Consider the following 56640-nt stretch of genomic DNA (forward strand, 5'->3'; position numbering starts at 1 on the left):
GGCGCGCGGAGCGGCCGGGGGACCCAAGCGGGTGCCACCCGGTTGCCGTACTTGAGGAAACGTCCGGTTATTTTTCCGTCACCGAACCGACCACTCCGGGTATCAGCCGGTCTGACAATCGCATCAGCAGCCGAGATAGGGACGTAAGCCCAGCCCAGTTCTGGTGGTTGGGCCCGGTGGTCGTATCAGCGGCTGGGATTGGGGCGTGGAGCCCAGCCAGGTTCTGGCGACTGGGTCTGGTGGTGGCGGCGGGGTCTCGCAGTTAGCTGATCTTGCGGATGTGCTGTCAGCCGGTGTCTGCAGTCAGTTGCTGCCGAGGGTGGACTCTGTGCAATGGTCGGCGACCAGGCGGAGGCCGCGCTGCGTCAGCTGGGTGCAACTCAGCAGGCGGACGGTCTGTGGGCCGTACTTGTCGGCCCGGGTGTCGATGACGAGATGGATGCGTTCTCGACCGTCCACGGTGTAGGTCTCGACGATGGGATCGCCCTCGTCGGTCAGGCGGGTCTGCTGTAGCCGGGCGGGTGTCCCGGCCGCTGCCGCGTCGGCCATGCAGCGGGGAGCGGACTCGGGCAGTTCTTTGTCCAGCCCCAGGTTGAAGGTTCCGCAGTCGATGGCGCTGGCCGTGCTGCTGTTCGTGTCCGGGTCGGTGGCTCCATCAGGGGCGGGGGAGCCGGTGAGGGCTCGGATCACGGTGAACCCGCCGGCGGCCAGCAGGACGCTCGCCGCGACGGCCGCGGGCACCAGCCACGTGCGGTGCCGGGAGCGGCTGGTGGCTTCCGCGCCGGTGATCTCGGCGAGCAGGTGCTCACGCATCCGCCGCTGCGCGCCAGCGGGCAGATCGTACGTGGGCGGCAGCTGTTCGGGGCCGGTCATCAGGCCTCCTTCGACGGGTCGATTGCCGGTGTGGCGTCGTTGCGTGGGTCGAGAAGCCGGGCCAGGCGGCGCCGGGCCCGGCTCACCCGGGCTCGTACGGCTACCTCGCTGGTGCCGAGGACCACAGCGGCGTCGGCGTACGACACGCCTGACCAGACGCAGAGTGCCAGGGCAGCGCGTTCGGCACGAGGTAGCCGGTGGACCGCGGTGAGTACCTCCCGCATGCGTCGCTGACTGTCCACCCGGCCGGCTGCCTCGCCGGCGAAGTCGGTGCCGTCCGGCTCGGGCGGCAGGCGTAGCACCGCGCTGCGCCATCGGCGCAGCGAGCGTTGCTGGTCCCGGACGACGTTCCCGGCGACCGAGAGCAGCCACGGCAGTATCGAGTCGTCCACCAGCCGCGCCTGGCCGCGTTTGCGCCAGGCGAGCAGGAAGGTCGACTGCGTGGCATCCTCGGCGTCGGCCCATGACGAGGTCAACCAGAAACAATGCCGGTAGACGGCCTGGACATGACGGTCGAACAGGGCACCGAAGGCGTCGCCGGCGCCGGCGGTCGCGTCGGACCACAGGTGCCGATCGGTCTGCTGGGACATGGCGGTCACACCATGTCATGGCCAGCGCCGCTGATGTTGTGACATCCCGGCGCCGGGGAGGAAAGCCGGCGGCTGGTGGGCACCGTGCCGGGGGAAAGCCGGAGACCGGTGGGCACCGTGCCGGGGGGAAAAGCCGGAGGCTGGTGGGCGCGGCGCCGGGGAGGAAAGCCGGAGACCGGTGGGCATCGCACCGGGGGGGGAAAGCCGGAGGCTGGTGGGTGCGGTGCCGGGAACGAAGCCGGGAGGCCGGTGGGTACGGCGTCGATAAAAAGTTCGGAGGCCGGTGGGTACGGCTGTGGAAGGAGGTCCCGGGGGCGAGCGATTGGTTCAAGACTGGGGTACGGGGTACAGCCGAGACTGCGAGGCATGAAAGACAACGCGTTCACTCCCGCCCTCGGGCGGTTCGCGCCCACCCGGTTCTACGATCCGGTGGTCGCGCTGACCCGCGAGCGTCTGTGGCGAGCCCTGACCGCGATGCATGTCGCGCCCCGCTCCGGGGACGTGATCGTCGACGTGGGCTGTGGTACCGGCTCCCTGGCGGCGATGCTGGCCCGGGTCGAGCCGCGGGCCCGGATCATCGGTGTGGACCCCGACCCCGAAGTGCTCGCGATCGCCCGGAGTAAGTCGCGAGCGGTCGAATGGTCGGCGGGCCGCGGCGATGCGTTGGGGGAGTCATTGGCTGCCGGAATCGCGGATACCGTTGTCTCCAGCCTGGTGTTGCATCAGTGCCCGGTGCCGGTGAAGCTCGCGATGCTCGAGTCGATGGCCGCGGTGCTGCGGCCGGGCGGCAAGCTGGTGATCACCGATTACGGGCTCCAGCGCACTGCCGTGATGCGGCTGGCGTTCAGGACCGTGCAGTTCGCGGACGGCAGGGCCGACACGCAGCCGAATGCCGACGGGGTCCTGCCGGAGCTGATCACCGCTGCGGGCTTCGGAGAGGTACGCGAAGCCGACGTCGTCCGGACGATCACCGGGTCGATCTCGGTCTACGTCGCTCACCGCGACTGACCGATTGAGAGCAAGGGTCGTGAAGGAGCGGGAGGTCGGCCGCTTGGTGGGTGGGGCGCGATGGAGTGGGAGGTCGGCTCCTTAGCGGTGGGGGTCCTGAGGAAGTTGGGGGTCGGCCGCTTGGTGGGCGGGGGTCGCGGAGGAGTGGGAGTTGCGAAGGAGTGGGAGGACGGCCGCCGGGGTGAGACCAACCATCTCGCGCATCCGACGGGTCAGATGTGCCTGGTCGGCGAAGCCCGCGCTGATCGCGGCCTCGGCCGGTGACTGACCCGACCGCAGCGCCTCGGCCGCCCGGCGCAGCTCGGCCCACACCCGCCAGCGGGGGAGCGGCATGCCCACCTGCTGTCGCGCCAAGGCTCGCAGACGCTGCGGGGAGAGCCCGACCGCGGCGGCCAGCTCCGGCATCGTGAGGTTGCGCTGCCGCAGCAGGGTCATCGCCTCGACCAGTCGCGGATCCAGTTCGCGGGAACGGCCCTCGCCGACGGTGTGCAGGTCGGCAAGCTCGGGCGCCGCGACGATGCCGTCGCGGTAGTGCTCGCGCAGGTGGTCGGCGAAGATCGCATGCGGTTCGATGTAGAAGGTGACCAGCTCCGGTGACGGGAGCAGCCGATGCGGCACCATCGGCGGTACGAGCAGGGTCGTGGCGCGGTGCTCGGCTCCCGCCGCGTCGGCCAGGGCCACCTCGTCCCGCAGCGCGGTGACGATCTGGAACGCGGCGTGCCGGTGGAGACCGCTGTCCGTCGCCGGGCCGCGATACACCGCGTAGCCGTCCCCGATGCTGAAGTGCACGTCGTGATGATGGCAGGTTGACTATCGGTCGGCGTGGCGCAGCAGCAACCAGGCGTCGGCGGGGAACAGCCGCCGAGCGATCGCCCAGGTCAGCCGCGGGTAGTAGGGCCGGGCGGCGGTCGCGTCGATGATTCTGGGGCGGTCCATCGGGTGATCGGCGCCCTTCCAGCGGACCGTGCAGCCACCCGCGGCCACCACGTTCCGGACCCAGTTCGTGCCCGCGCCCCACGGCAGGTTGATGATGAAGCCGTCCGGGGTGGTGACCACCGCGACGGGCACGGTCAGGTTCCGTCGGCTGACCCGCCCGCGATGGTGCATGACCGCCCACCCCGCGAACCAGCGTCTGCCGGCCAGCATCCGGACAGCCGGTGCGGTGGCGCGGGCGAAGCGCCAGGAGATGTTCTTCGGTGCTGCGGCTGAGGTGGTCATGAGGTGATCCTGCGCTCGTGGCAGCGGCCGGCGCATCCTGGCGATCCGTCATCCGGGGTGACGGGTTTCCGGCATCCGGTGCAGCGCGTAGGCGACGGCGTCGGTCCGGCCGCGAGCGCCGATCTTGCGGTAGATGTTGCCCAGGTGGCGTTCGACCGTGTGCACCGCGATGCCCAACCGGCGGGCGATCTCGAGGTTGGCGTCGCCGACCGCGAGCCGCCCCAGGACTTCGACCTCGCGCGGAGTGAGCCGAGCGGCCGGCGAACCGGGCGGAAGGCCGGCCGCCGGGGTCGGGGGCGCCTGAGCGCCCGTCTGGGCAGTGGTCACGAAGTCGGTGGTGGGGTGCGTCTGAGCGCCGGCTCCGGCACCGGTCACGAAGTCGGTGGTAGGCGGCGTCTGCGCGCCGGTCCCGGCGCCGGTCACGAAGTCGGTGACCAGCCGCACGTCGTTCGCGGAGTCCTCCATGAACAGCGTCGGTGTCGTTCCCGGCAGCTCCACCAGCCGGGCGTCCGGCAGGCTGCCCGCCAGCCGCCGGAAGACCTCGACCGGGATCTGCTGCTCGTTCTGGCGATGCAGGACCAGCGCCGGTGCCCGGACACGCCCCAGTTCGCCGGTCACGTCGATGTGCCGCGCGGCCTCGAACCACGCCTTGGCCACCGGCGCGGTGGTGGCGGTGCGGAAGGCCGCCGCGGTCCACCGGCCCGACGGCGCCGAGTCCCAGCCGAGCCAGGCAGCCGCGGCGGCGTCGGCGAACAGGCCCCAGTCCTGCTCCACCAGGGACAGCAACGCCTGCGTCTGGGCCGGCCGCATCGCCTCGCTCATCCGCGGTGCCCCACCGAACAGGACGAGCCGATCGACCCGCTCCGGCTCCCGGGCCGAGAACGCGATGGCGGTCGCCACCGCGTGGTAATAGCCCAGCAACGACGCCTTGCGGAGGCCCGCGGTGTCCAGCACCGCCCGCAGGTCACGCAGGTGCGCTTCGACACCGAGATCCGCGAGGTCGATCCGCCGGTCCGAGCTGCCCATCCCGCGGCCGTCGTAGAGCACCACGGTCAGATTCCGCGCCAGGGCGGTGTAGGTCGCCCGCATCGCCGGGATGCGCCACTGCGCGAGGATGTTGCTCAGCGACGGCATCCACACCAGCACCGGCCCCTGGCCGAACACCTGATAGCCGATCGTCACACCGTCCTCGGCGCGGGCGAAGTGCATCTCGGGCGGGGTTTCCACCCGTTGAGTATCGCTGTTCGCCGGAGGGCGGCCACCAAGCTGTCGTTCACGGGGCTCGGCTGAGAAGCCTGCGGACGGGACGCGAAAGGTCGTACCGAAGAAATGGGTTTGAAATGGCGTCGCCCACCCGCCATCCGGCGGGTGGGCGACGATCCGGACCGGACGGTCAGCGTTTCTTCTTCTTGCGATCGCGGTCGGAGGCGATGTCCTCGGAGTACGTCGCGCCGCCGTCGGATTCCTTGGTCAGCGGTCGGGCGCCACCCTCGGGCGGGCCGGCCATGGACTGCTCGCCGGCGGCCAGGTGCGGGAACTTCAGGTCGAAGGCCGGCCGCTCGGAGCGGACTCGCGGCATCTGGTGGAAGTTGCGCAGCGGCGGTGGGCAGGTGGTGACCCATTCGAGAGAGTTTCCGTGGCCCCACGGGTCGTTCTCGGTGACGACCGGGCCGATCTTGTACGACCGCCACACGTTGTAGAGGAACGGTAGCGTCGCCGCGCCGAGGATGAACGAGCCGATCGAGGAGATCGTGTTCAGCGTGGTGAAGCCGTCGCCGGGCAGGTAGTCGGCGTATCGCCGGGGCATGCCCTCGTTGCCGACCCAGTGTTGCACCAGGAACGTCGCGTGGAAACCGATCATGGTGAGCCAGAAGTGCATCTTGCCGAGGCGTTCGTCGAGCATCCGGCCGAACATCTTCGGGAACCAGAAGTAGATGCCGGCGAAGACCGCGAACACGATTGTTCCGAAGAGTACGTAGTGGAAGTGGGCCACCACGAAGTACGAGTCGGAGACGTGGAAGTCGAGCGGCGGTGAGGCCAGGATGATGCCGGAGAGGCCGCCGAAGAGGAACGTGACCAGGAAGCCGACCGCGAACAGCATCGGCGTCTCCATGCTGACCTGGCCGCGCCACATGGTGCCGACCCAGGTGAAGAACTTCATGCCGGTCGGTACGCCGATCAGGAACGTGAGGAAGCTGAAGAACGGCAGCAGCACCTGGCCGGTGGCGTACATGTGGTGCGCCCAGACGCTCATCGACAGGGCGGCGATGGCGATGGTGGCGGCGACCAGGCCCTTGTAGCCGAAGAGCGGCTTGCGGCTGAAGACCGGGACGATCTCGGTGATGATGCCGAAGAACGGCAGGGCGATGATGTACACCTCGGGATGGCCGAAGAACCAGAAGAGGTGCTGCCAGAGCATCGCCCCGCCGGTGTCCACGTCGAAGACGTGCGCGTCGAGCACCCGGTCGGCGGCGAGGGCGAAGAGCGTGGCCGCCAGGAACGGGAAGATCAGGATCGCCAGCAGGGCGGTGACCAGCATGTTCCAGCACATGATCGGCATCCGGAACATGGTCATGCCGGGCGCGCGCAGGCACAGGATCGTGGTGATCAGGTTGACCGAGCCGAGGATGGTGCCCAGACCACCGACGGCCAGGCCGACCACCCACATGTTGCCGCCGACGCCCGGTGAGTGCAGCGAGTCGCTCAGCGGGGTGTAGGCGAACCAGCCGAAGTCGGCCGCGCCGCCGGGAGTGAGGAAGCCGCTGAGCGCGATCAGCGTGCCGAACAGGTAGAGCCAGTAGGCGAGCGCGTTGAGCCGTGGGAACGCGACGTCCGGGGCGCCGATCTGGATCGGTACGACGAAGTTGCCGAACGCGAACACGATAGGCGTCGCGAAGAACAGCAGCATCGCGGTGCCGTGCATGGTGAAGAGCTGGTTGAACTGCTCCGGGGAGAGCAGTTGCATGCCGGGCCGGGCAAGTTCGATGCGCATCAGCAGCGCCATGATGCCGCCGATCACATAGAAGATGATCGACGTGACCATGTACATGATCCCGATTTGCTTCGCGTCGGTGGTCCGTAGGGTTCGAGCCAGCGCGGACCCTCTCACCTGCAGGCGGATCGGTTGGGGTCGCGTGGGGACGGGCCTCGGGGCGACGGTGGTCATCCAGACTCCTCGGCTGCGCATACGGAGAACTATTGCTCACCCTCTGTTATATGCTTCTAGTACGTTAATTCCTGCTGAAACGCTTATTCCTCTTTTATCCGGAAGGGGGAGCGCATGCTCGAGGAGAAGGACCGTCGCGAGCTTGCGGAGATCGAGCAGCGGCTCTGCGCGGCAGACCCCGACTTCGCCCGCCGGATGAGTTCGACGTCGATGCCCTGCCCGTTCCCGACGGTGTCGGTGCTGTGCGTCGGGGCGTTCCTGGCGCTGCCGTTCGTGGGCCTGTTCCTGGGGCCGGTGGCGGCCCTGGTGGCGCTCAACGGGACCGTGGCCCTGGTGGCGGGGATCCTGGTGAACCGGCGCCGCCGCGGTCACTGACGGTGGCCTGGCATAGGTGTGGTCACTGACGGTCGCCTGGCGTAGGTGTGGTCACTGACGGTGGCTCGGCGCCGCCGTGGTCGCTGAGTCGGGTCAGCCCAGCATCGCCGTGATCAGGCGGCGCAGGCGTGGGGTGATCTCGGCTTCGCCGGCGGCGGCCAGCGGCTGCATGCCGGATGAGCGCAGGATCGTCAGCCCGAGCGTCGCGGCCAGGACGAACTGCGCGTCGAGCACCGCCGCGTCGCCGGAGGAGCCGGTCATCGCGGCGATGCGCTCGGCGAACGAGCGCAGGGTGCCGAGCCGGATCTCCTCGGCCCGCTCGTCGCCGGAGGAGCGCAGCAGCATCAGGATGCGGGTCGGGTACTCGCCCTTCTTCAGGCCGGTCAGGTGGCTGGTCATCAGCTCCGGCAGGTCGTCGACGGTGAGATTGTCGGCGACCGAGCGCTCGAGGTCGTCGGCGGAGCTGGCCAGGCAGTCCCGGAACAGGCCCTCCTTGGAGCCGAAGTAGCGGGCGATCAGCGCGACGTTCACCCCGGCGTCCTGGGCGATGTCCCGGATGTAGGTCGCGGCGTACCCGTCGGCGGCGAATCGGCGCCGGGCGGCCTCCAGCAGCGCCTGCTTGGTGGCGGCGGAGTCCCGGCGCCGTGGGCCGGCCGCGCTCATGCCGCCACCTCCGCCGCATGCCGGTGCCGTTCGCTCGCAAGCTCGCTCATGTGATCACCGTAACTGATGTAATCACTGGTTGACTTTCTCCCCGGGTCCCATAATTGCGGCTAAGTAATCCAGGGTTTACATCTCTTCCCCCGGGGGATCCGTGACGACGACGATCGAGGCGCGCCCACGCGTCAACACCACGATGCTGGTGCTCTACCTGTCTCTGGGCGGCCTCGCCTTCTCCGTGTTGCAGTCGCTGGTCGCACCCGCACTGTCGACCATCGCCCGCGACCTGAACGTCTCCGCCAGTGACGGCAGCTGGGTGATCACCGCCTACCTGCTGGCCGCCTCCGTGCTGACCCCGATCCTCGGCCGGCTCGGCGACATGGCCGGCAAGCGCCGGGTGCTCATCGGCGTCCTCGCCACCCTCGCGGCCGGCACCCTGCTCGCCGCCCTCGCGCCCAACCTCGCCGTGCTGATCGTGGCCCGTGTCCTGCAGGGCGCCGCCGGCGCGATCCTGCCGCTCTCCATCGGCATGGTCCGCGACGAGCTGCCCCGCGAGCGGGTCGGCGTGATCGTCGGCCTGCTGTCGGCGATCTTCGGCATCGGCGCCGGTGTCGGCATCGTCGGCGCCGGCCCGATCGTCGATCACCTCTCCTGGCACTGGCTGTTCTGGCTGCCCCTGGGCCTGGTCGTGATCGCCCTGCTCGGCGCGATCTTCGGGATGCAGGAGTCGCCGGTGCGCACCCCCGGCCGGCTCGACGTGGTCGGCTCGGTCGTCCTCTCGGGCGGACTGGTCGCGCTGCTGCTGGCGATCAGCAAGGGCCAGAGCTGGGGCTGGGGTTCGGGCAGCACGATCGGCCTGCTCGTCGCCGGTGTCGTGCTGCTGGTGTCGTTCGTCTTCGTCGAGCTGCGGGTGGCCGAGCCGCTGGTCGACATGCGCCTGATGAAGCTGCGCGCGGTCTGGTCCACCGACCTGGTCGCGATGATCCTCGGCTTCGCCATGTTCGGCACGTTCCTGCTGGTCCCGACGCTGCTGCAACTTCCGGCGATCACCGGTTACGGCTTCGGCAAGTCGGTCTCGCAGTCCGGTCTGTTCCTGCTGCCGACCGTGATCATGATGATCTTCTTCGGCCCGCTCGCCGGCCTGCTGTCCCGCCGCTACGGACCCAAGCTGCCGATGTTCCTCGGCACCGTCTCGGTCGTCGCCGCCTTCGCCCTGCCCGCGATCGCGCACGGCGAGATCTGGCAGGTCCTGGTCTCCGGCCTGCTCACCGGCGCCGGCATCGGCCTGGCCTTCGCGGCCATGTCGAACGCCATCATCGAAGCCGTCCCGGCCGCCCAGACCGGCGAGGCGACCAGCGTGAACACCATCGCCCGGACGATCGGCAGCAGCATCGGCACCGCCATCGTCGCCGCGGTGATCACCTCGAACACCACGCCGCAGGGGATGCCGACCGACGACGCGTTCACCATGGGCTTCTGGACCTGCGCCGGCGTCGCGGTGCTCGCGGTCGTGGCGGCCCTGCTGGTGCCGTCCGCCCACCGTCGCCACGAGCAGGCGGTCGCGACGGGCGTCGAGGACCTGCCGCCGGAGCCGGAGGAGATCCACCTTCCGCACCTGCACCACGCCGGGGACAAGGCCCGCGGCTGACGTCGCCGGCACTGTTCTCACCGCGCTTCGTCGCGGTGAGAACAGTGCCGTTCAGACGGACGGCGTGGCCGTCCCGCGCTCGCGGGGCGGCCACGCCGGACTGGAACTCACCACAGGACGCCGGGCTGGGGAATCTCCGTGCCGACGGCGAAGTAGTTGTGCCACTTCCACCCTGTTCCGAGGAACTTCGAGCCGGTGGACCGGGCCACGAAGACATCGGCCGTCGAGCCGCGGGTGAAGGTGGCGAGGTCCGCACGACCGTCGCCGGTGAAGTCACCGGTGCCCGGGATCTCCCGGCCGGCGGCGAAGTAGTTGTGCCACTTGACGCCGGTGCCGGTGAACCTCGAGCCGGTCGACAGCGCGACGAACACGTCGGCCGCCGTGCCGCGGGTGAAGGTCACGATGTCGTCTTTACCGTCGTTGTTGAAGTCACCCACCGAGGGGAGCTCGGAGCCGACCGCGAAGTAGTCGTGCCATTTGATGCCGGTGCCGGTGAATTTGGAGCCGGTGGAGAGTGCGACGTATACATCGGCTGCGGCTCCGCGGGTGAAGGTCGCGATGTCGTCTTTGCCGTCGCCGTTGAAGTCGCCGACTGCTGGGATCTCTGTTCCGGCGGCGAAGTAGTTGTGCCATTTGATGCCGGTGCCGGTGAATTTGGAGCCGGTGGAGAGTGCGACGTACACGTCGGCTGCGGCTCCGCGGGTGAAGGTCGCGATGTCGTCTTTGCCGTCGCCGTTGAAGTCGCCGACTGCTGGGATCTCTGTTCCGGCGGCGAAGTAGTTGTGCCATTTGATGCCGGTGCCGGTGAATTTGGAGCCGGTGGAGAGTGCGACGTACACGTCGGCTGCGGCTCCGCGGGTGAAGGTCGCGATGTCGTCTTTGCCGTCCCCGTTGAAGTCGCCGACCAGCGGCGTCTCCGTGCCGGCGGCGAAATAGTCGTGCCACTTGACGCCGGTCCCGGAGAAGGAGTTTCCCCTGGACAGAGCGACGTAGACGTCGGCGGCCGACCCACGGGTGAACGTAACGATGTCGTTTTTGCCGTCGCCGTTGAAGTCCCCGGCGATACCGCTGAAGCCGCCTCCGGGTGGTGGTGCGGCGGCCGCCGGCAGGCTCGGGATCTGGGTGGCGATCGTGATCACGGCAATTGCTGAAAGCGCTGACAAGCGCCGCTTCTTGAACATTTCTGGCCCCGCTCTGACGATTGATCTTAGGCGGATTCGCATGCCTGAAATTGATCGGGGATCGGGAAGTGGGGACCCTATTTTCGCATCGGCGCGGCGGGTTCCCGCCAGGGTCGTTCCTTGATTTCACTCAATCGGGACGGTAGTGCCGAATTCGAGATCTAATGGCATCCGGTGGAAGCGGGTCGCGATGCGCGGCAGCTTCCAGGGGTGGCGCGGGCGTCGCGCGAGAGCAGCACGGGACTTGGCTCGAGCCTGGTCACGGGGCTCCATCGGTCGTACCGGGGAATCTGGATTTTGAACTTGAAACCGGTCGCGGTCAGTGGGTCAGGGATGATCCGGGCGGCCGCGGCCGGGCTGTTGATCTGGAAAAACGCGAAAGTTTGCTCTAGAAATAGGCATGCGCCGCCTCATGATCATCATCGTGCTGTTCTCCCTGGGTGCCGGGATGGCGTTCGGGCTGAGCAGTGCGCTGCGGCTGTCCTGGAGCCCGGTGACAGTGATGGCCGAGCCGTCGAGCACGGCGCCGTCGCGGGCCGCCGTCGCGTCCCCGATCGGGTCGGTGACGATGAACCGTCACACGCACCGCTTGGACGTCGCGGCGGGGGCGGTCACCGACGCCGTCGAGGGGCAGAAGCCCGCGGGTGTCCTCAAGGTGATCGTCGGTGGGGACGGCGCCGGCGAGGACTACCGGATCGACCGCACCGCCGGCGGGCTCACGCTCAGCGCGGCGAGTGAGGCGGGTGCCGCGGCCGGGCTCTACGCGCTGGCCGACGAGATCCGGTCGGGTGAGCCGGTCACCACCGGGGCTCGGACGCCGAAGCTGGGCCTGCGCCTGACCGACGTGGGATCGGTCGGCCGCGAGCCGGACGCGGCGCGCTGGAGCAAGGGCACCGACTACTCGCTCAACTCCGACGTCGTCACCGGCACGCTGCTGCCGCAGGCGCCATGGGTCGACCAGGCCGAGGTCGAGAAGGTCTCGGCGCAGTTCCGGCAGTTCATCGATCACTCGGCGGCGCAGGGCTACAACGGTGTCGTCGTACCCGGCTTCCTGGAGTACGTGACCTTTGCGAACGTCGGTGACGGCCACGCCGTCTACCCCGGCAGTGACCCGCACATCGCCCGCGCGCGGGCGATGGTCACCGCGTTCGCGCCGGTCTTCCGGTACGCGGCCGACATGGGCCTGCGCGTCTACTTCATGACCGACATGCTGGCGCTCTCCGGGCCGCTCGAGGCGTACCTCGAGAAGCAGCAGGACCAGTGGGCGGTCTACCAGGCCGGGCTGCGTGAGCTGTTCGCGAGCATGCCGTTCGCATCCGGCCTGATGATCCGGATCGGCGAGGGCGGCTCGGCCTATGCCGCGCCCGGCTGGGACTACTTCTCGCGTATCGCCGTCACCACACCCGACAAGGTGCGGGCGATGCTGAAGGCGTTCCTCGCGGTGGCGGCGGAGGGCGACCGGGACATCATCTTCCGCACCTGGACGGTCGGGGTCGGGGCGGTCGGCGACCTGCACACCAACCCCGACTCGTACGAGGAGGTGCTGGGCGGTCTCAACGACCCGCACCTGGTCGTCTCGACGAAGTTCACCCTCGGCGACTTCTACAGTCACCTGCCGCTCAACGACACGCTGACCGTGGGCGACCAGCGGCGCATCGTCGAGTTCCAGGGCCGGCGCGAGTTCGAGGGCTTCGGCTCGCTGCCCAACGACCTGACGGCGCTGCACGCGTCCGCCCTGAAGCGGCTGCTGGCGGCCAACCGGCACATCGAGGGCGTCTGGTTGTGGACGCAGGAGGGCGGCCCGCTGCGCGCCGGCCCGATGACGCTGTATCTGCAGACCGGATTCTGGCAGCTGTACGACCTGAACGCGTACGCGATGGGCCGGCTGGCCAGGGAGCCGGACGCGGACCCGGGCGAGGTCACCGCCGACTGGGTGCGTCAGACGTTCTCCGGCGACCCGGCCACGGTGGCCGCGATCAGCCGGATGTTCGCGAACTCGCGTGAGGCCGTGACGAAGGGGCTCTACCTCACGCCGTACGCGAACTACTCGGTCAAGGCGCTCGGGCTCGAGCCGCCACCGATGATGTGGATCTTCGAGTGGGACATCGCCACGGGCGACTCCGCCGTGCTGGGCAGCGTCTACGCGATCAGCCGGGGCCACGTCGACGAGACGATCGCCGCGGGCGAGCAGGCCGTCGCGATCGCCGGCGAACAGTACGCGAGCGTGGCCGCCACCGACCCCGCGACGTGGCGCGACCCCGCCCTGCGAGCCCATCTGCTCGACTCGCTCCAATATCAGAAGGACCTGTACGGCACGCTCGGCGCGTACCGCGAGATGTTCCTGCGGCGGGCGCAGTGGCTCGACACCGGCTCCGCGACGGCGCGTGAGCAGTGGAAGGCCGCGGAGCTCGAGTACCGGAAGGCGCGCGACAGCTATGTGCGCGCGTACAGCGGCGACGTCGACCTGCCCGCCTACAACTTCACCGCGGCCGACCTCGGCGAGGAGCGGTCCGACCGCGATCCGGCGATGGCCGTCCTGGCCCGCGTCCTGCTCGGCCTGCTGCTCGCCTCGATCCTGGTGCCGTGGCGGCCGATCCGGTCCCTGTGGCGGGCGGCGATCATGCCGTGGAAGGCGCCGGAGAACCCGGGCCGGGCGGCGCGCTGGGTCGCGATCCTGCTCCCGGCGGGCGCCCTGCTGCTCAGCCGCGAGATCCACACCTGGTTCGCGGCCCCGGCCCACCTGCTGGTGACGCTCGGCTCCTGGGTGCTCTTCGCGCTGGTGGCCCGGCTGCTGGTGGGTCGCCGTGACCCGTACGCGCTGTGGGCGGTGCTCGGCGGGGTCGCGCTGCTGCGGACGGTGCTGCTGCTCGCCGTGCTCGCGGTCCGTGGCCCCGGCCTCTACTGGTTCCGGTTCTGGACCGACCCGGCCGTGCGCACGGTGTACGTCACGGTCTCCTTCGCCGCCTTCGCCTGGCTGTTCGTGGCCACCGGCTCGGTGCTGCGCACCCGGTACGGCTGGTCACGCCGCCGCGTCGCCGGTGCCGTCGCGCTCGCGGCGGGCGTCCCGGTGCTCGCCGTCGGCACCCTGATCTGGTCGGCCGGGCTGGAGCGCGCGCTCAGCGCCTGGAACGACCAGATGGTGCTGCTGCCGTGGGGCCTGCACCGCATCCTGGGCATCGTGACGTTCCTCGGCATCCCGCCCGCGCTGCCGGTCTGGATCACCGTGACCGGCGCCGCCCTGTCGATCATCGGCCTGGCGTTCGTGGTCACCGGCGGCGCGGCGCGACCAGACCCGAGTCGTACGCCCACACCACCAGCTGCGCGCGATCTCGACAGTGCAACTTCATCATCGCCCGGTTGATGTGCGTCTTGGCGGTCGCCGGACTGATCACCACGCGCTCGGCGATCTCGTCGTTGCCGAGCCCACGGGCGACCAGCTCGACGATCTCCTGCTCCCGGGCGGTCAGCACCTCGCGCCCCGCCGTCAGGTCACCCGGCGGGGCGCCGGTCACGAACTCGCTGATCAGCGTGCGGGTGACCGACGGGGCCAGCAGGGCCTCGCCGCGGGCCACGACGGCGACGGCCCGCAACAGGTCCGCCGGGTCGGCGTCCTTGAGCAGGAATCCGCTGGCCCCGGCCCGGAGCGCGTCGAAGACGTAACTGTCCACTTCGTAGTTGGTGAGGATGAGGACCCGCACCGCGGTCAGCAGCGGGTCGGTGGCGATCCGCCGGGTGGCCTCGATGCCGTCGAGCCCCGGCATCTGCACGTCCATCAGTACGACGTCCGGGCGCAGCCGTCGCGACAGCTCCACGGCGGCGGCGCCGTCGGCGGCCTCACCGACCACCTCCAGGTCGTCCTCGGCGTCGAGCAGGGCCCGGAACCCGGCGCGCATCAGGGCCTGGTCGTCGGCGAGCAGCACCCGGATCACGCCCGGCCCTCCAGCGGGAACGTGGCCCGCACGGTGAAGCCGCCGCCGTCACCACGGGCCGCGTGCAGCGTCCCGCCCAGCCCGGTGACGCGTTCCCGCATGCCGCGCAGGCCGACCCCCGGCGTCACCGGTCCGGCCGTCGAGGCGGCACCGTCGTCGGTCACCGCCACCGTCAGCCGGGTCGGCGTGTACTCGACCCGCACCTCGGCGACGGCCGGGCCGGCGTGCCGGGCGACGTTGGTCAGCGCCTCCTGCACGACCCGGTACCCGGCCTGATCCACCTCGACGGGCAGCTCCGGCGGCTCACCCGAGACCGTTACGTGCACCGGAACCCCGGCCGCCCGGGTTCGCCCGGCGAGCTCGTCCAGCCGGGCCAGCCCCAGCCGGTCGGCGTCGTCGGGGGAGCGCAGCACCGCCAGCGTCGCCCGCAGTTCGCGCATCGCCGCGCCACCGGCCTCCTGGATCGCCAGCAGCGCGGCCGACGGCTCCGCACCGTTCTTGCGGTCCAGGTGCACGGCGATCCCGGCCTGCACCTTGATCACGGAGATGCTGTGGGTCAGCGAGTCGTGCAGATCCCGGGCGATCCGCAGGCGCTCCTCACCGGCCCGCCGCAACGCCGTCTCCTCGCGGGTCCGCTCCGCCTCCAGCAGCCGCCGCTCGAGCTGCTCGAGGTACGCCCGGTGCTCCCGCGCCACCAGCCCCGCGATGTTGACCGCCACGAACCAGCCCAGCAGCAGACTGGTCCGCTCCAGCAGTTGCTGAGGCGGCAGCCCGGCGGGCGCCACCGAGATGTCGCGCGCGAGATAGCCGCCGAGGAACGCGACGCTGGCCACGACGGCGGCCCGCCGATGCCCCCGCCAGGCGGCGACGCAGACCGCGCCGAGCACCGGGAACGCGGCGGAGACCCCGGCGTGCACCCGGACGTGCACGACCAGCATGGCCGCGGTCACCACGGCCACCGCGAGCACCGGGCGACGCCGGCACGACGCGAGCGCCGCCGCCGCGACCACGACCAGGGCGATGTCGAGCACGCCGACCGGATCGGCCTCCGGTGAGAGGGCCGCGTTGCCGAGCAGGAGGGCACCGACAGCGACACCGCCGACGGCGTAGGGCAGGTCCGCACGCATGAGCGAACTGTAGGAGGAAGGCCGGGATCGGGCATCCCGCCGCAGCGGTATGCCGGGCGTACCGCGAACGCGGTATCAGCGGGCGCCGAAGTGTCTCCGCCGGGGCGACGTCTCATCGGCCCGCACCGACGAGCATCGACCGTATGGCATATCGCTTCTTCACTCCCGCTCCGGCGAGGGCCGCGACCGGCCGGACAGCGCAGGTCTATCAGCAGATGCGGACCGACTTCATCGGGCCGCCACCGATGTTCCAGGCGATCTCCGCCGTTCCGGAGTTGCTGGCCGCTGCCTGGGCGCTGATGCGCGAGGCGCTGCTCGCCGAAGGGGCCGGCCGGGTGGAACGAGAAGTCGTCGCGGCGGCGGTCTCCCGGGCCAACCGTTGCCGGTTCTGCGTCGACGCGCACGTCACGCTGCTGCACGCGCTGGACGAACATGAACTGGCCGAGATCATCGCGGGCGGGGAGACCCCGCCGATTCGGGAGTACGCCGAGCTCGCCGACTGGGCTGCGGCCAGCCGTAATCCCCGGGCCGCCGGGTGGAGCAGCCCGTACGGTCCGCAGGTCACCGGCACCCTGCTCGCCTTTCACTTCATCAACCGTGTCGTGTCCGCGCTGCTCGCGCCCGACCTGCTGCCCGGGGGTCTGCAGCGGCTGCCCGCTGTGCGGAACGTCGGGGGGCGGCTCTATGCGCGGACCGTTCGCGAGCCCAAGGAGCCGGGCCGCAGCCTGGCCCTGCTCGGCGCCGTGAACACGGCACCGCCCGGGTGGGCCGGTGACAGCCCGGTCGGGGTGGCGTACTCGGCGCTGATCGACGCCGCGACGAAGGGCGGTGTGCTGCTGGGCGATACCGCTCGTCGGACCGTCACCGGGACCGTTCGCTGGGAGGACGGGCGGCATCCGGTCGAGCCGGCCGGATGGGCCGCCGACCTGGTCCGTGACCTGACCGGAAGCGATCAGGTTGGTGCCCGTATCGCGTTGCTCGCGGCGTTCGCTCCCGGCGCCATCGACGCGAGGGACGTCGCCCACTGGCGACTGTCGTATCCGAGCGAGGCCGACCTGGTCCGGCTGGTCGCCTACGGTGCCATCACAGCTACCGCCCACGTGGCCAGGTCCCTCGAAACCGGCGCACCGAGCACTGCGCTGATCGCGGCTTTGGCCGCGGGGCTCAGCCCTTCGCCACCACGCGGATGATGCTGGCGCCGCCGGAGCTCCTGCCAACCTCATTCATGGATGTGGCCAGGTTGTAGTACCCAGGCCGGGCATCGGAGCCGATGGGAATGCTGCTCACCGGCTGCTCACCGGAGGTACCGGTCGGCCGGATCGGCGGGGCCGTGAAGGTGACAACCCCAGCCGCGATGTCCCGACCTTCTGATGCGGTCTTCAGTTCTTCCACCGTCGCGTACGGCCCGGTCAGGCTGGCCGTCAGCTCGACCGGGGCCGCGCCGGCGGCTGGGCCGTCCGGCGACTCGACCGTCCAACGAACGGACATCGTCTGGCCGGGTCGGTAAGGCGAATCAACGTCCGTGTCCGCACAGCAGCTGTACGTCACCTGGGCCGGGACCGCATCGTCTCCCGCATTCTCAGATGCGCCGGCATCGCAAGCGGCGAGAAGCGCGACGGCAGCTGCTGCGACGCCGAGCAACTGGAGGCGGTGTGACGACATGGGATCCCCTTCGAGCAATTTGCTGAGCGCACCTTAGTCGGCGCGGCCAAGCTGATCGACACCCAGGAGATAACGGTGCCGGCCGACTCCCTTCCCAGGTCAGCGGCCATCCGTCTGTCTGTTTCTTGATGACCTCGGGGTCGTCCGGTCATGGTCGTCCGGCGGCAGGCTGTGGCCGTTTGGGCCGGCCGACGGGTCTGGTATTCGTACGTCACCAACTGCCACGATCAACTCGTGGCGGTTGGTTATGCCCCGGTGTCGGGCGATGTGGAATATCGGTGGTCGTCGTGGCGCTACGTGGTCGCGATGGCCCCGATAGGCTTCGTTGGGGCTGCCGCCGGGGTGACGCTCGCCCGATTCGTACTCCCGATGCTCACTGGCCGTCCGAGCAGTTTCAGCGTTGCTTTCGGCGCCTTCTATGTGGCTACCTATGCGTTTTTCTTTCCTTTCGCCTCTTGGTTGTTCGTTTGTGGTCTGCCGGCCGGGCTGAGGTTCGGTAGCGAGGGGATCGAACTGGCTGCCGCGCGGCACGATGTGCTCGGGGTGCCCTACGAGGCCGTGTCGAGTGCCCGTGTCCGGTGGTGGTGGCCTGTAGCGATGCTCGACGTTGTCGTTGGTTCCGTCGACGAATCGCGGGTGATGCGATTTGACCGCGGTGGCCGTCGGCCGTCGTGCAAGCGCAAGGGTGATCAACTGCGCTTCTCCATGCCGATTGCGGGACTGAGGTCGTCGGACCTCCGGTCCGAGCTCCGGCGCCGCGGACTCGGCGAGTAACGGCGGGTTTCGCGCACCGGCTCACCGGTGCGCGAGGCTTCGGGACCCGTCACCGGCGCCGAACGACTCGGCCCGCCGGAACAGCAGGCAGAGGACGATCAGGGCGACGGCGACCACAGGCAGCCAGAGCAGCCGGTGCCCGATCCAGCCGGCAGAGTCCGGCGAGCCGATCAGCCCGACGGGATCGCTTCCCAGGACGTGGCCGAGCCCGGCGACGCCGAACAGAGCGCTCTGGTGCCACAGGAAGATCGTCATCGCCGTCAGGTTGAGCCCGCCCACGACCGCCCACCAGCCGGGACGGTGCAGCCGGCGCTCCAGGCGCGCCCACAGCAGCAGCGCGAGACCGATCTGCACGGCCGACAGCGCGGCGGTGAGCAGCGAGGGCGGGTTGAGGTTCGAGCGCCCGTCGCCCGGAACCCCGACCAGACTCGCCGGATAGCCCGCCGCGATCAGCAGGGCGCCGCTGGTCAGACCCGCCAGCAGCAGGCCCCGGCCGCAACGTTCCCCGGCGAGCCGGCCCCGCGACGCGGCCGCCCCGAGCGTGTACGGCACCAGCCAGGCGGTCACACAGTTCAGGTAGGCGGGCCAGCCGGGCATCCCGGGCCACAGCCAGTACCGCAGCGCGTCCATCGCGATCAGCGCACCCAGCGGCAGCAGGGCCGCCGCGGCCCCGAACCGGTCGACGGCGCCGAGCACCGGCGGGGTGAGCGGCAGCAGCAGGACGAGCACGAGAACGAACCAGAGCGGACTGAACGCGATCGTGCCGGCCGTGTGCAGGGTCCACGGGCCGATGGCGGTATGCCGGAGCGCGGCGAGGATCAGCAGCCACACGCCGAGGAACACGACGATCGGCGGCAGCAGCCGGCGCGCCCGGCCGGCCAGCCAGGACCGGGTCGAGCCGCCGCGCCGCCCGGCCCGGTCCAGGCCCCGAGCGGCGGTGTTGCCCGCGACGAAGAAGAACAGGCCGAGCGTCTGCAGGACCCAGGTCAGCGGGGTGAGGCCCGGTATCGCGGTGAGCGGGCTGGCCTGGTGGAGTTCGCCTCCGGTGCCGGTGGTCAGGCCGGTGACGAGCCAGTGCCCGGCGACCACGCCGAGCATGGCGATCACACGGAGCCCGTCGATCACCCGTTCCCGGTCCGGCGGGGTCGCGGTGGCGATCCGATCCGCCCACGCCGTCGTGGTCATCGCGGATCACCCGTCGAGCCGGTACCGATCGACGCCATCGCCTGCAACGCGGCCGAGCCGGGCTCGAAGTAGCCGTCGTGGCCGTCGACGTTCCCGCACGGCAGCGGCAGCGCGCCGAAGGCCGGATCGATCGGCAGGCGGCCGTGCCCGGCGCCGAGGACGCGCACGCCCGGAACCCGCCGGATCCAGTCGTCGGGAGCGCTGCCCGCCCAGACGCGGGCGAACGTGTGCAGGCCGGCGGCGCTGTCGGCGCCCATGCCGGGGCTGCCGATCGCCACGATGTCGGTGACCTGGGGGTTCAGGTCGTGGGCGGCGAGACCGGCCACCGTGGAGCCGTAGCTGTGGCCGACCACGGTGATCGCGAGCCCGGGGCGGCCGGTGACGAGTCCGTCCAGGAACCGGTCCAGGGCCTGCGCGCCGGCCGCGGCCCGTTCCTCACGGATCGCTTGCCGGCGTACCCCCTCGGGTGGGTCGTAGCCCAGCCAGACGACGACCGCGACGCGCGCGTCCGGCCGGTCGGCGAGCATCCGCGTGTAGAGCTGGCGGCCCTGCCAGGCCGGCGCGCGCCGGAGCCGGCCGCCGTGGCCGGTGTCGAAGTTGCCGAGAGTGTCGTCGACGCCCGGGACGAGAACGGTGACGTGGGTGGCGCCGCGTAGATCGCCGAGCACCTCGGCGATCCGGCCGTCGCCGCGCGGATCCAGGGCGAGCAGCTGCCGGCCGGCCCACTGCGGACTCTGCAGCAGGTTCGCCGCGTAGCGCAGCTCGATCGGCGCTCCGTCGAGGTTGCCGACGACGTCCGGGTAGGTGTGGGCCAGCTCCTCGGCGCGCCCGTCCGGCAGACCGGCGAAGTACGCGGCCACCGTCGCGGCCGGCGCGGCGCTCAGATCCGGCAGGTGCGCCGGGTCGGCGAGCCAGGCGGCCTGACCCGCGGGCAGCGGTGCCGGGCTGGGCGGGGTGGGCCCGAAAACGTATGCGCCGGGCACCCCCAGGGTCATGGCGAGCAGTGCGGTGATGAACCGCTTCCAAGTCATCGGATCAATTCCTCCGGCCTCATCCAATGAGGACGAAGTTAGGCGCGAAATGGATCGGTGTCGTCAATCCACAGGGGGTCCCGACCCGTAGTACCGGAGAGCTACGGGTCCATTCACCGGATCTGGAGAACCGCCTCTGACCAGGTGATATGCGCCTTTTCGGAGATCGTACCGGAGAGTGACGACAGCAGATCCGCCGCTGCCTAGATTCGTCACCGAACCATTCGGAGAAGGAGAAAGCGTTGACCAATTCATCGGCGGCCGCGCGATCGTCACGTGCGGAAATCACCCTGCAGCACGTCTCCGATCTGTACCGCGAATTCCAGGACGACCTCCGAACGGTACGGAAGGAACAGCGCGAGCTACGGACCACCTGTCCGGGAATGAGAACTCAGCTCGACGACCTCGAGGCGGAGATCACCTACCTGCTGATCCGGAAGGAACGGCCCGCGACCGTGGTGGAGATCGGATCGCTGCACGGGTGGTCCACGACCTGGATCCTGCGGGCGCTGCGCGACAACCGGGCCGGGACGCTCGTCACCCACGACCTGATCGACAACGCGCGGCACAACGTCCCCGCCGAACTCGCCGAGGGACGCTGGACGTTCGTGCCGGGCGACGCCCGGGAGACGCTGCGCGGCCACCGGCACGACATCGACCACCTCTTCATCGACGCCGCGCACACCGCGTCCTTCGCCCGGTGGTTCGTCGGCGAGCTCTTCCCGACGGTCCGGCCCGGGGTCACGGTGAGCGTGCACGACGTCTTCCACGGCCGGCGGCCGTGGCCGGTCAGCGAGGGCCGGGTGGTGCTGTCCTGGCTGGAGCAGAACGGCGCCGGACACTTCACCCCCTCGCGCCTCGCCGCCCCGCCGGTCAACCGTGAGCTCAAGCAGCTGAAGCAGCGCCTCGGCCTGCTGGAATCCGTCCACGACGGCCGCGACGACCCGATGCTGTTCTTCCGGATGCCGTGAACTCGCGTCCGGGTGCTTACATGGCAGGGCGAACATCGATCAGGAGGTACGGGTGGCGTCTTCCTTCCGTGCCGCGGGCCTGGCCGGCCGTCGGCTGTTCGCCCTGTCGGCCCGTCCGGAACGCACCGTCGCCTCGAAACGTCCCACGCTGATGCGGGGGTTGCGGCTCCTCGGGGTGTCGCTGCTGGCTCTCTACGTGGCCGCGGTCGGTGTCGGGGTCGTCGCCGAAACTCTGCCGTGGAGCCCGGCGATGATCGTCGCCCTGGCGTTGGCGCAGGCCACGCCGGTCATCCTGGTGATCTATCGGCCGATCGCCGCGTGGTGGCTGTCGCTGCTCGCCGCGCTGCCCTACCTGATCCTGGTGGGTCTCTCCGCCGAGCAGGTGGCCGACGAGGCGTTCTGGCCGTGGAGCGTCGCCGGGATTGTCGCGCACCTGTTCGTCGCCGTGCTGGTGGCCTACCAGGTGCCACCCCCGGTCTATCTGGCCCAGTGGCTGATCACGGCTGTGGTGGCCGTCGCCGCGGAGACGATCTTCACCGGCCGGGCGCAGATCAACAACGGCCTGGTGCTGTCCGGCCTGTACGCCGTCGGGCTCGCCGGCGTCGCGATCGCCCGCTGGCTGCGCGACGTCCGGCGGGAACTGCGCCACCAGGTCGGCCTCACCGAGCGGGAACGCTCGCAGCGAACCGTGCTGGAGGAACGCACCCGGATCGCCCGCGAACTGCACGACGTGGTCGCCCACCACATGTCGGTGATCGCGGTCCAGGCGGAGGCCGCGCCCTACCGGGTGAGCGCGCTCGACCCGGCCGCGACCGAGAGCTTCGCCTCGATCCGGCAGAACGCGCTGGCGGCGCTGACGGAGACGCGGCAGATTCTCGGCATGCTCCGCTCCGAGCAGGACAGTGACAATCGGTACGCCCCCCAGCCGACCCTGGCCGACCTGGATCAGCTCTTCGGCAACTGTCGCAGCGCCGGTCTGACCCTGAAGACCGGCATCCGCGGCGACGTGCGGGACCTGCCGGAGCAGGTCGAGCTGATCGCCTACCGGGTGATCCAGGAGGCGCTGAGCAACGTGATCCGCCACGCGCCCGGTGCCGACGTCGAGGTCGACGTCGCCTACGGCCCGGCCGAACTGGACCTGCGGGTCGCCAACAGCCCCTCCCCGGCCGCCGGCCGGCTCTCCCCGGTGGTGGCCGCCGGCCACGGTCTGACCGGCATGCGGGAACGGGCGGCGGTTCTCGGGGCGAGCCTGCGAGCCGGACGCCGCGACGACGGATGGTACGAGGTCGCCATGTCACTGCCCGTGGATCGGCGATGAGCACGACGCCGATCCGGGTGCTCGTCGTCGACGACCAGCGGATGCTGCGGGAGAGCTTCGCCGTCCTGCTCAACGCCCAGCCGGACCTCGAGGTGGTCGCCGAGGCCGCGAACGGGGAGGAGGCCGTCCGGCAGGCCCGGGACCTGCGCCCGGACGTGGTGCTGATGGACGTACGGATGCCGGTCCTCGACGGTCTGGAGGCGACCCGGCGGATCCTGGCACACGCTCCCGGCACGAAGGTGCTGGTCCTCACCACCTTCGACGACGACGAGTACGTGCACGAGGCGATCCGGGCCGGCGCGAACGGCTTCCTGCTCAAGGACTCGTCGGCGCATCAGCTCGCCGACGCCATCCGCACCACGGTCACCGGCGGGGCCGTGCTGGCGCCGTCGGTGACGAAGCGCCTGATGGAGGACTTCTCCCAGCGCTCGGCCCCACCCGGGGCGCCGTCGGGCCGCCTGGCCGCCCTGACCAACCAGGAGATCAAGGTGCTCGGGCTGGTCGCGCGCGGCCTGTCCAACGCGGAGATCGCGGTCCACCTGACCGTCGCCGAGCAGACCGTGAAGACCCACGTGAGCCGCATCCTGATGAAACTGAACCTGCGCGACCGCACCCAGGCCGCCGTCCTGGCCTACGAGACCGGCCTCATCACTCCGGGCCGCTGATTACCAGGACCGACCAAGAAACTCACAGAACAGTCGCAGGTCGATGCGCTCGTCCAACTTATCGATCAAGGCGCCCCGGCGCGCCGGCCAATCCCTGCTGCGATGCGTGACCCGGCGGGAAGCCGCTGAAGCGCTGGCGGTCGGCCTCGTAGAGTCTGTGGTTATGGCGGATTCCCAGGAACGGCAGCCCCACCTTGAACATCGGGGGTTCGACTGGCCGCCGGGGGGCGTGAACCCGTTCGATCGCAGCTTCCCCGAGGCCGGTCGGCTCTACTGGGCGCACGAGCGGCCCTCCTTGCTGTTCCCGGCGAACCAGCAGCCGGAGCTCTCGGAGCTGGACCGGGCGATCCCCAAGGGCTACACCACGTTGCTCCTGATGGAAAGGGTCGCGGTGGTTACGCTCGGGCAGCGCGGTCGGCGTGAGTGGAAGCATCAGGCTCTGCACCGCAGTGTGGGCCCGTTCCAGGAGTATCAACTGATCGTGGCGCCGGACGGGCCCAACGAGAAGTACCTGATGGTCGGTGCGATCTGGCCCTTCCAATGGACACACCGTGACGCGGTTCGGCTGGGTCAACTGACCGGCCGGGTGGTGCTGGTGTGCCGCGTCCTCAGCTACGAGAACTGGCACTGACTCGCGGCGCGTGATCCACGGATGCCTCCGGCGGGAGCGCTCGGGCTTCTGGGATGGTGGCGCCATCCCGCCCACCGTCGACCCGGACGAAGCCGAGCACGCATGCCCCTGGGCGCTTCGCGGCTTGCCACCGACGGCTTTTTCTTGCTGTTTGTTCGTCACCACTCGTCGCACGGGAAGTGGGTGGAGCGGACGCAGTCGCCGTTGATCAGCATGATGAGCCGGTACCGGCCCAGCGCGTGCAACCGGTCGAACAACCCATTCAGGTACGGCAGTTCGGGCCCGCTGGGATAGGCGATGTCCAGCTGGTACGGATGACTGGGGTACGGCTCGTCCGGGTCCCTCCAGCCCGGTTTGAGCCAGGCATGGCCCGTGTCATCGCCGCCGTGGAACATCTCCTGGTCAGGCAACTCGGCCAGTTCGAACCCGAGCACTTCGGTGAGATCCCGGACCAGTTCGGCAAGGTCAGGTTTCCCGTCCGGTTCGGCCGCGCCGATGAGAAACTCCCTGTCCACGTTTTCCTCCCCGCCCGCTCAGCGGAAGATGTCGATCTTGCTGTAGGTCGGATTATCGACGTACGGCCGCAGGCGAGCCGACCGACTCCAGATGCCTCAGCAGCTCGTGGATCGTCGGGGACCAGGGATGCATGGGACGGCGCACGGTGTCGCCGATGCGCACCACCCGGCGATGCGGGTCATCCTGGAGCACCTGAGGTTCGACCATGTTCAGAATTGTGGTCGTACTCCGGCGATCGCCGGAGTACGACCTGGTCGGGTCAGCAGTTGGGGATGACGACGCCGTTGTTGTCCTTGGCTTCGTCGTTGCCCCATCGGCTGAGGTAGTACGCGGAGACGTACTGCTCGGCGGGTCCGGTGTCGGGGTCGGTTTTGAGCCAGTAGTGGTTGTAGCTGGTGCCGCTTCCGATTTGCCGGCCCCAGGCTTTGCAGAAGACGTAGTTGGTGCCCTGGTTCAGGGTTCCGGTCTGGGTGGTGCTGGTCGGTGTGGCGAAGACCGGGGCGGCCGTGTACGTGTCCACCCAGTACTTCGGGCGGGTGCCCCCGGCGCAGTCGGGGATGACGACGCCGTTGTTGTCCTTGGCTTCGTCGTTGCCCCATCGGCTGAGGTAGTACGCGGAGACGTACTGTCCGGCGGGTCCGGTGTCGGGGTCGGTTTTGAGCCACCAGTGGTTGTAGCTGGTGCCGCTTCCGATCTGCCGGCCCCAGGCTTTGCAGAAGACGTAGTTGGTGCCCTGGTTCAGGGTTCCGGTCTGGGTGGTGCTGGTCGGCGAGGCGAAGACCGGCGCGGCGGCGTTGGTGTCCACCCAGTACTTGCTCGGGGTTCCACCGCCCCCGCCCCAGAGCGCGTTGGCGAGAAGCTGGGCGTCGTGCACCTCCAAGCGGTAGGCGTCCGGGTAGGCGGAGACCTGGATCCTCTGGCAGATCGCCCCGATGTCGCCGCTCATCCAGGAGTTGTTGGGATATTTCCGGAACATCGCGTTGAGGAAGGCGTTCGTCGCGTACACCGGGTCGGTCAGCTGCGCCGGCGTGCCCCAGCCTTGCGAGGGCCGCTGCTGGAAGAGGCCGAGGCTGTCGTAGTCGACCGCCTCGGTGTAGTTGTGCAGGGACGACTCTGTGATCGCCGTGGTGATCGCGATGACGGCGGCCCGCTTGTCCAGGCCCCGGCCGGCCACCGTGGCGGTGATCGCCCGGGCGCAGGACACGTTGTAGGCGTTGAGCGACTGACCCAGTCGCGATCCGTTCATCTGGGCCCGGAGCTGGTTGGCGATCGTCGTGTCCGCGCTGGTCGCGCCGCCGGAGGTGCACTGGGCGTAGGCGATCGAGGCGAGCAGCGGCAGCGGTGCCGGCCCGTCGGCGGGTCCGGTCGCGGCGTACGCGGGGCCGGCCGCGGTCAACAGCAGGCCGGCCAGCACGCCGACGACCGCCGTACGAGGTATGGAGGGGGAGGAGGACATGGCGAAGACAACTCCTGGGGGGAGGGGATTTCAGCAGTCGGGGATGTTCGGCAGCTTGTTGTCGGGGGAATTGACGTAGATGTTGGTCATGTAGCCGCCGAACTGCGGCAGGTAGGCCCACCACGCGTTGCGGTACGGCGACACGACCACCTCCTGGCCCAGCGCCTGGCAGGAGACCAGGACGTCGACGCCGGCGGGGACCGTGGCCACCTGCCCGGAGCCGGTCGTCGGCGCCGAGCGCACCCGGACCCCCGAGCCCCAGGTGCCGAACGACGAGCCCGCGAACCGTGTCCCGCCGGGAACGGAGAGCGAACGCACGATGCCGGTCAGCGCGTTGTACGCCTTGGCGTACGGCGTACCGTCCGGATGCAGGGTCAGGACGACCACGATGGTGCGGTCGTCCTGGCCCACCGTGCCGGTGGTGTGCAGCGCCTCCTGGACCAGGTCGACCCCGGCGACGGATGCGGCCGGTCTCGTTACCGGAGCCGGCCCGCCGGTGCAGGTCATCGGCGCGTTCCCGAAACCGGACCAGCCCTGCTTCACCGCCCTGGCACCGGTGAACACGCTGGGAATGCCGAAGTACTGGTCGTAGGAGTCGGCCGCGCACCGGGTGCTCTGCCGCAGGTCGTCCATGATGAACCGGCGGACCGGGGCGGGCGCCGAGTCCAGCAGGTAGCGGTAGACGCGTACGACGTCGGCCGCGCTGATCGCGGTGTAGCCCCAATATCCGCGCTGGGAACTCGGCGGCGGCGCCGTGCTGCGCAGCCCGAGGCGCACGACCATCCTGTTGACCACCTGCTCGTAGCCGTTCCTGACCCAGTAGTACGAGGCGGCGTCGTCATCGCTGCCACGCAACATCGCGTCCAGGCGGGTACGGTCGGCGCTCGGCACGGAGTAGTCCGGCCCGCGCTCCCAGAGGTAGTCCAGGGCGATGAGGAGCTTCACGACCGACGCCGACCGGAACTGCAGATCGGCGTTCTGCTGCTCGGTGAAGGTCGCCGTCTGCCGGTCGTAGACCGCGACCCCGGCGGTGACGCCGGCGGGGACGACTACCGACGCCTGAGCCTGACCCGGGACCATCATCGAGGCCATCACACAGACGGAGAGCAGACCCTTCAGCGGCTTCTCGAGGAGGAGAGGCATCGGTCAGCAGTCCGGGATGACGACGCCGTTGTTGTCCTTGGCCTCGTCGTTGCCCCATCGGCTGAGGTAGTACGCGGAGACGTACTGTCCGGCGGGTCCGGTGTCGGGGTCGGTCTTGAGCCACCAGTGGTTGTAGCTGCTGCCGCTTCCGATCTGCCGGCCCCAGGTCTTGCAGAACACGTAGTTGGTGCCCTGGTTCAGCGTCCCGGTCTGCGCGGTGCTGGTCGCCGAGGCGAAAACCGGCGCGGTCGCGTACGTGTCCACCCAGTACTTCGGCTGGCTACCGCCGGCACAGTCGGGGATGACGACGCCGTTGTTGTCCTTGGCTTCGTCGTTGCCCCATCGGCTGAGGTAGTACGCGGAGACGTACTGTCCGGCGGGTCCGGTGTCGGGGTCGGTCTTGAGCCACCAGTGGTTGTAACTGGTGCCGCTTCCGGTCTGACGGCCCCAGGCTTTGCAGAAGACGTAGTTGGTGCCCTGGTTCAGCGTCCCGGTCTGCGCGGTGCTGGTCGGCGAGGCGAAAGCCGGTGCGGCCGCGTAGGTGTCCACGAAGTACTTGACCGGCCCGGAGCCACCACAACCGTTCGTGCTGGTCAGCGACTTGCTGCCGTAGCTGCCGGGGTAGGGCGCGAGCGACACCCCGTCGATCGCGATCGTCTGACCGGCGCCGTTGTACAGCTGCTCGTAGTGGATGTGTTCGCCCGAGGAGTTGCCGGTGGTCCCGGTCAGGCCGATCTGCTGGCCCTGTCCGACGTACGCGCCGTCGGCGACGGAGTACGCCTGCAGGTGGAAGTAGTAGGTGTGCCAGCCACCGCCGTGGTTGATGTCGATGTAGTTGCCCGCGCCGCCGGCCTGGTAGCGGCGTGCCACGGTGCCGGCCGCCGAAGCGAGCACCGGGGCGCCCGCGGTGGCGCCGCCGTCGTTACGGATGAAGTCCAGCGCCAGCCGCACCTCCTGGCTGTGGTGCGAATAGGTCCAGCGCTGGCCGCACGGGAACGGCGCCTTGAAGTTGGGGGCCGCCTGGGCGGGCGCGGCCATCGTCGCGGCGGCGGCCAACGCCGCGCCGACGGCGGCGGTGACTCGGAGGAACAGGGACCTACCTCGCATGTATTCCCTCCATGATGGGGTGAAATCGGAATGTCTCGGGCGAGTGAGCATCGTGGATGGGTCACCAGCGAGGTACCTGCAAGGTTTGAGGTGGCGCTGATCTTGAAGTCGCGCCACGGAGTCCGGCTCGGGCCGTAGCGGCACGTCTCGATGGGTGGGAATAATGGCCCCCGGCGATCTGGAGACGCGGGAGAACCATGGAGCGACACGCCTGCACGGTGCGGGTGCCGACGGGATACGTCGTCGGCCGGTGGCGAGTAGGTCACAGCCTGGCCAGCGGCAGCTGGAGCAGCGTCTACACCGCCGAGCGGGTCGATGCCGCCGAGCCGCGGGAGGCCGCGCTCAAGTTCATCCCGACCGGCACACTGACCGCACGCCAGCTCAGCCACCTCGCGGATATGACCAACCGCGAGATCGCCCTGCTCCGCCAGGCCGACCACCCCGGACTGATCCGGGTCCTGGACATCCTGGTTATCGACGACCCGGCCGATCCGGCGCTCGACGGGGTGACCGTACTGGCCCTGGAGCTGGCCACCGGATCCACGGCCACGGCCCTGGAGCGCGCCGGCGGCGCCGGGCTGACTCAAGCCCCCCGGATCATCGCCGACATCTGCGGCGCCGTCGCATACCTGCACCGGAAGGGCTGGGTCCACGGCGACCTGAAACCGAGCAATATCCTGCTCATGCCGGACGGCTCCGCACGGCTGGCCGACTTCGGGCTGGCCGCGCAGATCGACGGCACCCACGCATACCTGCCGCCGGGCGGTACCTCCGACTACATGCCACCGGAGCGCTGGGCCGAACCGGTGCAGAGCCGGGGCACGGTCGTACGCCAGACCGCCGACCTGTGGGCGCTCGGCGTCACGGCGTGCCAGCTACTCACCGGCCGGTTGCCGTTCCCCGGGGTCACCGCGCGGGCGCGCGCCTCGGCGGCCGCCGCCTACGCGACCGGCAAGGGGGCCCTCGACCTGCCGGGCGGGCTCACCGAGCCGTGGCGGCGCTTCATCACCGACTGCCTGGCACCCGACCACGCCACCCGGAAGCGGTACGACGCCGCGTCGATGCACCGGCGCGCCCTGGAGACGAACGCCGCCGCCCGGGCTTCGACCCGGCGGTTCGGCAAGGTCGCGAGCCGCGGCGCCGTCCTCACCGCGAGCCTGCTCGGCGTCGTCACCGCCACCGCCACCCTCGCGTGGGCGCTCCCGACCGGAGAACCCGAGACCGGCCCGGTGCGACCGGTGCCGTCCCGGTACGACGGATACTTCCGAACGGACGCCGACATCCCACCGGCCTACTACGACCTGATCGTTGCGGCCGGCACCATGTGCCCGGCGGACAGAGCCGTGACACCGCTCCTGGTGGCGGCGATGCTCAAAGCCGAGAGCGACTTCGACCCCGACCTGTCCGACCCGGCGGGGGACGAGTACGGCATCGCGCGCTGGACTCCCCGCGTGCTCAAGTACTACCTTCCGGCCGGGCAGCGCGATCGGGTTCCTCAACCGCCCTTCCCGCCCGAGATGTCGATCCCCGCGGTGGGCCGATACCTGTGCTGGATGGCGCCCAGGCTGGAGGAGGTGCCCGGCGACCCGGCGGAGAACCTGGCCGCCGCCTACCGGACGTCGGCGGACGTGGTCCGTAAGGCCGGCGGAGTCCCGCGGAGCCGGCCCGAGCTGGTGCGGTACATCGACCGCCTGCACACCTACCTGAGCCGGTACCGCCCGGTCACCATTGGGACGCCCGCATAGTCGTCAGCCGGTCAGCAGGGCGAGATGCTCCTCGCGTACGAGGTCGAACTGCAGCGCGAGCGACACCAGAGCGCTGCGCTGCCAATCGGCCTTGGTGTTCTCCGCGCCGTCCGGCGACTTCACCCGCAGCTTCTCGCGGGCCAGGTAGTCGATGTGGAAGTTGACCGCGGCCCGGGTCAGCCCGGCCGTGCCCGGCAGGTGCGCGAGCCGGTCGACGATCTCCGGGGTGGTGGGGATGACTGGACTCGAGGCGTTCCGCAGCCGCGGCTCGCAGAGCGCCAGCAGGATCAGGAAGTACTTCGCGGTCTCGTCCAGGGGGAACGACGTGCGGGTGGCGTCGGCCGAGCCGTCGGGATTCGCCGCGATGTCCGCGTAGGCGTGCTGGGGCGCGAAGACGTAGAAGGCGGCGGGCCGCTCCGTGCCCGGCACCACGACGCGGGAGAACTCGAACGGCACCGGCATCTCCAGCCGGCGCGGTGCCACCTTGATGAACTCGCCGCCGCCCTCCGGGTTCTCGACGACGTACGTGCTTCGCGGGCTCAGGTTGCTGACCAGCCAGTGATCCTCGACCGCGAGGATACGGCCGGCCACCCGGGAGATCGCCGCGTCCGGCAGCGCGAGGTCGACCGGACACTGCGGAGAGCCGCGACCGAAGGTGGCCGCCTGGCCGGGAGCCAGTTCCCGCACCGTAGGAGGATCGTCGCAGCCCTGCACGATGACGCCGACCACCCGCACGGGTCCGCCTCCCTCCGCGCCGCCGGGGTAAGGCTACGCGTGCGGCCCGGCGGCGGTGAACTCGGTGGACACCGGCCCAGTGGCTGCCGCAAGCTGCGTCCCGTGTCGGAGAACAGGGTCACCAAGCTGCACGACGACGAGGTGGACATCGACGCGTCCCTGGTGACGCGCCTGCTGGCCGAGCAGTTCCCGAGATGGGCCGGGGCGCCGGTCCGGCTGGTCACCTCCTCGGGCACCGACAACGTGACGTTCCGGGTCGGCCCGGACCTCGCCGTACGCCTGCCCCGGACCGCGGGGATGCGGGGTCAGGTGGAGAAGGACCTGAGGTGGCTGCCCCACCTGGCACCGAAGCTTCCGCTCGCCGTCCCGCAACCGCTCGCCCTCGGGTCACCGAACGAGGAGTTCCCCTTCAGCTGGGGCGTCTACCGCTGGCTGGAAGGCACGACCTTCCGGCTGGATCAGCTCGCCGACCCGGCGGGCGCGGCACGCGAACTCGCCGAGTTCCTCCACTGCCTGCAGGAGATCGACACGGACGGCGCTCCGGTCCCGCCGGATGATCCGTTCAGCCGCGGAACGCCGCTGGCGCCGCGCGACGGACTGTTCCGCGCGGCCGTCGAGGAGCTCCGGGACGACTTCGACACCGGGCTCCTGCTGGCGGCGTGGGAGGCGTCGCTCGAGGTAGGGGCCGGGGGCGGAGCGCCGCGGTGGATCCACGGTGACCTCATGCCCGGCAACGTGCTGGTCGCCGACGGCCGGCTCACCGCGATCATCGACTTCGCCACCGCGTGCGCCGCCGATCCCGCCGCCGACCTGCTGGCCGCGTGGTACCTGTTCGACGGCGATTCCCGGCGCGCCTTCCGTGACGCGTTGAAGGTCGACGAGCACGCCTGGGTGCGGGCTCGCGGCTGGACCCTGTCCCTGACGGTGATCTCGCTGCCGTACTACCGCGCCCGCAATCCCGCTGTGGTCCGCAACGCCGCCGGCCTCATCGCCGAACTCCTCGCGGACTTCGCCACGGACTGAGACCTGCCGGTGGGCGTACCGGAGCAAGGGTTTGATCAGTTCCCGGCCTCGGCCTCCCAGGCGTAGCCGTCCGGGTCGGCGAAGGCGCCGGCGGTGTTGCCGAGGACGATGCGGTGCGATCCGGTGCCGTCGGCGGGGACGCCGAGGTCCTTGGCCAGGCCGCGGCGCTTGTACAGCGCCAGCTTGACCGGGCTGGACTCGCCGGAGGCGAACTCGGCGTACTTGCCGCCGAAGCTCTTGGCCACGGTCAGGCCCTGACCGACATAGAACTGCTTGCTGGCCTTCACGTCCTCGACGCCGAGCAGGAGGACGACCTCGTCGATCTCACGGGTGGCCGGGCCGGTGTCCTTCTTCGCCGCGGTCGCGACCTTCCAGATCGTGCCGTCCGGGGCCTGGACGACGCCGCCGTAACCCCACAGCGACTTGGCGGCGGGCTTGAGCACCGTGGCACCGGCGGCGATCGCGGCGTCGAGGAAACCGTTGACGGTGGCCGGCCCGGACACCGTGAGCGCCATGGTGAAGCCGCGGAATCCGGTGGAGGGTGCCTCGGACGCCCGCAGGCGGATGTGGGCGTCCACCCCGAAAGCGGTGTAGAAGCGCTGGGCGGCCTCGGGGTCGGCCACCTCGAGGGTGACGGAGGCGATGGAGGTGTTGGAAGCGGTGATCGTCATGTCCATCACGCTAGAAGCCGCCCGGCGGCCGGGGCTTCTTGATTCCTGACCGATCTCGTCGCCTGCCGCGCCGCCGAGACCGTTCCGTGCTCCCGTAAGCCGGTCCGCCGCCGAAACCGCTACTTCTGTAGAACTTGTGCCGAACTGGTAATTCCTGGCCGAGGTGGGAGCGATGCAAACCACTACGGCGGCCGGTGTCCAAGCGCTCAGACCGAGCGGTTGGACACCGGCCGTCCGGCCGCGATGTCAGTAGGAGGTTCCGGCTTGCACAGGGCCCGGGAGCGGTTCGCCGCCCCGGGCACTGTGCGTCGCCGGTAGGCGGGAGGTGCGCAACCGGCGGGCGGCGGCCACGTTCTCGCACCCGGCGAGGCCCATGGCGTCGTGCAGCTCGGTTTCCAGCAGCCGTAGCACCCGGATCGCGCCGCGCTCGCCGCCGACGGCCAGCCCCCAGATCAGCGGCCGGCCGAGCAGGACGCCCGAGGCGCCGAGGGCGAGGGCGCGCAGGACGTCCGTACCGGAGCGGATGCCGCTGTCGAGCAGGACCTCGCAGCGGCCGCGAACGGCCTCGATGATGTCCGGTAGCGCGTCGGCGCCGGCCACCGCCGCGTCCAGTTGGCGGCCGCCGTGGTTGGAGACCACGATCGCGTTCACCCCGTGGTCGACGGCGCGCTCCGCGTCCTCGGGGGCGAGCAGCCCCTTGATCACGACCGGGAGGTCGGTGTGCGCGCGCAGCCGGGCCAGCGCCGCCCAGGTCAGCCTGGATGCGAACTCCTGGCTGGTGTGGGTGGCCACGGCGGAGGCGGCCCCGGCCCGCTCGTGCGCGGTGGCCGTCGTGGCGATGTTGGCGGCGCGGACATGCGCCGGCAGCGCGAACCGGTTGCGGATGTCGCGCAACCGACGGCCCATCCAGGGCACGTCCACGGTCAGCACGATCGCCTCGCAGCCGGCCGCCTCGGCACGCCGGACCAGGTCGAGGGTGGCGGCGTCGTCACGCAGCCAGTAGAGCTGGAACCACACCGATCCGCCGGCCTCGACGACCTGCTCGATCGGCACGCTGCTGAGGGTGCTCACGGTGAACGGGATGCCCGCCGACGCGGCGGCGCGGGAGGTGGCCCGCTCGCCGTCGGGGTGGAACAGCCGCTGATAGGCCACCGGTGCCGCGGCGACGGGCAACTCGACCGGGCGGCCCAGCAATGTGGAGCGGGTGCTGCAGGACGAGACGTCCTGCAGCACCCGGGGAACGAGGAACACCCGGTCGAGGGCGGCCCGGTTGGCCGCCAGCGTCGTCTCCGCGCCGCTGCCGCCGGCGACGAAGTCCCAGATCTCGGGGGGCAGCAGCGCGGACGCGGCGCTCTCGAAGTCGGCGGCCGTCTCCGGCTCAGCGCTGCGGTGCATGCTGACCGGTTCTCTCCCGCTCCACCGCCTCGTACAGCGCCTTGATGTTCGCGCTGCCGAAGGTGCGGGCACCCTGCCTTTCGATGATCTCGAAGAACAGCGTGTGCCGGGGGTGGGTGGAGGCCGTGAAGATCTGGAACAGCTGACCGTCGTGGTCCTCGTCCACCAGCACGTTGGTGGCGCGCAGGTTCTCCACCTTGCTGTCCGGCAGCGCCACCCGCTCGCGCAGCATGTCGTAGTAGCTCGGCGGGGTGGTGAGGAACGCGACGCCGCGGTCGGCGAGGACCCGCACGGCGCGGACCGCGTCCCCGGAGGAGAAAGCCACGTGCTGTACGCCGGCGCCCTGGTGGCTCTTGAGGAACTCGTCGATCTGCCCGGGGTCCGCCGACTCGTCCGGCTCGATCAGCGTGAGCGTCACGGCGCCGGAGCGGCTCTGCACGACGGTCGACTCCATGGCCTGCGTGCCGACATTGATGCGCTCCTCGAAGATGTCGTTGAAGCCGAGCACGTTGCGGTAGCGCTCCACGGTCGGGCGCAGCGAGCCGGCCTTGAGGCAGACCGCGATGTGATCCACCTCGAGCAGCCGGGCGCCGTTGGGGTCGGTGGCGTCCGGGCGCAGTGCCGCACGGAAGCCGACGGGCAGGCCGGGACCCGTGCCGGGCGCGCGTTCGACCAGGGTGTGCACGACGTCGCCGAATCCGCCGATCGCGGCGGTGACGGCGGGGCCGGAGCCGCCGTGCCGGGCCGGTCGCCGGACGATCTCGGCACCGCCGGTCACCGCCGCCCGGAACGTCGCCTCCACGTCCGTGGTGCGCAGGGCGATGTCGGCGACACCCTCGCCGTGCTCCAGGACGTAGGCCGAGGCGGGATGGTGGTCGGAGGTCGCCTCGGTGAGGATGAGCGTGATGTCGCCCTGTCGCAGTGCGAGGCTGCGGTGATCGGCGGAGCCACCGAATCCCGCCACGGTGAATCCGTATCGGTCGACCCAGGTGAACGCCGCCTGATCAAGGTTCTCGACATAAATCTCGAGGTAGTCGATTGCGATTTCTTCCCACGGGCCGGACTTTTGGGAATTGGGCATCCTAGTCCCCTTCGGTAAATCCGAGTCACCCGGACTGTATGGCCCTGTGGCGGTGTCTGGCGAAATCGCGACTGGACATGCTTCCGTCTATTTCTGACGGTCGGTTCGGGGGCGGGTGGCGCGCAATGATTCGTACAATGGCGGTGATCGGCACCGGCTTGATCAGCACGTCGGTGGCGCCGGCCGCGCGTCGTGCCGGCGTGGCGGTCTTTCTCTCCGATCCCGATCCCGATTTCGTCGCGCTCCGTGTCGCCGAGGCGCTCGGCGCCGGCGCGGCGCACGAGCCGCCCGGCGAGGTCGATCTGGCGGTGCTCGCAGTGCCGCCGTCGATGGCCGGGCGGGTGACCGCCGGCAGCCGGATTCGAGAGGAGAAGTGTCATGGTCGTAGTGATGGCGCCGGAGGCGACTTCGGCGGACGTGGAAGCGGTGACCGGCCTGGTCCGGTCGGCCGGCGGTCAGGCGTTCGTCAGCCGCGGGCTGTCGCGGACCATCGTCGGCCTGGTCGGCGACGTGGCCGACTTCGAGGCCCTCAACCTGGGTAGCCTGGCCGGTGTCCTGCAGGTGATCCGGGTCTCGGCGCCCTACAAGCTGGTCAGCCGGGAGCATCACCCGGCCCGCTCGGTGATCCGGGTGGGTGGCGTGCCGATCGGACCGGACACGCTGACCGTGATCGCCGGCCCGTGCGCGGTGGAGTCTCCGGAGCAGACCCTGCGAGCGGCGCTGATGGCCAGGTCGGCCGGTGCCTCGATGCTGCGTGGCGGTGCGTTCAAACCGCGGACCTCGCCCTACTCCTACCAGGGGCTGGGGGAGGAGGGCCTGCGCATCCTGGCCGACGTCCGGGCCGAGACGGGACTTCCGGTGGTCACCGAGGTCATCGATCCGGGCCATGTGGAACTGGTGGCGTCCTACGCCGACATGCTGCAGATCGGCGCCCGGAACATGCAGAACTTCGCGCTGTTGCAGGCGGTGGGGTCGGCGGGGGTGCCGGTCCTCCTCAAGCGGGGTTTCAGCGCGACGATCGAGGAATGGCTGAGCGCGGCGGAGTACATCGCCCAGCGCGGAAATCTCGACATCGTGCTGTGTGAACGTGGTATCCGCACGTTCGAGACAGCTACCCGAAACACGCTCGACATCAGCGCGGTGCCGGTGGTTCAGCGCCTCTCCCATCTGCCGGTCATCGTGGATCCGTCGCATTCCGGCGGCCGCCGCGATCTGGTTCTGCCGCTGACCCGGGCCGCGATCGCGGTGGGCGCGGACGGCTTGCTGATCGATGTGCATCCCCAGCCCAAGACGGCGCTCTGCGATGGCGACCAGGCGCTCTCCGAATCGGAGATCCGTCACATCGCGGATGTCATCGCGAGTATGCCGCCGCTGATGGGTCGGATGCCGGCCCGTTCGCCGGGGGGATTGAGGCCGATTCGTGCCGGCGTGTGACGCGGTTTTTGTCCGGTTTCTGGCCTGTGGCTAAGTTGCGAACTTTTTGTTGTCGGTCAATTCGACACTTAACCGGCAAAGCTAATCTTCCGCGCTAGGGGCAGGGGCCGTGCCGCGCCATTTCTCATGCAGCCTGAAGATCGCGTGAGCCTCCGTCGCCGATGCCGGTCGGGCAACATCGCCTCGGCGGTCCGGCTCCCCTGTGCCGGCATCGCCGAGGCGGCTGTCCGACCGGCGGAATCCTTCAGTTGGACGAGGTCCGATCCTGCCGTCCGGCTCGGACTGTCCATGTATCCATGTGTCATCCGTCATAGCATCGTTGCGCTTCGATGATTTGGCGCCTCGAGCGGGTGTTTCTGTCCCAGTGGCCGCCTATGTCCATATATTGGATGTGACGTAAATCTATCAGAATCAATTAACTAATCATGTATTAAGTTTTTCATAGCGAACTTTGAACTTCCGGCGTCATGTTGGAAAAGGTTCTCCGACCTGCGGAAAAGCGGCGGCTGCTTGGTGTGGACGTATATTTCCGGCCATTGCTTCCTTTCGATAGGGTTCGGTGCCGTGCGTTGACACGTATGCGCACGGCCGGGGGGCCAAGTGACACTCAGCAGACGTGACTCGGAATTTCTCCTGTTCGACCAGGTGTACCGCGCGGCAGTGCGCGGTACCGGCGCCGTGCTGCTCCTGAGCGGGCCGGTGGGAACGGGAAAGACGGCCTTGCTGCAGGCCATGGGCGGGCGTGCCGCTCGTCAGGGCGGCTGGTGCTTCGTGATCACCGGCTCCGCACGGGAGCGTGGACATCGGTTCGGTGTGCTCGACCGGCTGATCCAGGCGATGTGCGCGGCCGGGATGCGGCAGCCGTTCCCCGACGGCCTGGACTGCGGCGAGAACTTCTACGCGATGATGGGCCGGGTGCACGCGGCGATCCGGGACATGGCCGGCGGCCGTCCGGTGCTGATCGGCATCGACGACGTCCACTTCGCCGACGAGCAGTCGCTGCGGTGCCTGAGCTACCTGATCCGGCGCGTCGAGTCGTCCGGCGTGGTGATGGTCCTGACGGAGAGTTCGTCGTACGAGCGGGACATGGCGGACCTGCGCGCCGAGACGCTGCACCTGCCCTTCTGCCACCGGTTCCGGCTCGCCCCGCTGACCCCGTCCGACATCGCGGAGCAGATGCGGGAACGGTTCGGCGCCGTTGCGGACACGGGCCTCGTGCGCTTCCTGGCGGAGGTCAGCGGCGGGATCCCGCTGCTCCTGCACGCCCTGATGGACGACCAGGCGGCCGGCCGCATGCCGGACCTGCGCAGGCCCGGCCCGCACTACCGGCAGGCCGTCCTGCGCAGCCTGCACCGGTGCGCGCCTTCGACGGCCGCGATAGCGCACGCCATCGCGATGCTCGGCGCTCGACCCCTCCCGGAGCTGATCGCCGAGCTCGGCGACGTGGACCCGGCGCTCGTCTGCGAGGGCGCCCGGGACCTGCGCGAGATGGGACTGCTCGGCAGCGAGTCGTTCCGGCACCCGCTCACCCGCTCCGCGGTGCTGGCCGACATCCCCCTGCCGGAGCTCTCCGCCATGCACGGCCGGGCCGCCGAGCTGCTGCACGAGAGCGGCGCCCCGGCCGGCGCGGTGGCGGAACACCTGATCGCGGCCCAGGACGGTGGCCGGGCCGGCTGGCGCGTCGCGATCCTCTGTGAGGCGGCCCGCGAGGCGCTGGCGGCCGGCGACGTCGACACCGCGGTGACCAGCCTGCGGCACGCCGTCGGGGCGAGCGCCGACGACGGGCAGCGGGTCCGGGCCGGCGTGCTGCTGGCTGAGGCGCAGTGGCACGGCGACCCCAGCCGGGCGGCGCGCCGCCTGCGCGACCTGAGTCGGGACGGCCGGGCCGGCCTGCTCACCGAACCGGACCTGCTGATCGTGGTGAACCAGCTGCTCTGGTGGGGCGAGTTCGCCGAGGCCGACGAACTGTTGCGGGCCGGCGACGGGGGTGGCGACTCCGCGCTCGGCCAGCTCTGGACCTTCTTCTGCCGGGCCGGTCTGGGCTCCGAGCCCTGCGACGAATCCGGTCAGGCCGTCGAGTCGCCGCTGGCACAGTCCGGTCCGATGGCGGCGGTCACCTACCTCAGCTCGGCGGCCGGCCTCGCGTTCGGCCGCGTCGAGGCCGATCGGGCCGACCGGATGCTGTGGGGCATCCAGGCCGGCACGACGCTGACCCCGGCGCTCTACGCTCTGGTCGTGCTCGTGCAGACCGGCCGGCTGGAGGAGGCGGTCGCCTGGTGCGACCGGCTGCTGAAGGAGGACTGGATCCATCGGGCGCCGATGCGCCGCGTGCTGATCGAGACGGTCAAGGCGGTGGCCGCGATGCGCGGCGGGGACAGCGAGACCGCGCTGCGCTGCGTCCGCGAGGTGTTCGAGGCCGTCCCGCCGCCGGCCTGGGGCGTGGTGGCCGGCCTGCCGCTGTCGATTGCGATCCGGGCCAGCACCGACCTGGGCGACGCGGATTCCGCCTGGGCCTACCTCGCGGTCCCCGTGCCGCCCGCGATGCTCGACACCCCCTTCGCTCTGCCGTACCTGCAGGCTCTCGGGCGCTACCACCTGGCCATGAAGCATCCGGAGAGCACGACGATGTACTCCCGGTCGTGCGTGGAGCTGATGAAGAGGTGGGGCGTCGACGAGGCGTCGGCAGCGGCCATGCTGGCCGAGTTCGAGTCGCCATCGCCGTCGCCGCTGCCGGTCCCCGAGGGCCGGGCGGACGAGGCGCTCCTGCTCGAAGACGATCACTTCCGCTGGGGACCGGACGCCGAACTGACCACCGCGGAGCGCCGGGTCGCCGTGCTCGCCGCGAGCGGCGAGACCAACCGGCAGATCGCCGAGCGGCTGTTCATCACGGTGAGCACGGTGGAGCAGCACCTCACGAAGGTTTACCGCAAGCTGAACGTCCGCAATCGTTTCGGATTACGGGAATATCTGCCACTGATCGAAATCCCCTGAATGAGCGGTTGGACAGAAGTTTGACGCTGATGAATGGTCAGACCTACCGTCGCTGAGTCAGGGTTGCACGGAATTCTCCGGAGGTTTCGAGATGGCTGCCGAGTCGGTCAAGAAGCTGAATCGTAGTAAGTGCCGCACGTGGGGATGGATGTACCGATGACGATCACCTTGGAACGGTCCGCTGACTCGCTCGCCCCGATCGCGCTCCCGACCATTTCGCGAATGGTCGGAGTGGGCACGGCGAGCACCGGAACCTCTATCACCCAGCCCGAATTGCTCGAGCTGCTCGCGATCGACGACCCGAAGGTCCGCTCGGTCTTCCTGAACAGCGCCATCGACCGGCGCCGCCTCACCCTGCCGGAGCCCGACGCCGCCGGCCGGCGCGCACCCGAACCGCAGGGCGAACTGCTGGCCAAGCACAAGCGACTCGCCATCGAGATGGGTAGCCAGGCGCTGCAGGCCTGCCTCAAGAAGGCCGGCGCCTCCCTCTCCGACCTGCGGCACCTCTGCTGCGTGACGTCGACCGGGTTCCTCACCCCCGGCCTCAGCGCGCTGCTCATCCGCGAGCTCGGCATCGACCCGCACTGCAGTCGCTCGGACATCGTGGGCATGGGCTGCAACGCCGGCCTCAACGCGCTCAACGTCGTGGCCGGCTGGTCCGCGGCCCACCCGGGCGAGCTGGGCGTCGTGCTCTGCACCGAGGCCTGCTCCGCGGCGTACGCGCTGGACGGCACCATGCGTACCGCCGTGGTCAACAGCCTCTTCGGCGACGGCGCGGCCGCCCTGGCCCTGATCAGCGACGGACCGGGCGAAACTCGGCCCGGACCGCGGATCATCAAGTTCGCGAGCTTCCTCATCACCGACGCGGTCGACGCCATGCGCTACGACTGGGACGGCGACCTCAACCGCTTCAGCTTCTTCCTCGACCCGCAGATTCCGTACGTCGTCGGCGCCAACGCCGAGACCGTGATCGACCGCCTGCTCACCGGCACCGGCCTGCGCCGCAGCGACATCGGACACTGGCTGGTCCACTCCGGCGGCAAGAAGGTGATCGACGCCGTCGTGGTCAACCTCGGCCTGAGCCGCCACGACGTCCGCCACACCGTCCAGGTGCTGCGCGACTACGGCAACGTCTCCAGCGGTTCCTTCCTGTTCTCCTACGAGCGTCTCGTCGAGGAGGGCGTCACCTCTCCCGGCGACTACGGAGTTCTGATGACCATGGGCCCCGGCTCCACCATCGAAACGGCGCTGGTCCAGTGGTGACCGCGGCTGGAATCGACGATCTGGTCCTGCACGTCGACGGCAGACGGCCGCTCTCACCGGCCGACGTCGAGGCGGTGCTGCGGATCTGCGACCAGGCCGAGCAGGGGTATGACGCCGGCCTGCTCACCGCGTACGTCTCCGGCGCCCCGCAACCCGGCTGGGCCGCCGGGCTGAGCGTCGGCCTGCTGACCAAATGGGAGCGGGTGGTGCGCCGGCTGGAACGATCCGGCCTGCTCACCGTGGCCGTCGCGGCCGGCGACGTCGGCGGCACCGCGCTCGACGTGCTCCTCGCCACCGACGTGCGGATCGCCGTGACCGGCACCCGCCTGGTCATGCCCACCGACGGCGAGGCGTCCTGGCCCGGCATGACCCTGTTCCGGCTCGGCCGGCACGGCAACGCCGCCGGTCTGCGGCGCGCCGCGCTGCTCGGCATCCCGCTCGCGGCCGACCGGGCGCTCGTGTCCGGCCTGCTCGACCTCGTCGTCGACGACCCGGAATCCACCCGCGCCGACCTGGCCGAGGTGGCCGCCGCGGCCGCCGGCAAGGAGCTGGCGATCCGGCGGCAACTGCTGCTCGACGCCGGGCAGAACAGCTTCGAGGAGGCGCTCGGAGCGCACCTCGCGGCCTGCGACCGGGCCCTGCGCCGAAGGGCCGCCGCGTGACCTCGATCTTTGTGGAACCGGAGGTCGCCCTCGGCGACCTCCGCACCGCCCGGATCCACCTGGCCGAGACCGTGACCCGGGTGGAACGGACGCTGGCGACTTTGCCGGCGCCCGGCGCGCGGACACCGGAGCAGCGCGAGCAGGCGTCCGCCGGACACGACGAGGCCCGCACCCTGCGGGTGCGCTTCCTGGAGAGCTACGCCGAGCAGGTCTACGACGAGCTCACCGGCGGCCGCTCCCACCACCTGCGGCTGGCGGAGCTCGTCGAGGCCGCCGCCTACGCGTTCGCCGGGCTGGTGCCGACACCGGCACAGCTCGCCGAGGAGTGGTCCCGCCCCCAGGCGGACAAGGAGGGGCGCGAGATCGACCAGGGCATCTTCCTGCGCGCGATCCTGCGTTCCGCACCGGCCGGCCGGCACCTGATGGACGCGATGCTGCGACCCACCCCGCGCGCCCTGCAGCTGCTCGACGAGTTCCGGCGTACCGGCGTGCTGGAGACCGAGGCGGTCCGGATGGAGCGCCGCGACGGCGTGGCCCGCCTGACCATGTCCCGGTCCGAGTGCCTGAACGCCGAGGACGAGCAGCAGGTCGACGACATGGAGACCGCCGTCGACCTGGCCCTGCTCGACCCCGAGGTGCGGGTGGGCCTGGTCCGCGGCGGGGTGATGACCCATCCCCGCTACCAGGGCCGCCGGGTGTTCAGCGCCGGCATCAACCTCAAGCGGATCAGCGCCGGGGAGATCACGCTGACCGGGTTCCTGCTGCGGCGCGAACTCGGCTACCTGCACAAGCTGGTGCGCGGCCTGCACGACGACCGGCCCGGCCGATGGCGGCCACCGGTGGAGAAGCCGTGGGTGGCGGCGGTCGACACGTTCGCGATCGGCGGCGGCGCCCAGTTGCTGCTCGTCTTCGACCACGTGCTGGCCGCCTCCGACGCGCACCTCAGCCTGCCGGCCGCGCAGGAGGGGATCGTCCCGGGCGCGGCGAACTTCCGGCTCGGCCGGGTGGCCGGCGCTCGGCTGGCACGCCAGGTGATCCTCGGTGGCCGCCGGATCCTGGCCACCGACCCGGAGGCCGGCCTGCTGGTGGACGAGGTGGTGGCCCCGCAGGAGCTCGACGACGCGGTCGAGCGCGCCGTGGCGCGGATCAGCGGCGACGCGGTCGTGGCCAACCGGCGGATGCTCAACGTGGCCGAGGAGCCGCTCGACGAGTTCCGCGCCTACATGGCCGAGTTCGCGCTGGAGCAGGCGCTGCGCATCCACGCCGGCGACGTGATCGACAAGGTCGGCCGGTTCGCGGGGCGGACCGGATGACCGGCACGACCCGGGTCCGTTACGTGAAGAAGGACCACGTGGCCCGGGTCACCCTCGACCGTCCCGACGTGCTCAACGCCATGGACCTGCGCATGCACGAGGAGCTCGCGGAGATCTGGGACGACGTCGAGTCCGACGACGAGGTGCGGGTCGCGGTGCTCACCGGGGCGGGGGACCGGGCCTTCTCGGTCGGCCAGGACCTCAAGGAGCGGGCCCGCCGGGACGCCGGGGGCACGCCCGCCTCCAGCTTCGGCAGCCGCGGCCAGCCCGGCTGGCCGCGGCTCACCGAACGGTTCGAGCTCAGCAAGCCGGTGGTCGCCCGGATCGACGGGTACGCGCTCGGCGGCGGCCTCGAACTGGCGCTCGCCTGCGACCTGGCCATCGCCTCCGACCGGTCGGTGTTCGGGCTCCCGGAGGCACGCCTGGGCCTCGTCCCGGGCGCCGGCGGAGTGTTCCGGCTGATCCGGCAGCTGCCGCAGAAGGTGGCGATGGGCTACCTGCTCACCGGCCGGCGGTTCGACGCGGCGACCGCCCACGCGTTCGGGCTGCTGAACGAGGTCGTGCCGGCCGACCGGCTGGACGAGTGCGTGGCGCGGTGGGTCGCCGACCTGACCACCGCCGCGCCGCTGTCGGTCCGGGCGATCAAGGAGGCCGCGCTGCGGTCGGTGGACCTGCCGCTGCCCGACGCCTTCACCGCCACGTACCCGTGGGAGGAACGGCGCCGGGGCAGCGACGACGCCGCCGAGGGCCCGCGCGCCTTCGCGGAGAAGAGGGCGCCCGTCTGGTCCGGGCATTGACGGTGCGAATCAGCCCAGCTCAGCCCAGCTCAGCCCAGCTCAGCTCAGCTCAGCTCAGCCCAGCGAGGAGAGAACCGATGCTGCTCCGGAAAACCGACCTGCACACGAGTCTGTCCGACCCGGTGCTCGACACGATGAACTTTCTCAACGAGGTCACCACGCGGTATCCCGAGGCGATCTCGTTCGCGCCCGGGCGGCCGTACGACGGATTCTTCGACAGCGAGGACATCTTCGCGCACATCCGCCGCTACCTGGACCACCTGGCCGACGCGGGCCAGTCGCCGGCGCAGATCCGCACCGCGATGTATCAGTACGGCACCACGGCCGGCCAGATCCGCGACCTGATCGCCGACTCGCTGCGCGTCGACGAGGCCATCGACGTCCCGGCGGAGAGCATCGTCGTCACCGTGGGCGCCCAGGAGGGGATGCTGCTGGCCCTGCGGGCCCTGATCTCCGGCCCGGACGATGTGCTGATGGTCTCCAGCCCCTGCTACGTGGGGATCACCGGGGCCGCCCGCCTGCTCGACATCCCGGTCGTCGACGTCGAGGAGCCGCAGGACGGTTTCTCCTGCGCGCTGGTCGAGGAGACGATCCTGCGCGAGCGCGCGGCGGGCCGCAACCCGCGGGCGTTCTATGTCATCCCGGACCACTCCAATCCGTCCGGTTCGACGATCGGCACGCCGCAGCGCGAGGAACTGCTGGCGATCGCCGCCCGGTATCAGGTGGTCATCCTTGAGGACAGCCCGTACCGGCTGGTCAGCCCGGGTACGCCGCTGCCGACGCTGAAGTCGCTGGACACGCGTGGTGTGGTCGTGCACCTGGGGTCGTACTCGAAGACGGTGTTCCCCGGCGCCCGGGTCGGGTTCGTCGTGGCCGACCAGCGCATCCTCGACGAGAACGGGCACACCACGCTGCTGGCGGACGAGCTCTCGAAGATCAAGAGCATGGTCACCGTCAACACGTCCTCGCTGAGCCAGGCCGTGGTCGCCGGCGCGCTGCTGGCCGCCGGTGGCCGGGTCGCCGAGTTGAACGCCAAGCCGGCCGCCTACTACGGCGACGCGATGCAGGCCACGCTCGGACAGTTGAACCGGCGCCTGCCCGCCGCCCGCCGCGACCGGCTGGGGGTCCGGTGGAACACGCCCACCGGCGGGTTCTTCCTCAACGTGCAGGTGTCCTTCGAGACCGACGAGGCCGCCCTGACCCGCGCGGCCCGCCACCACGGCGTGATCTGGACCCCGATGCGCTACTTCTACCCCAACGGCGGAGGCGACCGCACCATGCGACTCTCCACGAGTTACCTGACCACCGCCGAGATCGACGAGGGCATCGCCCGCCTCGCCGCGTTCATCGAGTCCGAGACCGAGCGGTGAGGAGAAAATGGTGCGCGCGATCCGGGGCGCCACACAGGTCGACGCGGACGAGCGGGATCTGGTCCTCGCGGCCACCGCCGAACTCGTCGCCGAGGTGCTGGCCCGCAACGAGCTGCTGGTCAGCGACGTGATCAGCGTGCTCTTCACGACGACACCCGACCTTACCTCAGAGTTCCCGGCGGTCGCCGCCCGCAAGGTCGGGTTCGAGGACGTGCCGCTGCTCTGCGCCAGCGAGATCGACGTGCCGGGCTCCATGCCCCGGGTGATCCGGCTGCTGGCACACGCCGACACGACCCGCCCCCGCCACCTGATCCGCCACGTCTACCTGCGCGGCGCGGCCCGCCTGCGCCACGACATCGCCCAATGATCGCTGGATCTGGAGCGCGGTGCTCGACACGTCGACGCGCCGGTTCAGAAGCGGAACCGGCTGATCATGGCATCGAGCTCCTCGGTGAGGTCGGCCAGCTGGGCCGTGGCCTGCTGGCTGTCCTCGACACCGCGGGCGGTGGCCTTGGCGGAGCCGGCGAGGCCGTCGACGCTGCCGGCGATCGTGGCGCCACCGGCGGCGGCGTAGCCCACGCTGCGGTTCATCTCGCTGGTGGTGGCGCTCTGTTCCTCGACCGCCGAGGCGATCGTGGCCTGCAGGCTGTTGACCCGGCTGATGATCTCGCTGATCTCGGTGATCGCGCCGATCGCGCGTTCGGTGTCGGTCTGGATGGCCTGCACCCGCTGTGAGATGTCCTCGGTCGCCTTGGCGGTCTCCTGGGCGAGGTCCTTGACCTCTCCCGCGACCACGGCGAAGCCCTTGCCGGACTCGCCCGCCCGGGCGGCCTCGATGGTGGCGTTCAGCGCGAGCAGGTTGGTCTGCTCGGCGATCGAGGTGATCGTGGCGATCACGCTGCCGATCTCGGCGGACGACGTGCCCAGGCTGGCGATCGTCCGGCCCGCCGAGTCCGCCATCTCCACCGCCTGAGCGGCGACCCGGGCACCCTCGACAGCGCTGGTGGCGATCTCACGGATCGAGGCGCCCATCTCCTCGCCGCCGGCGGCGACCACCTGCAGGTTGCGTGAGACCTCGTCGGCGGTCTCCGCGACGGTGGCGGCCTGGGCGGATCCCTCCCGGGACAGCTCCCGGATCGACGCTCCGGTCGCGGTCAGCGTGCTGGCGTGGGCGGCCACGCTATGGACGCTGGTGGAGATGGTGTTCATGGTCGAGCGCAGGGCCTCGGAGGCGCGCTGCATCGCGGAGGCCATCTGGCCGAGTTCGTCGCTGCTGCGCGCCTGCGGCGAGTGGGTGTAGTCGCCTTCGGCAGTGGCCTGCAGGGCGGCGGCCACCTCGCGCAGCTGGCGGACGATGGGGCGGGCGATCAGCAGGGACAGCACCAGGCCGAGTAGCAACGCGGCCACGGTCAGGACGATCGTGACGGCCAGCGCGGTGCGGTATTGGCTGTGGCCCTCTTCGGCGGCGGCGTCCGCGCTGGCGCGTTCGCTGGCCATCAGAGAGCTGAGGGCGTCGCCCATCCGGTCGGCGGTCTGCCGTAGCTGCACGATCACCGACGGGCCGGGCGTGCCGCTTGCCGCGAACACCCAGTTGTCGCGCACTTTCTGGTAGTCCGTCCAGGCCTGGCTGAACTCGGTGATCTCCGCCTGGCGCGGGTCGTCGGCGCTGATGCCGGCGCGATACTCCGCCAGCGCCTGGTCCAGAGCGGCCCCGTCCTTCTTGGCCTGCTCGACGGCCTCCGCCTTGGCGTCGATGCCACGGGCGGCAAGATACGCCGCGAGGTTACCGTTGGCGAGCTGCACACCCTCGCGGACGGTGTCCAGGCGCTCCTGGCCCGCCACGTTGACCGAGCGCATCTGGTCAAGGCTCTCGCTCAGCATCGCCATGCGGGTCATCGCGAAGACGCAGGCGACCAGGGCGGTCAGCGCCACCGAGCCCACCGTGATCATGATCTTGGTTGCCAGGCGACGGTTGATGAACCAGGCGACAGGGTTTCGGACGGATTTGCGGCTTGGCAGCCCGCTGTGGCTGGTGGCCTCGGCCTTCATCGGCGACTCTCCCCGTTCCAGCTCGCCGAGTCTCGGCTGGCTGTCTGGCTGTGGTCTGGCCGGCCCGACAGCCCGGCCATGGAGTCCGCGTCTTCGACGTGGACGTCACCTCTCCGCCGGTCGTGCGAGATCGGAGAGTGACCATTCGGTTTCTCTGTGTAGTAGTTCACATTGATGGCGGTCCGGTCATGTCGGGGCGCTCATATCCGATCAGCGCGATGCCGGGATGGAGATTTCCGGCCCCCGACGAGGGGCCTTCGACCTGAAAGACTGGTGGATACCGTGGGTCGTGCAGGATTTGCGGCGGTCGCCGCTGTAGGCGTGCTCACGCTCACCGCCGCGTGCGGTGGCGGTGGTGAGGCCGGTGGCGCCCAGCCCGCCGGGGCGCAGACCGCCGGGATGTCAGGCACCGTGACCTACTGGGATACCTCCGACCCCAAGACGGAGGGCCCGGTCTACGAGGAGTTGATCTCTTCCTTCGAGACCAAGTACCCCGATGTGAAGGTAAACCACGTTTACGTCGGGTTCGGCGACGCGCAGTCGAAGTTCGGCGCCGCGGTCGAAGCCGGTAAGGATGTTCCGGACGTGCTGCGCATCGACGGCGGCGCCATCCCGGCCCTCGCCGCGGCCGGTGCCATCGCGCCCCTGGACGGTACCCCCGCCCTTGCCGACGAGCCGGACTTCCTCCCCGGCCCGCTGGACACCACCGTCGTCAAGGGCCACGTTTACGGCGCTCCCCAGGTCACCGACACCCTCGGCCTGCTATACAACAAGGCGTTGCTGAAGAAGGCCGGCGTCACAAAGCCGCCGCGGACCTGGAACGAGCTCAAGACGGTCGGCCGCGCGGTGAAGGCCAAGACCGGCGCCGACGGGCTCTACCTCAACACCGGCGCCTACTTCTTCCTGCCCTTCCTGTACGGCGAGGGCACCGACTGGGTCGACGCCGACAACAAGAAGATCACTGTGACCTCGTCGAAGGTCGCCACCGCGGTCCGCACCGCCCAGGATCTGATCTCCTCCGGAGCGGCCATGGCGCCGAACTTCGCCGACCTGTACGGCGGCATGCAGTCCGCGTTCAAGGAGGGACGCGTCGCCATGGTGATCAACGGGCCGTGGTCCGTGCCGGACGCCATCTCCGGACCGGCGTTCAAGAACGCGGCCAACCTCGGCATCGCCCCCGTTCCGGCCGGAGGCTCCGGCACCGCGGCCGCGCCGACCGGCGGCCAGAACCTCGTGGTGTCCGCGGCCTCGCCGAACGCGGCAGCCGCGCACGCGTTCATCCAGTTCATCAACTCGGCTGAGAGTCAGGCGCAGGTCGCGGTCAAGAACAACACCCTGCCCACCCGGGTCTCGGCGTACACCGCGGAAGTGAAGAAGAACAGCACCATCGCCGGGTTCCAGCCGGCACTGCAGATCGCCCGGGCCCGGCCCGCGGTCGCCAAGGGCGGCGAGTTGTACACACCGTTCGAGACCGCGCTCGGCCGCATCCTGCAGGGCAAGGTCAGCGTGCAGGGGGGCTTGAGCGAGACCGCCCGGCAGTATCAGAAAATCCTCACCGACTACGCCGGCTGACGGTGAAAGGTCGGACGCAAGGCTGTACAGCCTTGCGTCCGACCTTTCGAGAGTGGCTTGGTCGCACGTGTCGTCCGCGACAAGCGCGGGGAGGATCAGGGCGACGTTTCGGTTCGAAGGCGAACCGGCAAGGCCTCCAGCCCGTGCATCAGCAGCCCGGTACGCCAGCGCAATTCCTCCGGCCGCACCGCGAGCTGGATCTCGGGATGACGACCGAACAGCCGGGTCAGCGCGATCTGCGCCTCCACCCTGGCCAACGGGGCGCCGAGGCAGAAATGGATACCGTGGCCGAAGGCCAGATGCCCGCCGTCGCCGCGAGCCGGGTCGAAGGTCTCCGGGTCGGTGAATCGCCGCGGGTCGCGGTTCACCGCGAGCAGCGAGATCAGCACCTGCTCGCCGGCCGGGATCGTGGTGGCCCCGAGCGTGATCGGGCGGGTCGTGACACGGTATGTGCTGGTCGCAGACGGACTGGCCATCCGCAGCACCTCCTCCACCACGGCGGGCAGCAGACCCGGATCCTTCAACACCCGCTCGCGCTGATCCGGCTGGCGGCAGATCAGGTGAACAGCGTTGCCGATCAGGTTCGCCGTGGTCTCGTGGCCGGCCACCAGCAGTAACAGGGCCATGCCGACCACCTCGTCGTCGGAGAGCCGGTCGCCGTCGTCGACGACCGCCAGGAGTGCGCCGAGAAGATCGTCCGAAGGCTGTGCCCGCTTACGGGCAAGCAGGTCACGGAAGTACGCGACGATCGCCGACATGGCCGCGACCATGTCGGCCGGACCACCGCTACCCCCGATGATCACGTTGCTCCAGGCATGAAACGGCCTGCGTTCGCCTCCCGGGATGCCGAGCAGCTCACAGATCACCTCGAGCGGCAGCGGGACGGCGAACCGGTCGATCAGATCCGGCTCGGACACGGTGGCCAACTCGTCGAGCAGCCGGTCGGTGATCTGTTCGATCCTCGGCCGCAGCGCCTGCGTCCGGCGTGGGGTGAAAGCCGCCGAGACGAGTCGACGCAGCCGGGTGTGGTCCGGTGGGTCGCGCAGCAGCATCTGCGTCGCCAGGGCCGCACGCAACTCCGCGGGCAGCTGGTCGACCGGTTGCCGCTTGGACAGCGACGGATCGGTCAGCACCTGACGGGCCTCGTCCCAGCGAGTGACCATCCAGAACGGAATCCCGGCGGCGGATGTCACCCGATGAACCGGACCGGCCTGCCGCAACTCGGCCAGGGCTGGATGCGGGTTCGCCGCGTACTCGTCGTCGAACAGCGCCATACGGCTTTCCTCCCCGAAGCGGACAAGCGTCGACCATCGTATTGGGCTGCATCCATGCCCAGGGGTCCAGCGATCCCGTCCTGTGATGAGATGCACCGCATGGCCGAATCGCACGTGCCGGTGTTGGAGATGCTGTGGGAAGCGCACGATCCCCACCGCACACTCGGCGGAAGGTTCGGCTTCGACGATGAGCGGGCTGTCGGCCGCTGGGTCGCCGGCACCCTGGCCGAGCACTGGGGTGCTCGCGTCGACTCCTGCGAGCGGATCGTGATGAGCGCCGGCAACGCGCTGGCGTGGATCGGCACGCCGTCCGGCCGGATGCTCGCGAAGTGGTCAGTGGTGCCCTGGCGCTTCTCGCGCCTGGCCGAGGTGGCGCGACTGACCAGATGGCTGGACGGCCGAGGACTGCCGGTCTCGGCGCCGGTCCTCACACGGGACGGCCGCCTCCAGGCCGAGGTCGACGGTGTCTCGATGGGCCTGCAGCGGGTGATCGAGGGCGATCTTCTCGACACCACTGATCCCGGTCAGGTGCGGGCGGCCGGCGCGGTGCTGGCCCGATTGCAGGACGCTCTCGCGGCGTACCCGGACGCCGATCGAATCCCCGCGCTCGCCGCGGCCTCTGAGCCGCTGACGGAGCGGGTCACCGGCTGGCTCGACACCAGCGCCGGGCATCTGCCGGCCGCGGCTCGCGAGGCGCTGCGCAGGATGGTCGCCGGCGCGCCACCCGACCGGCTGCCGCGACAGCTGGTCCACTTCGACTTCCGCTCCGCCAACATCCTGTGCGCCGGCGGCGAGGTCACCGCGGTCATCGACTTCGAGGAAGCCCAGCACGACCACCGCCTCGTCGAGCTGGCCCGCGCGGCGATCCTGCTGGGCACCCGCTACCACGACTGGGGGCCGGTACCGGCGCGGGTCCGCGCGGAGTTCCTCGCGGGTTACCAGGCCGTACGCCCGCTGACTCCGGCCGAGACGGGCTGGTTGGACATCCTGCTGCTCTGGCAGGCCATGGCGATGGTGCCACCCGGCGACGATCCGACCGGGTGGGGACCGTCCGCGCTGAGCCAGCTGCCGCCGCCGTTCGCGCAGTATCCTCTGTAGACGGTCGATGGACGGGGAAGGGTTTCGCATGACCCATGACCAGGATTCCGGGCTCGACACAGGAGTTCCGCACTCGGCGCGGCTGTGGAACTACTGGCTCGGTGGCAAGGACAACTTCGCATCCGATCGCGCTGCCGGTGATGAGATCGCCAGACGCTTCCCGTCGATCGTCGATCTAGCGGTGGCCGACCGGGCGTTCCTGCGCCGGGTCGTGCGGCATCTCGTCGAGCAGGAGGGCATCCGGCAGATTCTCGACATCGGGACCGGTCTGCCCACCGGCGACAACACCCACCAGGTCGCCCAGTCGATCGCCCCGGACACTCGGATCGTCTACGTCGACAACGATCCGCTCGTGCTCGTGCACGCCCGGGCGCTGCTGACCAGCACGGCCGAAGGCGCCACCGACTACATCGAAGCCGACCTGAACGATCCGGAGGGCATCCTTCGAGAGGCGGCGCGGACCCTGGACCTCAGCAAGCCGGTCGCGGTCACGCTGCTGGGCATCGTGCACTTCATCCTCGATGACGAGGAGTCGCGGGACGTCGTCAGACGGCTCGTCGGCGCACTGCCATCCGGCAGCTTCCTGACGATCGCGCACGGATGTCACGACATCAACCGCGCCGAGGCGGACGACATCGTCAATTTCTGGAACGAGCACGGCACGCCGAAGATCGTGTATCGCAGCTCGGCCGAGATCGCACGCTACTTCGACGGTCTGGAACTGCTGCCACCGGGCGTCGTCCCGTGCTCGCGCTGGCGGCCCGAGCCCGGTGATCCCGACCTCGACGTGAACCAGTACTGCGGGGTCGCCCGCAAGCGATAGCCGCTCCCGGCCGTATCGTCGATTCTCACGGCCGCCGCTCGGGAGCTTCGATGGCGCCTTGGCGTTCGTCTCCGGTATCGAAGAACGCGTCGAGATATGTGTGTGGCGCCAGGGTGCTCTCGCGGAGCAGGGAGAACAGTTCAGCGCCGTGGACGGGCTGGTCGTACATGGAGTAGACCTGCGCCAGCCCGAGGTATTCGCCGGCCACGTCGGCGGCATACTCGCCCGCCTCGGTCTCGGCCAGCGTCACTGCCTCGGCAGGCGATGACGCGCGCCAAAGCGTGATGCGCTCCTCGTACGTCGCGGACGCCCCTGCAGCAAGTTTGAACAGACACCGAACCGAGAACCAAGCCTGCTCAGAATCCATCCCGCGGAGTGTGCCACAACGATCCGCGCGCTGTTCGGATCAGTTGCGGTCAAGGGGATGGCCGTACCTCCCGCGTGCACGGGCGATCCGAACGTAACAGAAGATGTTGCTTCTGATGCGGAGGTCGGCGAGACTGTCGGGGTGGCGGCCAACAGCAGGGTGACGATCGCGGCGCACGCCCTGGCATGGCTGGAGCTGGCCAGGCGGCGCGGACGCGAGGTGCTCACCTCCGAAGAGGTGGCCGCCAGCGTCAACACGAACGCGGTCATCGTCCGGCGCAGCCTGGGCGATCTGCAGCGGGCCGGACTGGTGACGGCCCGTCGCGGCAACGGCGCCGGCTTCTCCCTCGGACGGCCGGCAGCAGAGATCACGTTGCTGGACGTCTGGCTGGCCGTCTCGCCGGAGCCGCTGCTCGCCCTGCACCACTCCGAACCGAACCTGGACTGCCCGGTCGGTCGCGGAATCCGTCCGGTCCTCACCGATCTGTACGACGAGGCGACCGACGCGTTCCGGGCGACGCTGGCACGCCGGACCGTCGACGACGTACTGGAAAGGATCCTGGCATGATCGTCGAACTGCGCCGGTACACCCTGCGCGAGGGACGCCGTGACGAACTGATCGACCTGTTCGACCGCGAGTTCGTCGAATCCCAGGAAGAGCTGGGGATGGCTGTATTGGGCCAGTTCCGCGACCTCGACCGGCCCGACCAGTTCGTGTGGCTGCGCGGATTCACCGACATGCCATCGCGCCGGGCCGGCCTCACGGCCTTCTACTCCGGCCCGGTCTGGGCGAAGCACGGGCCGGCCGCGAACGCGACGATGCTCGACTCCGACGACGTCCTGCTGCTCCGCGAGATCGTCCCGGTACCGGTACTCGATCGCGGCGCTGCCGATCCCGAAACGGTCCTGCACGCGACGATCTGGTACTGGGCCGCTCCGTCTCCTGCTTCCGTTCCGGACTCGAACGAGGCACTGGCCGTCCTGCGGACCGAGTATGCCGAGAACGACTTCCCGCGGCTACCGGTCCGTGACGAACACGCGCTGGTCTGGCTCAGCCGGTCACCCCTGCAGACAGACGTCCCGGCGGAAGTGCTGAAGGTCGAAAGCCTTCGTCTCAGCCCCACTCGTCGTTCCACCCTTCACTGCTGACCTCGCCGGCCATCCTCTGCGCCAAGCCGGAGAATGATCGAATGCTGCATGTCCTTGACTCACTCGCTCTGGGATGTGGGCCGGCTACGCCTCCTATCGGGGATAATGCGGCGATCCCTGAGGCGCGAAGACCTCCGCTATGGCTGGGTTCGGCGGGGCGCGGACGTATCCGGGCAGACTGACCAGCGAAGCTCCCGTTGAGTCTGTCCGTGCTCCGGGGCTCTGGTGCGGCCACTCGACCAGGATCGGCGGATCGGTCAAGACGCTCGGGCGTGGGTTCAGGTTGCGGTGTAGCCGCCGTCGACGGCGAGGATCGAGCCGGTGATGTAGCCGGCAGCGGGTGAGGCGAGGAAGGCGTAGGGGGCGGCGATCTCGTCGACGGTGGCGCGTCGGCCGAGCGGCGTGAACGTGTTGATGCGCTTGTCGGAGGCCGGGTCCTGGTGGGCGGTGACGTTGTTCATGATGTTGGCGACGTAACCGGGCGCGACGGCGTTGACCCGGATGTGGTGTGGTGCCCATTCGGCGGCGAGGGTGCGTACGAGCTGGTTGACGCCGCCTTTGCTGGCGGCGTAGGGCGCGAGGGCGGGGACGCCGACCTGGCCGGCGATGGACGAGGTCATCGTGATCGATCCGGTGTGGCCGTGGCTGATCCAGTGCCGGGCGGCGGCTTGGGCGGGCAGGAATGCTCCGCGCAGGTTGATGGCCAGGATGCGATCCCATTCGTCCGGCCGGTAGTCGATCGCCGGTTTGATGATGTCGATGCCGGCGTTGCAGACCAGATGGTCGAACTGCCCGAAGGTGTTCAGGGTTTGCTCGATCAGCTGCCGGGCGACGCTTTCGTCGGCGATGTCGCCGGCCAGTTGGTCGACGCGGATCTGTCCGTCGGCGGTGTCGGGGAACTGAGCCCGCAGCGATCGGGCGGTGTCCTCGGTTTCGGTGGCGTCGTAGCCGTTGATGAGTACGCGTGCGCCTTGGCCCAGCAGGGTGCGGGCGATGGCGAGCCCGATCCCTCGGCTGGACCCGGTGACGATGGCGGTGCTTCCGGTCAGGTCGAACAGACTGGTCACGTATCTCCTCGGTGCCGATGTCCAGGCAGTGACGCGGGCAGTCCTCATGATGCTGTAGTCGACACTCGTTGGTGGATACCCGGCGGACCTGCCCGGGTGTGGGAATGGCCATGTCCGCAAGGTCGCCTCGTAGCCAGGCGCGGTCCTGAACAACTCGGAGTTTCGCCACCGCAACGCCCCGCGGTGCCTTCATCACGTCGGTATGAATGCGGTATCAGGACAAATCTGTGTGCCGGCAGGAGGGACGGCAGATCTCGGAGGCACTTCCCGGCCTGCCTTGATGCTGTGTGGTTCTGTCGATGAGCTCGGGGTTCTGTCCCGTCTTCCCTGATTGATCAAGGCGGATGCCATGATGTCCGCGTGGTACACGATTCGTCCTCCGCGATGCCATCCGCATTGACCGATCTGGCCGAAATCGTGCACATGGCCTATCTGGAAGACCCGTCTTGGCTCGTAGCAGTTCAGTTCCGGTTCGACCAGGGATACCTCCAGGTCGAGGTTGATCCGGGCGATGACACGGTCGAGGTCACCTTCGATCCGCGGCATCGGCCGCCGCTTTGCCACTGGGCGTCAGAGTCGGTACCAAGCCAGATGAATCAGCGCTATGCCGACCTCCTCGGCAGGGACTCCGTCTGGTGGTGGGTGCTTCGCAACCAGCAACAATACGAGGACGCATTCCAGATCGAACTCAGCACGCCGTCGTCGACCACAACGCTGCAGTACCTTGCGATGGCGTCGCGCCTGCACCTCCGCCAGGTCAACCCCACACCAGCGCCGCAGTCGCCCAGTGAAGATTGATTGATTTCAACATGATCGATCGTTGAGTGGCGGTGTGACGAGGTCATAGGCAAAATGCTGCCGCATCTTGAGCAGGTGATGGTCGAGGAGATCACGAAGGCTGCCGGCGGTGGTCGTCTGTGGGCGGCGGTTCGAGGATCGAGATCGCATTGCCCCAGTGCTCGGCCTGTTCGGAGCGGGTGCATTCGCGGTATCCGGCGAGGCCAGAACTACGGCACTGTCCTGGTCGACTGCGAGTCTCAGCAAGTGATCGATCTGCTGGCAGGGCGCGATGCGGCGCCGCTCACCGAATGGCTGCACGACCACGAGGCCCCGGCGGTTATCTGCCGGGACCGGGCGAGTGCCCGCGCCAAACTGGCCGACGGACTGCGCTACCAGTGGCGGGCCTCGGGCCTACGGCAACGACGATGGCTGCAAGCACGCTGGGACCAACTCGAATACGACCACCGCTGGCTCACCGAACTCACACCCGAGCCACCGCCGGCCCCGCACCGACTGTCACAAGCCGCCGCTCAAACATCCCTCCCTGGCACGGACATACTTCGTGGCAACGGACAGGCGACTTTCAGGCGTTAGGGCTCAAGCAGAGTGGCGCGGAGAGTGTCGTCCAGCGCCTCGATCAACATCATCGAACGGTTCGGGAGGACGTCCGCCCGGATATCGGCCAGATGCTCCACGTAGGGCCGAAGCACCCCCGCCGCGAGCTTGCGGCTGTACGTCTCCGTGATCCAGCCCCCGCAGGAGCGGACGTCCTTTGCGACGTGCACCAGTTCCACGAGCATCTCCCGGGAGATCGGCAGCACCGGAAGCTGAAGCTTGCCGCCGGACAGCTGGATCACCGTTTCCAGGTCGAGCGGGATCACAGCGGCCCACACAGCGGGGTGATCTCAGACGCTCCCGCGCGGAGGGACTTCCGCTCTCCCGGGGACACCGTGCCGGACAGCACCGTTACCCGGCCACGTGTTGCGTCAGGGAGCGGGAGGGCAGTATCCAGCGCACCCTCGTGCACAGAGGCATCGAGCGTGAACCCCCGGATCACCCTAGGTTGCGAGACGATGCGGGGCTGCTCGTCTTGCTGGAGATCCTCGGAGGTTTCTGTGACCTGTGAGGCGCGTCCCCGGACCTGCGGGGGTAGGAATCTCGGCACGGCAACCCTTTCGGCAGCCGTCTCAGGCCGTTTAGTGTCCAAGCCGCAGCTCAAACACCGGAAAAGATCGCAACTATGTTGAGATAGGGACACAACCTCTATATTCGGCATCCGGCATGCAAAACCGCTTTATGTGTCATAGCGCCACATGAGCACCATTTACTGCACCGCTGCGCTGCTGGTCATGGGCCGGTGATGGCCCGTGATGAGGACGATTCCGCTGGCCCGGTTTGTATTCGTGAGTTCGGGAGCCACCGCTGGAGGGTGTCCGAGGGCGCGGGTTGGCCGACACACCTAGGACTTGCATCCGGTACCTGGGTACAGGCTTACCGTCGAGGCATGACCACCACCGAAGACCAGGCGTGGGCGCCCGAAGCGTGTACCTTGCCGACCGTTGCCCAGCCGCTGCGGCTGGCCGAGTTCGATGAGTTGTTCGCCAACGCGCTACGCGGCCAGCAGCGGCCGTCGGCCACAGTGCTGCGCTGGGACGTCGACCCGGCGGCCGAGACCACGGCCCGGGACCTGACCGTCAGGGAGAGCAGCTGCTGCTCGTTCTTCTCCTTCGCCTTCCTCCCCGCCGGCG

The 56640-nt window shown here is 69.7% G+C and carries 54 protein-coding genes and 1 pseudogene (1 of these 55 only partly in view); 28 read left to right on the forward strand and 27 right to left on the reverse strand.

All coding sequences use genetic code 11. The features are described from left to right. Window positions 1-303 precede the first annotated feature (303 nt). Together CHC09_RS40630 and CHC09_RS40635 are read right to left on the reverse strand one after the other, a co-directional pair. Window positions 304-873 (reverse strand): DUF4362 domain-containing protein, encoded by a 570-nt coding sequence (locus CHC09_RS40630; protein ID WP_089298604.1) that lies wholly within the window; start codon window positions 871-873, stop codon window positions 304-306. After that, a complete protein-coding gene (locus CHC09_RS40635) occupies window positions 873-1463 on the reverse strand; it encodes an RNA polymerase sigma factor (RefSeq protein WP_089298677.1) in 591 nt (196 codons plus the stop codon). The genes CHC09_RS40630 and CHC09_RS40635 overlap by 1 nt, the downstream gene beginning before the upstream one ends. A 429-nt stretch (window positions 1464-1892) precedes the next feature. Between CHC09_RS40635 and CHC09_RS40640 the strand changes: the two genes are divergently transcribed. Next, complete coding sequence (locus CHC09_RS40640) at window positions 1893-2471, forward strand: class I SAM-dependent methyltransferase (protein ID WP_203833386.1); 579 nt, start codon at window positions 1893-1895, stop codon at window positions 2469-2471. Between the two features lie 81 nt (window positions 2472-2552). Here the strand turns inward: CHC09_RS40640 and CHC09_RS40645 are convergent, their stop codons facing one another. From CHC09_RS40645 to ctaD, 4 genes are all read right to left on the reverse strand, one after another. Continuing rightward, complete coding sequence (locus CHC09_RS40645; protein WP_218827188.1) at window positions 2553-3260, reverse strand: helix-turn-helix domain-containing protein; 708 nt, start codon at window positions 3258-3260, stop codon at window positions 2553-2555. Between the two features lie 21 nt (window positions 3261-3281). Beyond that, a complete protein-coding gene (locus CHC09_RS40650; RefSeq protein WP_089298606.1) occupies window positions 3282-3689 on the reverse strand; it encodes a PNPOx family protein in 408 nt (135 codons plus the stop codon). 48 nt (window positions 3690-3737) lie between these two features. After that, window positions 3738-4916, reverse strand: coding sequence for an alpha/beta fold hydrolase (locus tag CHC09_RS40655; RefSeq protein ID WP_239138831.1), 1179 nt, complete (start codon window positions 4914-4916; stop codon window positions 3738-3740). Between the two features lie 166 nt (window positions 4917-5082). Next, entirely contained in the window at window positions 5083-6855 is a 1773-nt protein-coding gene (ctaD, locus tag CHC09_RS40660) for an aa3-type cytochrome oxidase subunit I (protein WP_089298607.1), read from the reverse strand. Window positions 6856-6969: 114 nt separating this feature from the next. Here ctaD and CHC09_RS40665 point away from each other — a divergent pair, with 114 nt between their 5' ends. Next, window positions 6970-7230 (forward strand): DUF3040 domain-containing protein, encoded by a 261-nt coding sequence (locus CHC09_RS40665; protein WP_089298608.1) that lies wholly within the window; start codon window positions 6970-6972, stop codon window positions 7228-7230. Between the two features lie 93 nt (window positions 7231-7323). Here CHC09_RS40665 and CHC09_RS40670 read toward each other — a convergent pair whose 3' ends face one another. Next, window positions 7324-7893, reverse strand: coding sequence for a TetR/AcrR family transcriptional regulator (locus tag CHC09_RS40670; protein ID WP_203833388.1), 570 nt, complete (start codon window positions 7891-7893; stop codon window positions 7324-7326). 151 nt (window positions 7894-8044) lie between these two features. Here CHC09_RS40670 and CHC09_RS40675 point away from each other — a divergent pair, with 151 nt between their 5' ends. After that, window positions 8045-9538 carry an MFS transporter gene (locus CHC09_RS40675; RefSeq protein WP_239138832.1) on the forward strand — a complete coding sequence of 498 codons (1494 nt, stop codon included), beginning with the start codon at window positions 8045-8047 and terminating at the stop codon, window positions 9536-9538. 107 nt (window positions 9539-9645) lie between these two features. Here the strand turns inward: CHC09_RS40675 and CHC09_RS40680 are convergent, their stop codons facing one another. Beyond that, a complete protein-coding gene (locus CHC09_RS40680; RefSeq protein ID WP_244911631.1) occupies window positions 9646-10677 on the reverse strand; it encodes an FG-GAP repeat domain-containing protein in 1032 nt (343 codons plus the stop codon). 442 nt (window positions 10678-11119) lie between these two features. Here CHC09_RS40680 and CHC09_RS40685 point away from each other — a divergent pair, with 442 nt between their 5' ends. After that, window positions 11120-14080, forward strand: coding sequence for a hypothetical protein (locus CHC09_RS40685; RefSeq protein WP_089298610.1), 2961 nt, complete (start codon window positions 11120-11122; stop codon window positions 14078-14080). Here CHC09_RS40685 and CHC09_RS40690 read toward each other — a convergent pair. Next, window positions 13986-14648: a response regulator gene (locus CHC09_RS40690; RefSeq protein ID WP_089298611.1), complete on the reverse strand. Its 663-nt coding sequence runs from the start codon at window positions 14646-14648 to the stop codon at window positions 13986-13988. The genes CHC09_RS40685 and CHC09_RS40690 overlap by 95 nt on opposite strands. Further along, entirely contained in the window at window positions 14645-15775 is a 1131-nt protein-coding gene (locus tag CHC09_RS40695; protein WP_089298612.1) for a sensor histidine kinase, read from the reverse strand. The genes CHC09_RS40690 and CHC09_RS40695 overlap by 4 nt, the downstream gene beginning before the upstream one ends. 143 nt (window positions 15776-15918) lie before the next feature. Here CHC09_RS40695 and CHC09_RS40700 point away from each other — a divergent pair, with 143 nt between their 5' ends. Further along, window positions 15919-16965, forward strand: coding sequence for a carboxymuconolactone decarboxylase family protein (locus tag CHC09_RS40700; protein WP_089298613.1), 1047 nt, complete (start codon window positions 15919-15921; stop codon window positions 16963-16965). Here CHC09_RS40700 and CHC09_RS40705 read toward each other — a convergent pair. After that, window positions 16940-17437 (reverse strand): hypothetical protein, encoded by a 498-nt coding sequence (locus CHC09_RS40705; protein WP_239138834.1) that lies wholly within the window; start codon window positions 17435-17437, stop codon window positions 16940-16942. The two genes, CHC09_RS40700 and CHC09_RS40705, sit on opposite strands and share 26 nt — an antisense overlap. 234 nt (window positions 17438-17671) lie before the next feature. On the opposite strand from CHC09_RS40705, the gene CHC09_RS40710 reads away from it, so the two are divergent. Next, entirely contained in the window at window positions 17672-18211 is a 540-nt protein-coding gene (locus tag CHC09_RS40710) for a hypothetical protein (RefSeq protein ID WP_203833390.1), read from the forward strand. 21 nt (window positions 18212-18232) lie between these two features. On the opposite strand, the gene CHC09_RS40715 is transcribed toward CHC09_RS40710, so the two are convergent. Both CHC09_RS40715 and CHC09_RS40720 read right to left on the reverse strand, forming a co-directional pair. Then, the gene (locus tag CHC09_RS40715) at window positions 18233-19396 is read right to left on the reverse strand and encodes an acyltransferase family protein (protein ID WP_089298615.1); all 1164 of its coding nucleotides are present in this window, start codon (window positions 19394-19396) and stop codon (window positions 18233-18235) included. Then, the gene (locus tag CHC09_RS40720) at window positions 19393-20427 is read right to left on the reverse strand and encodes an alpha/beta hydrolase (protein WP_089298616.1); all 1035 of its coding nucleotides are present in this window, start codon (window positions 20425-20427) and stop codon (window positions 19393-19395) included. The genes CHC09_RS40715 and CHC09_RS40720 overlap by 4 nt, the downstream gene beginning before the upstream one ends. 242 nt (window positions 20428-20669) lie before the next feature. Here CHC09_RS40720 and CHC09_RS40725 point away from each other — a divergent pair, with 242 nt between their 5' ends. The 4 genes from CHC09_RS40725 (at window position 20670) to CHC09_RS40740 (ending at window position 24012) form a co-directional block, all read left to right on the forward strand. Further along, on the forward strand, window positions 20670-21398 hold the full coding sequence (locus CHC09_RS40725; protein ID WP_179277493.1) for a class I SAM-dependent methyltransferase: 729 nt from the start codon (window positions 20670-20672) through the stop codon (window positions 21396-21398). 52 nt (window positions 21399-21450) lie between these two features. Then, window positions 21451-22716 (forward strand): sensor histidine kinase, encoded by a 1266-nt coding sequence (locus CHC09_RS40730; RefSeq protein WP_203833391.1) that lies wholly within the window; start codon window positions 21451-21453, stop codon window positions 22714-22716. Next, on the forward strand, window positions 22713-23381 hold the full coding sequence (locus CHC09_RS40735) for a response regulator (RefSeq protein ID WP_089298618.1): 669 nt from the start codon (window positions 22713-22715) through the stop codon (window positions 23379-23381). The genes CHC09_RS40730 and CHC09_RS40735 overlap by 4 nt, the downstream gene beginning before the upstream one ends. Before the next feature lie 163 nt (window positions 23382-23544). Beyond that, a complete protein-coding gene (locus CHC09_RS40740) occupies window positions 23545-24012 on the forward strand; it encodes a hypothetical protein (protein ID WP_218827189.1) in 468 nt (155 codons plus the stop codon). Window positions 24013-24170: 158 nt separating this feature from the next. On the opposite strand, the gene CHC09_RS40745 is transcribed toward CHC09_RS40740, so the two are convergent. The 5 genes and pseudogenes from CHC09_RS40745 to CHC09_RS48175 all read right to left on the reverse strand — a co-directional run. Beyond that, complete coding sequence (locus CHC09_RS40745; protein WP_089298620.1) at window positions 24171-24527, reverse strand: hypothetical protein; 357 nt, start codon at window positions 24525-24527, stop codon at window positions 24171-24173. 52 nt (window positions 24528-24579) lie between these two features. Beyond that, the gene (locus CHC09_RS47280) at window positions 24580-24735 is read right to left on the reverse strand and encodes a hypothetical protein (RefSeq protein WP_218827191.1); all 156 of its coding nucleotides are present in this window, start codon (window positions 24733-24735) and stop codon (window positions 24580-24582) included. A gap of 52 nt (window positions 24736-24787) precedes the next feature. Further along, a complete protein-coding gene (locus CHC09_RS46940; protein WP_179277494.1) occupies window positions 24788-25984 on the reverse strand; it encodes a hypothetical protein in 1197 nt (398 codons plus the stop codon). A gap of 30 nt (window positions 25985-26014) precedes the next feature. Beyond that, the gene (locus CHC09_RS40755) at window positions 26015-27127 is read right to left on the reverse strand and encodes a hypothetical protein (RefSeq protein WP_239138835.1); all 1113 of its coding nucleotides are present in this window, start codon (window positions 27125-27127) and stop codon (window positions 26015-26017) included. Between the two features lie 582 nt (window positions 27128-27709). After that, window positions 27710-28165, reverse strand: a pseudogene (locus CHC09_RS48175) (M23 family metallopeptidase); the annotation flags it as partial. Window positions 28166-28431: 266 nt separating this feature from the next. Between CHC09_RS48175 and CHC09_RS40765 the strand changes: the two are divergent. Continuing rightward, on the forward strand, window positions 28432-29979 hold the full coding sequence (locus tag CHC09_RS40765; RefSeq protein ID WP_089298621.1) for a serine/threonine protein kinase: 1548 nt from the start codon (window positions 28432-28434) through the stop codon (window positions 29977-29979). Window positions 29980-29982: 3 nt separating this feature from the next. Here the strand turns inward: CHC09_RS40765 and CHC09_RS40770 are convergent, their stop codons facing one another. After that, window positions 29983-30714: an FHA domain-containing protein gene (locus tag CHC09_RS40770; protein ID WP_239138836.1), complete on the reverse strand. Its 732-nt coding sequence runs from the start codon at window positions 30712-30714 to the stop codon at window positions 29983-29985. Between the two features lie 102 nt (window positions 30715-30816). Between CHC09_RS40770 and CHC09_RS40775 the strand changes: the two genes are divergently transcribed. After that, complete coding sequence (locus tag CHC09_RS40775) at window positions 30817-31737, forward strand: aminoglycoside phosphotransferase family protein (protein WP_203833393.1); 921 nt, start codon at window positions 30817-30819, stop codon at window positions 31735-31737. A 35-nt stretch (window positions 31738-31772) separates the two neighbouring features. Here the strand turns inward: CHC09_RS40775 and CHC09_RS40780 are convergent, their stop codons facing one another. The 3 genes from CHC09_RS40780 to hppD form a co-directional block, all read right to left on the reverse strand. Next, complete coding sequence (locus CHC09_RS40780) at window positions 31773-32408, reverse strand: VOC family protein (RefSeq protein ID WP_089298686.1); 636 nt, start codon at window positions 32406-32408, stop codon at window positions 31773-31775. A gap of 246 nt (window positions 32409-32654) precedes the next feature. Then, complete coding sequence (locus CHC09_RS40785; protein WP_089298622.1) at window positions 32655-33803, reverse strand: alpha-hydroxy acid oxidase; 1149 nt, start codon at window positions 33801-33803, stop codon at window positions 32655-32657. Beyond that, entirely contained in the window at window positions 33787-34884 is a 1098-nt protein-coding gene (gene hppD, locus CHC09_RS40790) for a 4-hydroxyphenylpyruvate dioxygenase (RefSeq protein ID WP_089298623.1), read from the reverse strand. Before hppD ends, CHC09_RS40785 begins: the two co-directional genes overlap by 17 nt. Window positions 34885-35262: 378 nt before the next feature. Between hppD and aroF the strand changes: the two genes are divergently transcribed. The 8 genes from aroF to aroH all read left to right on the forward strand — a co-directional run bounded on the left by aroF (window position 35263) and on the right by aroH (window position 45081). After that, window positions 35263-36318, forward strand: a complete 1056-nt coding sequence (gene aroF / locus CHC09_RS40800; protein ID WP_089298624.1) for a 3-deoxy-7-phosphoheptulonate synthase — start codon at window positions 35263-35265, stop codon at window positions 36316-36318. 600 nt (window positions 36319-36918) lie between these two features. After that, window positions 36919-39309: a helix-turn-helix transcriptional regulator gene (locus tag CHC09_RS40805; RefSeq protein ID WP_089298625.1), complete on the forward strand. Its 2391-nt coding sequence runs from the start codon at window positions 36919-36921 to the stop codon at window positions 39307-39309. A 156-nt stretch (window positions 39310-39465) separates the two neighbouring features. Next, window positions 39466-40572, forward strand: a complete 1107-nt coding sequence (gene dpgA, locus CHC09_RS40810; RefSeq protein ID WP_089298626.1) for a 3,5-dihydroxyphenylacetyl-CoA synthase DpgA — start codon at window positions 39466-39468, stop codon at window positions 40570-40572. After that, window positions 40569-41234, forward strand: coding sequence for an enoyl-CoA-hydratase DpgB (gene dpgB, locus CHC09_RS40815; protein ID WP_203833394.1), 666 nt, complete (start codon window positions 40569-40571; stop codon window positions 41232-41234). Before dpgA ends, dpgB begins: the two co-directional genes overlap by 4 nt. Then, window positions 41231-42547 (forward strand): (3,5-dihydroxyphenyl)acetyl-CoA 1,2-dioxygenase DpgC, encoded by a 1317-nt coding sequence (dpgC, locus tag CHC09_RS40820; RefSeq protein ID WP_203833395.1) that lies wholly within the window; start codon window positions 41231-41233, stop codon window positions 42545-42547. The genes dpgB and dpgC overlap by 4 nt, the downstream gene beginning before the upstream one ends. Further along, window positions 42544-43344, forward strand: a complete 801-nt coding sequence (gene dpgD / locus CHC09_RS40825) for an enoyl-CoA-hydratase DpgD (RefSeq protein ID WP_089298628.1) — start codon at window positions 42544-42546, stop codon at window positions 43342-43344. The genes dpgC and dpgD overlap by 4 nt, the downstream gene beginning before the upstream one ends. 77 nt (window positions 43345-43421) lie before the next feature. Next, entirely contained in the window at window positions 43422-44714 is a 1293-nt protein-coding gene (locus CHC09_RS40830) for an aminotransferase-like domain-containing protein (RefSeq protein ID WP_203833396.1), read from the forward strand. A gap of 10 nt (window positions 44715-44724) precedes the next feature. Next, window positions 44725-45081, forward strand: coding sequence for a chorismate mutase (aroH, locus tag CHC09_RS40835; protein WP_425320685.1), 357 nt, complete (start codon window positions 44725-44727; stop codon window positions 45079-45081). Between the two features lie 44 nt (window positions 45082-45125). Here aroH and CHC09_RS40840 read toward each other — a convergent pair whose 3' ends face one another. After that, window positions 45126-46763 (reverse strand): methyl-accepting chemotaxis protein, encoded by a 1638-nt coding sequence (locus CHC09_RS40840; RefSeq protein ID WP_089298630.1) that lies wholly within the window; start codon window positions 46761-46763, stop codon window positions 45126-45128. A gap of 321 nt (window positions 46764-47084) precedes the next feature. Here CHC09_RS40840 and CHC09_RS40845 point away from each other — a divergent pair, with 321 nt between their 5' ends. Then, window positions 47085-48335 carry an extracellular solute-binding protein gene (locus CHC09_RS40845; protein ID WP_203833397.1) on the forward strand — a complete coding sequence of 417 codons (1251 nt, stop codon included), beginning with the start codon at window positions 47085-47087 and terminating at the stop codon, window positions 48333-48335. 95 nt (window positions 48336-48430) lie between these two features. Here the strand turns inward: CHC09_RS40845 and CHC09_RS40850 are convergent, their stop codons facing one another. After that, window positions 48431-49609 (reverse strand): cytochrome P450 family protein, encoded by a 1179-nt coding sequence (locus tag CHC09_RS40850; RefSeq protein ID WP_089298632.1) that lies wholly within the window; start codon window positions 49607-49609, stop codon window positions 48431-48433. A gap of 99 nt (window positions 49610-49708) precedes the next feature. On the opposite strand from CHC09_RS40850, the gene CHC09_RS40855 reads away from it, so the two are divergent. Together CHC09_RS40855 and CHC09_RS40860 are read left to right on the forward strand one after the other, a co-directional pair. Then, the gene (locus CHC09_RS40855) at window positions 49709-50707 is read left to right on the forward strand and encodes a phosphotransferase (RefSeq protein WP_089298633.1); all 999 of its coding nucleotides are present in this window, start codon (window positions 49709-49711) and stop codon (window positions 50705-50707) included. A 28-nt stretch (window positions 50708-50735) separates the two neighbouring features. Beyond that, window positions 50736-51530 (forward strand): SAM-dependent methyltransferase, encoded by a 795-nt coding sequence (locus CHC09_RS40860; RefSeq protein WP_089298634.1) that lies wholly within the window; start codon window positions 50736-50738, stop codon window positions 51528-51530. 25 nt (window positions 51531-51555) lie between these two features. On the opposite strand, the gene CHC09_RS40865 is transcribed toward CHC09_RS40860, so the two are convergent. Beyond that, on the reverse strand, window positions 51556-51897 hold the full coding sequence (locus CHC09_RS40865) for a DUF4288 domain-containing protein (RefSeq protein ID WP_089298635.1): 342 nt from the start codon (window positions 51895-51897) through the stop codon (window positions 51556-51558). 141 nt (window positions 51898-52038) lie between these two features. On the opposite strand from CHC09_RS40865, the gene CHC09_RS40870 reads away from it, so the two are divergent. Further along, window positions 52039-52464, forward strand: coding sequence for an Rrf2 family transcriptional regulator (locus tag CHC09_RS40870; protein WP_089298636.1), 426 nt, complete (start codon window positions 52039-52041; stop codon window positions 52462-52464). Beyond that, the gene (locus CHC09_RS40875) at window positions 52461-53045 is read left to right on the forward strand and encodes an NIPSNAP family protein (RefSeq protein WP_089298637.1); all 585 of its coding nucleotides are present in this window, start codon (window positions 52461-52463) and stop codon (window positions 53043-53045) included. Before CHC09_RS40870 ends, CHC09_RS40875 begins: the two co-directional genes overlap by 4 nt. A 278-nt stretch (window positions 53046-53323) precedes the next feature. On the opposite strand, the gene CHC09_RS40880 is transcribed toward CHC09_RS40875, so the two are convergent. After that, entirely contained in the window at window positions 53324-54112 is a 789-nt protein-coding gene (locus CHC09_RS40880; RefSeq protein ID WP_203833398.1) for an SDR family NAD(P)-dependent oxidoreductase, read from the reverse strand. 360 nt (window positions 54113-54472) lie between these two features. Here CHC09_RS40880 and CHC09_RS40885 point away from each other — a divergent pair, with 360 nt between their 5' ends. Both CHC09_RS40885 and CHC09_RS45855 read left to right on the forward strand, forming a co-directional pair. Further along, a complete protein-coding gene (locus CHC09_RS40885) occupies window positions 54473-54910 on the forward strand; it encodes a DUF6334 family protein (protein ID WP_143232860.1) in 438 nt (145 codons plus the stop codon). Window positions 54911-55156: 246 nt separating this feature from the next. Continuing rightward, on the forward strand, window positions 55157-55486 hold the full coding sequence (locus CHC09_RS45855) for a hypothetical protein (RefSeq protein WP_143232861.1): 330 nt from the start codon (window positions 55157-55159) through the stop codon (window positions 55484-55486). Here CHC09_RS45855 and CHC09_RS40890 read toward each other — a convergent pair. Next, window positions 55483-55773: a hypothetical protein gene (locus tag CHC09_RS40890; RefSeq protein WP_089298640.1), complete on the reverse strand. Its 291-nt coding sequence runs from the start codon at window positions 55771-55773 to the stop codon at window positions 55483-55485. The genes CHC09_RS45855 and CHC09_RS40890 overlap by 4 nt on opposite strands. Window positions 55774-56396: 623 nt before the next feature. Between CHC09_RS40890 and CHC09_RS40895 the strand changes: the two genes are divergently transcribed. Next, window positions 56397-56640, forward strand: partial view of a hypothetical protein gene (locus tag CHC09_RS40895; RefSeq protein ID WP_089298641.1) — the 5' portion only. Its footprint extends 92 nt past the window's final position; the window shows 244 of its 336 coding nt (coding positions 1-244); the start codon lies at window positions 56397-56399; its stop codon lies beyond the right edge, outside the window.

It is taken from the genome of Actinoplanes regularis (assembly GCF_900188005.1).
GTDB classification, from domain to species: domain Bacteria; phylum Actinomycetota; class Actinomycetes; order Mycobacteriales; family Micromonosporaceae; genus Actinoplanes; species Actinoplanes regularis.

Excerpts from the sequence above, each read along its gene's own strand:
- ctaD (WP_089298607.1), bottom strand. The coding sequence starts at position 6,855 with ATGACCACCGTCGCCCCGAGGCCCGTCCCCACGCGACCCCAACCGATC.
- CHC09_RS40715 (WP_089298615.1), bottom strand. The coding sequence starts at position 19,396 with ATGACCACGACGGCGTGGGCGGATCGGATCGCCACCGCGACCCCGCCG.
- CHC09_RS40700 (WP_089298613.1), top strand. The coding sequence starts at position 15,919 with ATGGCATATCGCTTCTTCACTCCCGCTCCGGCGAGGGCCGCGACCGGC.
- CHC09_RS40755 (WP_239138835.1), bottom strand. The coding sequence starts at position 27,127 with ATGCCTCTCCTCCTCGAGAAGCCGCTGAAGGGTCTGCTCTCCGTCTGT.
- aroF (WP_089298624.1), top strand. The coding sequence starts at position 35,263 with ATGGTCGTAGTGATGGCGCCGGAGGCGACTTCGGCGGACGTGGAAGCG.
- CHC09_RS40765 (WP_089298621.1), top strand. The coding sequence starts at position 28,432 with ATGGAGCGACACGCCTGCACGGTGCGGGTGCCGACGGGATACGTCGTC.
- CHC09_RS40785 (WP_089298622.1), bottom strand. The coding sequence starts at position 33,803 with ATGCACCGCAGCGCTGAGCCGGAGACGGCCGCCGACTTCGAGAGCGCC.
- CHC09_RS40650 (WP_089298606.1), bottom strand. The coding sequence starts at position 3,689 with ATGACCACCTCAGCCGCAGCACCGAAGAACATCTCCTGGCGCTTCGCC.
- CHC09_RS40670 (WP_203833388.1), bottom strand. The coding sequence starts at position 7,893 with ATGAGCGCGGCCGGCCCACGGCGCCGGGACTCCGCCGCCACCAAGCAG.
- CHC09_RS40780 (WP_089298686.1), bottom strand. The coding sequence starts at position 32,408 with ATGACGATCACCGCTTCCAACACCTCCATCGCCTCCGTCACCCTCGAG.
- CHC09_RS40840 (WP_089298630.1), bottom strand. The coding sequence starts at position 46,763 with ATGAAGGCCGAGGCCACCAGCCACAGCGGGCTGCCAAGCCGCAAATCC.
- CHC09_RS46940 (WP_179277494.1), bottom strand. The coding sequence starts at position 25,984 with ATGTCCTCCTCCCCCTCCATACCTCGTACGGCGGTCGTCGGCGTGCTG.
- CHC09_RS40855 (WP_089298633.1), top strand. The coding sequence starts at position 49,709 with ATGGCCGAATCGCACGTGCCGGTGTTGGAGATGCTGTGGGAAGCGCAC.
- CHC09_RS40850 (WP_089298632.1), bottom strand. The coding sequence starts at position 49,609 with ATGGCGCTGTTCGACGACGAGTACGCGGCGAACCCGCATCCAGCCCTG.
- CHC09_RS40665 (WP_089298608.1), top strand. The coding sequence starts at position 6,970 with ATGCTCGAGGAGAAGGACCGTCGCGAGCTTGCGGAGATCGAGCAGCGG.
- CHC09_RS40695 (WP_089298612.1), bottom strand. The coding sequence starts at position 15,775 with ATGCGTGCGGACCTGCCCTACGCCGTCGGCGGTGTCGCTGTCGGTGCC.
- CHC09_RS40685 (WP_089298610.1), top strand. The coding sequence starts at position 11,120 with ATGCGCCGCCTCATGATCATCATCGTGCTGTTCTCCCTGGGTGCCGGG.
- dpgA (WP_089298626.1), top strand. The coding sequence starts at position 39,466 with ATGACGATCACCTTGGAACGGTCCGCTGACTCGCTCGCCCCGATCGCG.
- CHC09_RS47280 (WP_218827191.1), bottom strand. The coding sequence starts at position 24,735 with ATGGTCGAACCTCAGGTGCTCCAGGATGACCCGCATCGCCGGGTGGTG.
- CHC09_RS40860 (WP_089298634.1), top strand. The coding sequence starts at position 50,736 with ATGACCCATGACCAGGATTCCGGGCTCGACACAGGAGTTCCGCACTCG.
- CHC09_RS40630 (WP_089298604.1), bottom strand. The coding sequence starts at position 873 with ATGACCGGCCCCGAACAGCTGCCGCCCACGTACGATCTGCCCGCTGGC.
- CHC09_RS40705 (WP_239138834.1), bottom strand. The coding sequence starts at position 17,437 with ATGTCGTCACACCGCCTCCAGTTGCTCGGCGTCGCAGCAGCTGCCGTC.
- CHC09_RS40740 (WP_218827189.1), top strand. The coding sequence starts at position 23,545 with ATGGCGGATTCCCAGGAACGGCAGCCCCACCTTGAACATCGGGGGTTC.
- CHC09_RS40875 (WP_089298637.1), top strand. The coding sequence starts at position 52,461 with ATGATCGTCGAACTGCGCCGGTACACCCTGCGCGAGGGACGCCGTGAC.
- CHC09_RS40830 (WP_203833396.1), top strand. The coding sequence starts at position 43,422 with ATGCTGCTCCGGAAAACCGACCTGCACACGAGTCTGTCCGACCCGGTG.
- CHC09_RS40865 (WP_089298635.1), bottom strand. The coding sequence starts at position 51,897 with ATGGATTCTGAGCAGGCTTGGTTCTCGGTTCGGTGTCTGTTCAAACTT.
- CHC09_RS40720 (WP_089298616.1), bottom strand. The coding sequence starts at position 20,427 with ATGACTTGGAAGCGGTTCATCACCGCACTGCTCGCCATGACCCTGGGG.
- CHC09_RS40635 (WP_089298677.1), bottom strand. The coding sequence starts at position 1,463 with ATGTCCCAGCAGACCGATCGGCACCTGTGGTCCGACGCGACCGCCGGC.
- hppD (WP_089298623.1), bottom strand. The coding sequence starts at position 34,884 with ATGCCCAATTCCCAAAAGTCCGGCCCGTGGGAAGAAATCGCAATCGAC.
- dpgD (WP_089298628.1), top strand. The coding sequence starts at position 42,544 with ATGACCGGCACGACCCGGGTCCGTTACGTGAAGAAGGACCACGTGGCC.
- CHC09_RS40735 (WP_089298618.1), top strand. The coding sequence starts at position 22,713 with ATGAGCACGACGCCGATCCGGGTGCTCGTCGTCGACGACCAGCGGATG.